We start from the raw sequence: 57,671 nt of genomic DNA, 5'->3' as shown, positions 1-57,671 counted from the left end.
AAGCTGGGAAGGCTCTTACTCCTATCTTACGATTGCTAAATCAGTTAATCCAATCCGGTATATCAGCGTTTAGTCAATTGAATCCTGAAATTAAAAACATGCTTGGCATAGCCTTGCGTTTTGCTATGGCTGCGCTTGTCATGGGCGGGTTTATTAAGACATTTGGATTGCTGTTTAAGTTCATCCCAATGATAAAGGGATTGATAGGTTTAGTTCGCTTATTGAACCTTAGCTTATTGGCTTCACCAATTGGTTTTATTATCGCCCTGGCTGCAGCTTTGGCTTTGCTCTATGACGATTACCAAACATGGAAAGAAGGTGGTAAATCCTTATTTGATTGGTCTAAATGGACATCTGGATTAAATGTAGCTTTAGATTTCATTCAGAAGGTGGGGCAATACTTCGTTGACTTAAAAAACAAAATAATTTCTGTGCTTAGTGAGATTGATCCCTCAATTCAAGATTTTATAAAAAACGCTTTAAAAGTGGTCGCGATCGGCTTCGCTTTTTCCAAGTTATCTCAGATATTTAAAATGCTTGGAGGAGTTAAGTCCATATTTAGCGTTTTAGGAAAATCTCTAGGTTTTGCTAAGGGTGGAATTATTGGTTTAAGTAAAGGCGCATTTAAACTTATTCGAGCTTTGCTGTCATTAAGTTTTGGTGTGAAGAAACTTATGCCAGTACTTCGCATGTTACTTAATGTATTTAAATTCACCCCGATTGGTCGAGCAATTGTTTTAATTGGATTGCTTGCCTCTGCAATACAGTGGTTGATCAAAGACTTCAATAAATGGAAAAGCGGAGCTGATTCATTTTTACCATGGGGTAAATGGTCGAAAAGCATTGATAAGGTGATGGATAAGATCCGAGGATTTTTAGATCTTCTGGGTGAGTTTAAAGACCGCACTATTAAGTTTGTTCAGAAGTTTCTTGCTGATCCTTTGGGTGCTATTAAGGATGTATTCAATGGTGATACCGAAGAAGATGAAGCACCTATAGCACCAAAAGAAACCTCTGACACGATAAAAGTTATCAATGCTACTAGTAAAGCCGTTGTTGATGGCACCAAAGAAATACTTGGTAAAGGTTTGGATATATTGGGTAATGTTATTTTTCCATCAGCAAATGCCAGTGTGGTTGCGCCGAAAGCGTATGATCCTAAGCCAGAGGAATCCAATGAAAGTGTATTTGATAAGGCTGCAGAAGCAGCCAAGATAATTGCACAAAAAAGTGTTGAAACGGTTGTGAATGTTGGGAAGTCTGTGGATCAGGTGGTTAAAAACGCTGTTAGCGAGTCAACAAAGTTATCAAGCACGATTAATAAGGTTTTGAGCGTAAAAGGTACGCAGAGAACTTATCAAATGGCCGATGGTTCAATCGAAACCAGAGATAAAGGCACAGTTGCTTGGAGAAACAATAATCCTGGTAATCTTAAATTTGAGTTCAAGGGTAGTGCTGATAAAACAGTTAAGTCCAAGAGAAGTCGGGAAAAAGCTCTTTCAGATGTTCAAAAAAGATATGATGGTGTTGTTGATTTGGATCAATGGGGTAATGCAATATTCGCTACACCTGAACTGGGCGCTGCTGCAAAATCACAACTTCTAAAGAAAAGTTTTGGAAATTTAACTGTCCCGCAGATGTTAAGAAAGTATGCTGTAAGTGACTATTCAGGAAAAACAAACTACAAGGCTTATGAGGGTACAATTAATACTGAGGCTGGTAAGCGTGGTGTTAGCTTAACTGACAAGATTATTAATAGTATGACTAAGGATGAGTTTGAGGCACTAGCGATGGGTATGGTGGTTGCTGAGGGGGTTAAGAAGGGGATGGTATCAAGGGTTGGTGGTGATAATGTGTTCCCGACATCAAAAAGCACTATTGAACCAAACATCCAAACTTTTGCACCCCCAATAAACAATCCAAATAAGGAGCAGGTGAATCAAACTAACTCAAACACCAAATCATCTCAGGTTACGATTCACCAAGAATACAAAACCGAGATGACTATCAATGGTGCCAAAGATCCACAAGCGTCAGCTCAGGCAGTCAAGCGAAGTCAAGAAAATGCGAACATTATCATGGCTAGGAGTGCTGTTGGACCGATAGCTTAGGGATTCAACCATCCATAGCAATGGTTTTGATAAATTTAAAGTATTTCTTTTTTACCCACCCTGTGGTTTTTATGTTGTTTTTCCCAGTATAAACAACATAGATCCACTCAAGACCTTCGTTTTTAATTGAGTAATAAGCAATCACCTGATCATTTGGAATAACAAATTTTTGTTTAATTACACAGCTTTTAGACGGTGCGTTATGGAAATAAACACGGGAACCTTTTTGAATTGACACTTCCATAACTTCGAGTGCATCTAATTCTTGATAATTATTGTCGGAAATTTCACCAAGTTTTTCACACTCGGTATTTGCAAGCACCCCAAAGCTAGCACTACATAAAAGAGTAATTAGGATTAGTTTTTTCATATTAATATCTTTCCGAAACTATTGGTTCGTAGTAACAAGTACAATTTTGACATTTTTCACTGCTTAAAGGAATTGCAGGAACATCATCAATATGATGTATCTTTCTTAATTTTTTGATTGCAGTACAAGTATCAGGATTATCCTTATCAGCAATAATTTTGATCTTTTTTATTTTAAGATTTGAGTGTTTATATTTTTGCAATTCATTTGAGTGATATAAACACCTTTCTTCAAAACCATATTCACCACGTTTTCTTTTTTTGGATGGTATTGGTGGTTCTTCTGGTTTTTTTGAGCTAAATAACCAAGAGAAAAATCCCATAATAGCCCCCTTTAATTGATGATTGTGTAAAAAGCTCTAATTCCGTATTTAATAGGAATATATCTCAATAGCACAAAATGTGAATTTTCTATAAAAAATTCAGACATGTCCATTACTGGATTTTCACAATCTGGTTTCGCAAAGTCTTTGATTTTTTCATTCATGGTATTTGTAAGATCAGTTTTTTCAACAAAATACCACAAACCACATTCTGGTAGTTTTACATCTGTCCACATAACAATTAAATAATTTAAAATATAACTCTAGGGTTATTGATATTTAATAACTCTAGGGTTATAATTGTTTTATCGAGATTAGTTAGGGAATGAAGTGAAAAGCCTAGAATTAATCAAGATGATCGAATCAGATGGTTGGTATTTAGTTAGGATTACTGGGAGTCATCACCACTTCAAGCATCCAACAAAAAAGGGATTGGTTACAGTCCCACATCCCAAAAAGGATGTGCCAACCAAAACTGAAAAGAGCATCTTGAAGCAAGCAGGTCTTAAATGACCTGTCTTGCACAGGCTTAAATCATTCAGGTAGGTAGTTATGTTATATCCAGTTGCAGTAGAAAAAGGCTCAGAAACCGAAGCTTTTGGTGTGATTGTTCCTGATATTCCGGGCTGCTTCTCAGCAGGTGATACATTTGAGGAAGCACTTGAGAATGTGAAAGAGGCGATTGCAGGGCATTTAGAAATTCTTGCTGAAGATGGCGAAGATATACCGTTTGCATCTGAACCAAGCAAATATCTAAGTGATAGTGAATATCAGGGCTTTATCTGGGCTGTAGTTGATATTGATGTTAGTCGCTATCTTGGAAAATCAGAGAAAGTAAATGTTACTTTACCAAGCCGCTTAATTCGCCTAATTGATGATCGGGTTGCTAAGGATAAGTCGTTTAAATCCCGATCTGCATTTTTAGCTGCGGGAGCAGAAAGACTTTTGCATAGTTGATTGAAAATACAATACAGACCACCTTCGGGTGGTTTTTTAATGGGTGAAAAATGACAATATCATCAGTTTTAAATTCTGCACTCAGCACAATGGTATCATCAACACTAACAGAAAAGGTTGGATCACTCTTGCTTGCTGGACGCGGTCGCACAATCATGGGGTTGTTTGCCGATGTAACGATTGAAGAAAAACACAAAGATGAGCTAGTGATTACCGATCATCCTACCGAAGTTGGCTCACCTATGTCAGATCATGCATACAAAGAGCCGCCAGAAGTCACAATTAAAGTAGGTTGGTCTGAAAGCGCTGGCAAGTTGAATGGGTTGGTTGGAGATTCATTGCTTTCTGAAACAACAGGACTTGTGGCTGTTTACGAAACACTGCAGCAGTTGCAAGACTCGAAAGTACTATTGGTCATATCAACAGGAAAGCGTTTATATACAAATATGTTGATCAAGTCTCTTGGCTGCACTACAGACTTGCAAACTGAAAACGTTTTGATGATTGAAATGACATTGAAAAAAGTCTTTCTCGTTCAATCAGCCGAGACAATTGTTCTACTTGATAATCAAGCGAATCCTTCTGCTACTGCGGCAATATCGAATGGTGGAACCGTTCAACCAAAGCAAGTAAATGAGTCTGTTTTGAGTAAGTTGGCAACGGGAATTTTTGGTGGATGATATGGCTACTTATGAAATACCCTTAAGCACAGGTAACCAAAAGTTTAACGTTCAATTAAATAAGATCAGTTATAAACTTCAATTTATTTATCGATTAGATGCTTGGTTTATTGATGTGATGGATGGGTCTGAAAATAAGATTATCTCTGGCTTAGCTTTGAATTCTGGTATCGATCTACTTGAGCAGCACCAACATTTAATCAAAGGTTCATTATTTGTGACCAACTCCAATAAAGACGAGTCTCAAGGTTTTTATGATCTAGGTTCTAAAATTCAATTATATTGGAGTGATCCGGCATGACTTTACAATGGGAACGAAAATGTAAATTAACGGTTCAGATAAATAACGGTCAACCAGAAGCATTAGATTTATCTGATTTTAAGATAGCCTTTCATGTAGGACAGGCCACTCAATCCACACCCAAAGCCGCTGAGTTTTATATTTATAACATGAGTGAATCAACCATGAATCGCTTGGCAGGTGTAAACAATGAGCGCATTGATACCACTGTAATTTTGGAGTGTGGTTATTTGCTTGGGCCTATGGAGGTAGTGTTTAAAGGAAGAGTTTTTCAATACCGCCGTGGACGAGATAATCCAACTGATACTTGGTTGTGTATTTTAGCTCAATCAGGTGACAAGCTTAAAAGCACAGCTTTAGTTAACCAGTGTATACCTGCAGGTACAACGATTAACGATTCTGGAAAAATTCTAATTGCTGAGGCAAATAAGCAAGGTATAGAAAATGGTGAGCTCGTTGAGCTAAGACAACAACAATATCCACGCGGCCGCGTATTCTTTGGCTCGCTAGAACGGAATTTACGTCAATTCTATGAAGAAAATAATATGCTCATCGACTTCTCAGATGACACATTAAACATTGCACCGGTGGCTAGTTACATTCCTGTACCCGTACAAATCCTTACTGCCAAAACCGGTATGGTGGGTATGCCGCAACTTACCAGTGATGGTCTCAAAGTGACTTGCTTACTTAATCCAAAAATGAAATGGGGTGGGCGTGTTCAAGTAGATATGAGCAATCTACAAACTGAGGGATACGATATTTCCTATGGTGGCCAAGAAGTAGATCAAGCCCAAAAAGATCCTAGAATGGCCACCAATGCAGGTGGCCTTTTTCTTATAAGATCGGTTGAGCATTATGGAGATACCAGAGGGAATGACTGGTATACCGATCTGGTTTGCATTGGCATAGATGCAGTAGTTCCTAAATCGGGTATTACTGTTGAATCAGTGGAGTCAAACTAATGGCATTAACATTAAACGAACTTTCACCCGACCAACTCTCTATCATTCAAGATGCTATTCGGTCTGAATTGGCTAATCTTTGGACTGCCTTGCCGTGTGAGGTAGATAGTTATAATTCTGAGGCTGTGACAGTGAACGTTCAGCCGCTCATCAAAATTCCAATTCGCACAGAATCTGGTGACATTGAAACTGTTGAGTTGCCAGTAATTGAAGATGTGCCAGTGATGTTTCCATGCGCAGGTGGCTTTACCATTACACATCCGATTCAAAAAGGGGATGAATGTTTAGTGTCATTTGCAGATCGGAATATTGATTTATGGTGGCAATCTGGTGGACTACAAAACCCATTTGATATGCGCAAACACGATTTATCAGATGGCTTTGCATTCTTTAGACCTCAATCTCAGACTAAGAAAATTAGTAATATTTCTACTGACAATCTTGAAATCCGTAATGATGCCAATACATGCAAGATTCAAATAACCCCAGATGGAGAAATCCACTTTATTGGAACCAAATCAGTATTCCATCACCCTGTACAGATGCAACAGACATTGCAAGTTGCAGGTGCTTCAACGATGCAGAGCGGTATGACAGTATCTGGTAAATCTGAGTTATCAGGCGGGGCAAAAATAAGCGGCATTGAATTCGCTACTCATAAACATGGAAATGTCCAAAGCGGTGGCTCTGATACTGGGAATCCAAAATAATCCAATCACATTGTGAGGGGCAGTCGAAAGGCTGCTTTTTTTATGCGTTATAGAAAACAAGATGAACAGGGTGATTATAGCTTTGGGTATGGGCTAAATAACTTTCATATTGATAGTGCAGAGGCAATAGCCCAAGCGATTGATACACGTTTAAAGCTTTGGATTGGTGAGTGGTTTGCAGATACATCGGATGGTACTGGATGGTCACAAGCAATACTAGGTAAACAGTCCAAGAGTTTATATGAGTTGACCTTTCGTCAACGTGTTTTAGAAACCTATGGGGTAACTTCAATTGAATCATTCCAAAGTTCGTTAGATCCAGAGGCAAGAAAGTTAATCGTCTCTATGGTTGTGAATACGATTTATGGGCAGACAACAGTTACAGGGGCGTATGATTAATGGCACTCACCACAGTAGCACCAATTATAGATGAGAATGGGATTACAGGACCCACATATGATCAAATTCTCGCTTATCTGAAGCAAGAATATAAAAACATTTATGGCAATGATGTATATCTTGAAAATGACAGTCTGGATGGACAGTTTTTAGGTGTGCTGTCATTAGCTTTCGCAGATGTTAATGCTGCTTGCGTGAAGACATACAACTCTCTTAGTCCAAAAATAGCAGATACCGAAGCTTTGACTCGCAATGTAAAACTCAACGGTATATCACGTGCCTTGGCAACATATTCTACGGTTGATGTATTGATTTCGGGTTTATCTGGAACATTAATTCGTGCAGGTATTGTGGCAGATAAAAACAATAACAAGTGGATACTGCCTTTAAATCTTACCATCCCCCCTTCAGGATTCGTGGTTGTTTCAGCAACTGCAGAAAAGGCTGGTGCGGTATTTGCAGCCGCTAATTCAGTCACTGTTATTTTGACGCCGACTAGGGGTTGGCAAAGTGTTGCCAATGCTAACTCCTCATCAATTGGTCAGGATGTTGAAACCAATGCAAAGCTTAGACAACGCCAGGCTTTGTCTGTGTCGATTCCATCGCAATCGATGCCTGACGGTCTTAGGGGGGCAATTCTTGATTTACCGAATGTCACACGGTGTAAGTACTTTGAGAACAATCTAAAAACTCAAGATGCCAACGGGTTACCCCCCAACTCCCTTTGCGTCATTGCATATGGAGGTGACTCACAAGCGATTGGCAACTTGATCCACAAGTACAAATCCATGGGTTGTGCCTTGTATGGCAATACCAATGTGAGCGTAATTAATAGCTATGGGGATGCGATCAATATTGCATTTTATCGTCCAAACATAGTGAACGTAAGTTTTAAGCTACAGATCACTACTAATGAGTCTTATAGTGCTGATACAGCAGATTCTATACGCAAGTTATTGGCCGAATATGTGAATGCGTTAGATATCGGTGACAAGATAACTCAGAACAAACTTTATGGCGCAGCTAATTTATATGGTGCAGAACAGAGTCAGACATATGAGGTGTCATCAATCATCATCGTGGCCAACGGTGTGAACTATCCAACCGATTACATACTGCCATTCGGGTGCGTTGCTTTTTGTGATCCTTCGCTTATTGAGATCGAGGTGACCAGTGGATGATAAAACCATCGGCGATTATAAAAAGTTAATCACCAGTCAACATCGCTCAAAAGCAAAATTTATTGCAATGATTGAAGCAGTTAATTCCCCGTTAGTTGACTGCTTTAATTTTTTGAATAATTTGCATAGTCATTACGATGTTGATACCGCAACAGATCCATATCTTGAAACTCTAGCACGTTGGACAGGTACGCCGTTAATTATTCCAGGTGCGGCACAGCTTGAATATTTTGGCTTTATTGACCAAGTGAATGCGCTCACATTTGGAGAGACAGATGATCCAGATATTGGAGGGTATTTTCGTGAATCTGGACAATCAGGTACTGGCGGTCTTGTGCCCAAAGGTCAGTTCTTGCAAAGTCTCATAAAAGCAAAAATTTTAAAAAACAGAAGCACAGGCAATATTGATGACACAAAAGAGATATTCAAGCTTGTTCTTAATCATGATCAATTCAAAGTGATTGATAACAATGACATGTCTGTGACTTTTAAATTTTTAACACGTGAATCTTATTCAGACAGAATTCTTGTCCAACTATTTTTCCCTTTACCCGCAGGTGTCCAGCTAATTATTGAGAGCATTTAATTATGGCAGTAAATAAATTACCCGAATTTTCAAAAGACGGGCAAAAAAATACAGATGGTTTAAATTTAGAAGATGGTTTTCCAGTCAACTTAAAACCTGCAAGACAATGGTTTAATTTTCTCTTTAACCAACTAACAATATCTATTAATCAAATTATTGACGAAAACTATATTCGTCATAATGAACTGGTTGATAATCTAACCACAAATGATGCTACGAAGCCATTAACTGCAAAGCAGGGTAAAAAGCTTCAGGATGAAAAAGTTGCGCTTGCAGGTGGCGTTATGACTGGAGCATTATCTGCAACAGAATTGGCCATTAATAATAAAGATGGGACATTAGGCCTTGGTCTTTCTTTATATGCTGGCGCTCAAGGCGGTAAACCAAACTACGGAATGTATTTTGCTCAGACTGCATCTTTTGGGACACATGGAGCAGTTTCAGGTCAATGGGCAGTTTATTTTAATTGCATAACTGCCAGCGACACGCGGGGCTGGATTTTTCAAAATGGCACAACAAATGTAGCATCGATTTCAACGTCTGGCGTTGTGACTGCTCCAACTTTTGTCGGTGGATTATCTGGAAATGCGGCTACAGCAACAAAATTAGCAACAGCTCGTTCAGTCAGTTTTTCAGGGGCAGCAACAGGATCTTTTTCATATGATGGCTCTGGGAATTCTTCATGTATTTTAACGCTAGCAAATAGTGGCGTAGGCGCTGGAACATATGCTTCAACGATTCAAATTCCACAGATTTCAGTCAATGCAGCGGGCCAGATTACAGCAATTGCCCAGCAGAATATTCGTTCAGCTTCAGCAACTCAAACTGGAGTTGTGCAACTGAATAATACTTTGACGAGTTCTGCTACAGATCAGGCACTTACTGCTGCACAAGGCAAGTATTTACAAGACTATAAGTTAAATAAAGTTACTTCTATTCCTGCGAATTCTGATCTAAATACGTATTTAGTTGAAGGCTTCTATGCTTGTTCCACAAATGCAGCGGCTGCAAGCATTGCAAATGTTCCATTGGCGACAGCATTTTCATTGCTGATAGAGTTGCATGCGGGTGTTAAACAAACATTTACGGATTACAACAGTAACCGTCAGTTTGTAAGACGATCTTATTCAAACGTGTGGAGCGAATGGCGCGAAATTGCGTATGTCGATTCTACAAATATCAATAGCGCAGCAAAATTAACGACACCTCGAAAGATCAATAATGTCAGTTTCGATGGCACTTCAGACATTACCATTGCTGATACAACAAAGCTCCCACTTGCAGGGGGGACAGTTACAGGGAATTTGAACGTTTCGGGCAATATTTCTTTCGACAAAGTAGTTAGCACATCTTCAGAACCTATTTCATTCTTAACTGGCGGTGCAGCTCGTGGGGTGAGAGTGGGAAGCCTACTTGTTTCAAATTCGTACAGTGACGATGCAAAAGTACCAACAAACGGAGCATACATTAAAGGCGCTATTAATACTGATGGAACTTTAAATATAGGCACTAGAAATGGCGCAAAGGATGGCGTATTTAATGAACGAATTAATATCGTTGCACCTAGTCACACTGGAACTTGGAATATAGGGATATTTGATGATTCATCAAACAGTAATTTCTGCATTAAATACGGCAATAACAGTGCATTAAAATTTGATCATAATGGTAATTTTACAATGTTGGGGACTGTGACTGCTCCAACTTTTGTCGGTGGGTTATCTGGAAATTCAGCTACAGCAACAAAACTAGCAACTGCAAGGACTATTTCTGCAACAGCCAATGGAATGACGGCATCCGCCAGTTTTGATGGTACTGCAAATATAAATCTAACCCCGACTTTTACAACACAAGCAATAACCGACAATTCGACAAATGTTGCAACAACTGCCTTTGTGCAAGCTGTTAATACTGCTGATACGGGTTCAAGTGCAACGGCAGTAAAATTAAAAACAGCGCGAACAATCGGTGGTGTGTCGTTTGATGGAACAGCAAATATTAATTTACCTGGTGTGAATACTGCGGGCAATCAATCAACCTCAGGTAATGCTGCAACAGCATCAGCTTGTACCGGAAACTCCGCTACAGCCACAAAATTGGCTACAGCTCGCAATATAGCCCTCTCAGGCGCAGTTTCTGGTTCAGCTAACTTTGATGGATCTGGAAATATTACGATTACGACGACTGCAAATAATGCAATCGGCGTTGGTCAAAGTTGGTCTGATGTTACTTCAAGTCGTGCGGTAAATACCACATATACAAATACTACGGGTAAACCGATACAAATCATGGTTACTACAGCAAACTGGAATAATGCAGGATCATTTGAACTTGTTTTGGATGGAGTATCAGTGACAAATATTGGTAACCAAGACGGTTATAACCAATCTAAACCAGTATCGGCAATCGTACAAAACGGTTCAACATACCGGATAAATGGTAGTTTTACAAAATGGAGTGAGTTACGTTAATGAAATATTTTAAAAGCCAAAAAAATGGCGAAGTCTTTGCATTTGAAGATGACTTGATTGAAATGACTGCTGATGAGGTCGATCGTCACTTAAACCCTCAAAATTATCTAACAGATGAAGAAAAAGAACAGCTGCGGCTTGCAGAATTTACTGCGCTGACTCGTCGACAGTTCAAACTTGCGTTACTTGAAAATGATCTACTGAACACAGTTGAGCAGTCGATTGCAAGTATCGAAGATCCAGCATTAAAAACTCGTATTGAAATTGAATACAATGAATCCGAAAAATTTGAGCGTACAAATGACTCTGTTAAATACATGCTCAGTATTTTAAATCTGACTGACGAGCAAGTTGACGAGATGTGGCGTTATGCTATGACGCTTTAAAGTGAAAAAGTTAATATTTTAATGGACCGCGATAAGCGGTTTTTTATTGCCAAAATTAGGGGGTATCGATGGCAGATACATCAGCAATTGAAACAAGCGCAGTTGCTATTTCTCAAAAAGTGACTGCTGGAAGCGGGCTGGCTTCTTTTTTTGCATTTGTAGCAAAAGTAGATGTAATCGCGTGGGGTGGATTATGCATCGCGGTAATCGGTTTGTTAATTCAGCTCTACTTTGCAATAGCAAAAAATAATCGTGAAAAAATTGATCTTGCAATGCGTAAAGCGGAGCATGAACAGCGGATGAGAAATTTAAAAGGGGAATGTCGTGTCGAGCAAGACTAGATTATTCGTAATAGGTTCAACGATCACCGCTGCTATAACCAGCGGTGTTTTTATATATGGACCCAGCGAAATACAAGTACAATCCACAGCACAAAAGGAAGGTTTTACACCAAAGCCAATCATCCCAACTAAAAATGATATTCCGACTATTGCGTTTGGTACCACGGTCTACCCAGATGGGAAAAAAGTAAAATTGACAGATCCAGCAGTAACGCGAGAACAAGGAATGGTCTTTTTGCGAAAACATATTGATAAAGAAGCACAGGGCTTTAATAAAACAATTCTAAACATCCCGATCTATCAGCATGAATATGATGCTTACACAGACTTTGTTTATCAGTTTGGAATCGGTAACTGGTCAAGTTCTTCCATGCTTAAAAATTTGAAGACTGGTAAGTATAAAGCTGCCTGCGATTCGCTTCTAAAGTACAAATATTCGGGTGGATTTGATTGCAGTGCACCAGGTAATAAGCGCTGCGCTGGTGTGTGGGCGCGACAAATGGAAAGACACAGTAAATGTCTAGGAGCTAACTAATGATCTGGTTATCAATACTGAGCGCATTAAAGCGCTTTTTTTACGTCTGCATTAAATGGATTCTAGAAAACAAGCGCTGGGTTTTAATCATCATTTTATTGATTTGCTGCTTATTTCAGTCATGCCAAGTAAATAAGCTTGCAGGCCAGATTAAAACTCTCAAACAACAACATACAGACTCCGTAACACAGCAACAATTAGCTGCTGAAAATTCTAAAGTCCAAGCTGCTCAACAAGAACGAAGGTGGGCAGAACAAATCACAAAAGCGGAGCAAAACTACAATGTTAAAATTAAGCAAATTCAGTCTGATGCTAGTGCTGCTCAATCTGCTGCTAACAGCTTGTCAAAGCAACTCAGCATTGCAAAACAACGTTTGTCCTCAGCTTCCAGAGAAACCGTTATTGAATACGCCGATTCCTCAAGTGACATACTCGAAAGTTGCATCACAGAATATAGAAACGTGGCACAAAAAGCTGATGAACACGCAGCTGATGCAGAGCGATTGAGCAATGCATGGCCTTTAGTAGATTCTTTCAATTAAATAAAGTTATTTTTGATTATTTAATGTACAAATGTAAGTAATATCTTACAATCATGTAAGCCATTAGCTTCTTTAATGTAAGCCAAAGAAGACTATAATTTTTTCCAGCACATCAAAAAGGCTTCTTTAGTATTAGGCAGAAATCTGAAAAATTAATTAAGAGATCTTCATCAAGAATAAAGATTGAATTTTTAATATAAAACTTCTTAATAATATAAAAGAATCTCAGATTATAAATTGATGTGTTAACGATCCTCCCTCAGGGGGCCGAGGGAGGATCATCTTAATTCAATTAGGAGAAATTAAATGTCTTTAAAAAATATTTTAGCTTTTTTAATTTCAATAGTTTCTTTATGCTCTCTAATAATTTTTTTACATTTTATGCATATAGATAAATATCTTAATTTGATTTCTACATCACTTATTTTTGGTCTATTTATCCACTTTTATTATAAAAAAAGCAAAATTATTCTGATTTTAAACTCAACCTTATTTATTCCAATCTTTATTATAAATCCGTGTTTTGAAATAGTTGCAATGTTTATTTCATCAACCTTAACTGGGATTTTTTCACACACTATTAGCTATAAATTGGGGATCAATCGGGAAGTTAAGGACAAGAGAACATCAAAGGTCTTTTCACTGGGACAACCTAACATTTTAGATGATAGAGAGCTCAAGGGGATATAGTTTCTCAGATATAAATATAAAAATGACTTTTTTATTGTAATTCGCAAAATTTAGTGCCATTCTGCGAGTTCATCTTCTAATTTTTTAGAGCGTTTCAATGAGCTTGCTCAACATGTTGTATGCAAGTAAAACTAAAAACGGGCACCATCAAATTCAGCAAGATTTAATGGATATTCTAAGTGAAGCTTTAAACTTTAATCTGGAAAATGACATTACTGGAGTACTTTATTATGGAAATGGATTTTTCTTACATTATTTAGAAGGTGAGAAAGATAAGCTAGAATATCTATATTATAATTTTATATATAAAGATCATAGACATAAAGAATGTGAAATATTATTCAGTTCTTTTATTGAATTGCGTAATTTCGATAAATGGACCATGAAATATGCCCCTATCAATGTAAAAGTTAAACAATTTTTCAAAACTCAAGAAATTCCAAATTTCAATCCATATCTTATAAATCCACTTTCAATTCCTGCTTTAATTCAAGTAATTTTTGACGATCAGATACGTGTTGCAAATAACTATCATTCTTATTGATTTTCTCTATATTTCTCTAAGGATTAAAGAAAAAATAAAAAAAACCACACTCTGGAACGGCTAAGTACGAGTGTGGCTATAATCACTAAACGGCAGACTAAAAGAATGGATAAATTTCAGTCTGCTATTACTACTTTAAATATTTAATAATTAAATAATATTGTAGAAATGTAAAAAACTCCAACTTGACTTAACTAGTATCGAAATTTACTATTGTGGATCTACATCGCATAGATGTCTTAGAAACTGATCAATACCATTAACAAGGTACGGTTACCTATCGCATAGATAGTTTATTCACAAATCTTTATTTTTTTGAAATTTTTAACATAGAGTCGCTCTCACTTTATCTACACAAACAGTAAAATTCTGAAAAAAATAGAATTTTTTCTTAAATCCTTACTTTAGACAGATTTTTAGAGTATTCTTTAAGTGATTGAAATCGCAAATTCCTTCAGCAAGTATTTGTAATATTTTAATTTTTTATTAATTATTATATATCGAGACAAGTATGAGCGATGCAAGAATTTTATATGTTAGTAAGTTTAAAGAATGTGATAATCCAATGAATGAATTATTCAATATTTTAACTGAAGCATTAAACTTTAATACCCCAAATTTTATTTGTGGTGCACTCTATTATGGAAATGGCTATTTCGTTCAGTGTCTTGAAGGTAATAAAACCAAAATTAATGATCTTTTTCATAACAAAATCTTAAACGATCCTCGTCATGAAAATTGTGAGTTAATGTATTGTGAGGAGGTAACAGATAAATTATTTTCCAATTGGCATATGAAATATGCTATTTATCATAAAGAAATAATCAATTTTTTTTCTGAACATAATATTGATGAGTTCAATCCGTACACGTTATCAATTAATAATATACCTGAATTCATTAATTTAATGTCTAAACAGAAGGATAGCTTCTATACGCTTGAACCTAGTAATATTTAAGCTCAATCTCTAAAGTAGAAATTAAGTATAGTTTTATATTTAATTGGAGGGTGGAAAATTCGTTTTCCACCTTTATTTTTTTAAATAGGATCTGCAATTATTTTCTTGTACTGAAATTCAATACCAACAGTGGTACAATTTAATGGAAAGAGGTCTGATAATTAATACAGACCTCATTTTAAGTTATTAAAATATTATGCTAACTCACAAGACTCTCCAGATTTTGAGCACACATTGATACAATTTACCAAATCTAAAACAAACCATGTGCAACTTCCAAGCACAAGAACAACTTCTGCTACAAATGCGACACCATCAGTTGCTACTGCCGCTAAAATAGTAGCCATCGCCGTTGCCCCATAAATTATCATTTGATACCACTTCAGACTAGCCAAAAACGCCTTAATTACCGCTCCAAGGCAACTGGTACTATAAAGAGTAGAGAGGATTGATAATATCCCTCTGGCTCTTTGAGCTAAGCTAGTACCGTCTCTGGCTATCTCATTAACAATACGACCTATTGGTGTGATTGCTGGACCAGCCGCAATAGCAACAGCTTGAGCAGTGGCGCGATTAAAACTGCTTCGTAACCCGATTCCTCCTATAGCTATACAAATTGCATCCATAACAACATATCCGATGGACAAATGGCACTCACTTATAGTTAGGTCTTGTGTATTCATGATTGACTGATTTTGAAGATTTTGAGTTTTCAAAAAATTCCAATCAACCTCGTTTCCATCATTAAGTTTTACAAGCTCCTCATAAGAAATTTTTTGTATATCCTCATCTAGCGGAAATTGCTCTTTATATAATTGCAAACTTTCTGGAGTGAATTTGACGCTACTAGGAAATAATATTGGTGTGAGATAAGTATTGGTGTATAAGTCTTTTACCTCATCACTATTCGCTACCACTATATTGCTTTTAGACGACACACAATATGTTGATAACTTATTGCCTTGTTTTATCAGCATTATGAATGGTTTATCAGCAGATCTATTCCAAGTTTCAGTTGAATTTGGTTTTATAGAGAAATAACTAGTATCGCCATCATCCCCCCATTTGCTTATACAAACCTCAATTATGTTTGATTTGTTATTTGTGACTTTTATTGTCATTTTAGAGTTCCCTTATTAAGGATTTATATTGAGATTTAAAATTACAAAGTTATAGTTTTTATTAGTATCACTGAAATTGGGTATTTAAAGAAATAAAATTAGGAAACCGATCACAAAATCTGAAAATACAATGAATTATCTCGACTATATTTTTACTAAAAAATAAAATAAAATTTTTAAGACAAAAGGAAACTACATGAAAAAGATAATTTTATTAGCTTTAATGCTTAGTCTTGTAGGGTGTGGGGAAAATAGCTCTTCTAATGTTTCAAGCCCAATAACTCAAAGTAATGAAATAAACCTATCTAGAGCTGCATGGTCAAAATGACTATGTAGCAATCTAAATTAATTTAAGAATCTGTTTAATACGCTTTGAAAAATTCAATTAAAATTTAATGCAGCATTAAAGTTCTAGTGCAACAAAATTGCAAATATTTAATTTAAGTTACTGAAATCTATAAAGAAAAAACGCGCATAAAGCGCGTTCTTTATTTCTCCGATAAGATTAAGCATCAAGTTGCGCTAATACATCATCAGAAAATTCAACATTGGTATAAACATTTTGGACATCATCCAGATCTTCCAGCATATCAATCATTTTCAGGATTTGTTTTGCTTGTTCAATATCTGTGATTTCAGCTTTGGTCGATGGACTCATAACTACTTCAGCATTATCAGATTTTAAACCTGCTGCTGTTAGTGCATCTTGTACGTCACCAAAACTTTCAGGTGAGGTAATGACTAAAATGCCATCTTCTTCTATTTCGATATCATCTGCACCAGCTTCTAACGCGACGTCCATGATCTTGTCTTCTAAAGACACATCTTCAAAGGTAATTTCACCGCGTTTAGTGAACAGATAAGATACTGAACCATTGGTTCCCAGGTTGCCATTGGTTTTACTAAAGCAATGACGAACATCGGGTACAGTCCGATTTAGGTTATCTGTCATAGTTTCAACTAGAACGGCAACACCGCCGACACCATAACCTTCATATGTCACTTCATTCAGATCATCATTATCTTCACCACCAGCACCCCGTTGAATCGCACGGTTAATAGCATCACGGGTCATATTAACTGACAATGCTTTTTCAACCACAGCACGTAAACGCGGGTTACTCGCTGCATCGCCGCCGCCTAATTTTGCTGCGGTTACAATTTCACGAATATATTTGGTAAAAACTTTAGCACGGCTTGCATCTTGTTTTGCTTTACGATGCTTGGTGTTTGCCCATTTGGAATGACCTGCCATGTTGCAATATGCTCCTTAAGGATTGGTATAAGTACCAGATCAAATTGTGCAGATTCTATCATAAGCCTATTTTTAGGAGAAAGAGGCTACCTTTTGAAAAATCAACAAACCTTAATCTTTTATTTCAGGAATATAAATATCCAGCCCTACTTTTTCTTTATAAAGCTTCTGGATCATCATCAAATCCTGATTCAGATCAGAAGGATAAATTTTTCCTGAAATTCCTCCTTTTTTTGTTTTGGCATTGGCATACATCAGTACAATCGGGACATTGGCTGCTTTTGCAATATGCCAAAATCCGGTACGAATAGGTTTACGTGTTTCGCCATTTTTTGCACGAGTTGCTTCTGGGGCGATAACAAGATTAAAACTTTGATGCTCTGCAAATAATTCGACCATTTGTGAGACGATATCTTTATTTGCTTTTCGATCTACTGGGATCCCCCCAATTTTTTCTAATAGAAGTTTGAGTGGGCCTTTAAAAAGTTCTTTTTTGATCAGTGTGTGGATTTTAATATCTAAAATTTCAAAAAGAGCGAGTGAAAGTACGGCATCCATATTAGAGGTATGTTCAAATCCAATAATGACTTGTTTATTTTCCAAAGTATTGGGTTCGATGTGATATGACCAGCCAGAAAGCTTAAAAATAGACTTGGCAAGTTGCTTTTTCATGATGAACATCCTCTAAAGATCGGCATAGTTTAGGGAGCTTTATTGAAAAAACAAGAAGCAAAAGCTGTTTTTATACGAATGTATAAAATTTTAGACCAAATGATGACGTAAGTTTAAGTAAGTATAAGTGACATTAGGTGAGCCATTTTCTCAGGCCACTAAATCAGAATATGCTAAGCTACTCTTGTTCAAAAAAAATATCTTAAGCATCGATTTTTCGAGTCTTACATAACTTTAAACAATTTTACAGACCGAATTACTGTAAACGGAAGTTATGGTCTAGCATGAACGTACATCTTAGGGTTTTAACTCAACTTCTAAATGACTAAGGTGATTTAAAAAGCAAAAATGAGGAACATTGTTATGTCTAATCAACGTCAACAAGGTCAATCGCAAGATCAGCAATCGAATCAGTCTAAACAACCTCAACATAACCAACAGTCTGACCAACAACGCCAGCAAGAACAGCAAAATCCGAATCAACAAAAAAACCAGCAAAAGCAACCTAATCAGCAACAACGTTAGAATATCGTCTTCAATATTCTAATTGTTAAAAGGAAAAATGGCGCAAATATGCGCCATTTTTAATTTATAAAAAATATAAAATGATATAAATAAAGTTTAAAAAAAGAACAAAAATGCCATTCCGATGCTAAAAAAACAGATTAGACTTTAGTCGTATCTAGGATTGATTTATAAATATTTTCAACCAATTAAAATAAGGACGTTTTAATGTGGATGAGTTTAATAATTGTCGCAAGTTGCGTATTTTGTATTATTTGCATTTGGAGTGGGTTAGAGTTTTATTTTGAGTCACGTAAACATCGAAAGCAGAATAAGACCAGTGAAAACGTATAGATAAGGCGCATAGAGCGCCTTAAAAGCATCAAGTTAATGATTTAAAAAAATTAACGAAATATTTTAGTATTTAAATTTTACTGTAAAATTAATTTGTCTTGGGTTGCCAAGCGTAACCATATTGGTATTCAGTAAGCCTGCATAGTAATCTTTATCAAATAAATTTTTGATGGATAGTTGTGCTCCCCAAAGTGCCGCCTCATAACCAGTTTCTGCATCATAAAGCAAATATGATGGTGTATGTACATCCAGACCGTTATATGATTTTGAGCTTTCACCACGAATCCCGCCGCCTACATACCAACCAGAATCATTTTCAGTAAGATAATAGCGAGAACTCAGGCTATAAGTATTCTGCGGAACATTATTCAGAGCCAAACCAATATTACTGAGCAGGGTATCTTTTGTAATTTTGGCATCAAATAGATGACTATAACTTGCAGATAGTTTTAAGCGATCTGATAAATAAGCATTAATTTCTGTTTCTATACCTCGGGTTTGCTGTTCACCATTTAAAACATAAGAACCAGAATTATTAGGATCAGCGGTGGCAACGTTTTGACGGCGTAAATCATATAACGCAATACTTGCTTGAATACGTTGATCTATACTTTGTAGCTTAACACCCAATTCGACTTGTTTGCCCGTTTCTGGAGCAAGAATATGACCGAATACATTTGTTCGGGTGTTTGGTAAAAATGAAGTTGCATAACTTGCATACGGAGCAATCATGTCATTGATGTTATAGAGTAAACCGACATTTCCAGTAAATTTCTGATCAACGTTTTGCACTTGTTCTAATTTGTTAGTGATACCATTTTTAGAAATGTTTTGAGTAGAAGTTTGAGCCCAATCCTGACGACCTGCTAAACTTAAAATTATTTTATCGGTAAGATCAATGCGATCACGAATATAAAAGCCGATATAGCGGAGTCGATTAATATCTTCGGTACTATTGTTCTTAACATAGCTTACGGTCTGACCGTAGATTGGCTGATATACGTTTAGATTTCCTGTGGTGTATCGATCATTGACATAATCATCTTTGGTTTGCATGGCATCTATACCGATATTAAGATCATGATCCAAATTCCATAAATTGAAACGACGTTGCATACTGTTATCAATTGAATAGGTTGTAATGTCATGTGTCTGATAACGGCCGTTATTACTACGATTCAGCGTAGTATAGGCAGGAGTATTTGCTACCCAAAATGTGGATCCTGTTTGAGTAAAAATAACCCGGCCAGTTGATTGCAGTTTTTGTATGGCTGCATTTTGAGTAAACCTCCAGCCATTATCAAAAGCATAATTATATGTCCAGCCTGTTCGGTAAACATCTCCCTCATAATCTCCAAATTCAGGTTCACCAATATATAAGTCACGGTTAATTGAACCATTGGGGTTATATTTTAATGTTCCAATGACTGGTAGGCCTTGTTGACGCATATATTCACGATGCTGATAACTTGCAATAACAGATAAATCGGCATTATCTCCCAAATCAAAGTTATAGGAAGGGGAGATATAAAAATTTTTAAAATAGACATAATCAGTGGGATCATTTTGATCTGCAATACGACCCGTTAGACGGAAAGCTCCTTTTTCTGTCTGATTTGGCGCATAGTTCATATCAAACGTTGCTTGTTTAAGATCGTAGCTTCCATAAGTCAGTGCTGCATTTGCGAAAGTTTGCGCTTGTGGCCGCTTGGTGACTAAATTGACCATACCTCCTGGTTGTACCAAACCAAAATTTACGGAAGCGGGGCCCTTAATAATTTGCACCTGCTCCATACCAGAAAGTTCAACAGCGACGCCTTCAGATGCAGATTGACTTTGTTTTAAACCATCAATAAAAATTTGATCCGATGAGTTTTGCCCTCGTATAAAGAAATCATCCCAACCTCGACGACCAAGATAACCTGCACTTACACCTGCTACTCCAGTGATTGCATCTGCAAGGGTCGTTGCTTGTCTCTGATCTAATTGTTCGCGTGTAATTACACTCACAGATTGAGCAGTTTCAAAAATTGAGGCATTAGATTTCAAAGCAGAATGAGCATAAGTCGCTACCATTTGAGTATCTATTGCATTCGCTTTGAGAGAAATAACAGGTAAGACATCCGAGTTCGTATCATCTATAGGCGTATTAGGTGTGGCTGCTATTAATGATGTTGATGGGAAAGAAAATAAAATTAATAAAATAGAATAGTTTAAAGCATATTTTCGCATTTAAATGTTCAAAAAAGGAGAGTTAAGAGTGATTCTTATTATCTTTATTTGTAAAGTATATTCAAGAGTATATATTATTGATAATCCATGGTTTTGTTGAAATTTCAAATTAAATTTTAACACTAAGCGTTATTAAATCAATAAGATAAAAATGGCATAAAGATAGTTTTTAATGTATAAATAAACTAAATAAATCATCAACATTGTATATATTTAATAAATAATATCAGATGTACAGTAGACTTATATAAAAAACCAAAACACATCGCAATAGATGAAATGCTGCCGTGCTTTGGTTTTGAAAGAGATGAATCTATTTTTTAGGTGGATTTGGATAATTTAAACAAACTAGCTGACTAAAGATCACTTAAAATATCAGCCATATCATCGGCATGTTCTTCTTCCTGAGCTAAGATATCTTCAAGAATACGACGGGTAGTTGGATCTTTATCGCCAATATATTGAATAATTTCACGATAAGAGTCGATCGCGATACGTTCAGCAACTAGATCTTCAGTTACCATTTCTTTGAGGGTTCTGCCTTCTACATACTCAGCATGGGAACGCTCTTCCAAACCTCGGGGGCTAAAGTTGGGCTCTCCACCTAATTGCACAATTCGTTCTGCAAGATTATCTGCATGTGTAGCTTCCTGAGTAGCATGCTCTAAAAACTCGGCAGCAGCTACAGATGCTTTAACTCCTTGGGCCATAAAGTAATGACGTTTGTAGCGTAGAACACAAATTAATTCAGTCGCCAGTGCTTCATTGAGTAATTTAAGAATTTCTTCGCGATCTGCTGAATAACCCTCAGTTACCGCACCTTCTTCTACATGTTGACGTGCTCTTTGACGTAAAGTGGCAACATCTGTAAATTCTACATTAGACATGGGTATGTTCCTCAACTTATTGAATCAAATATATAAATTTTAATAGCTGTGTGGTACTCAAAATGTAATTGAATCTTTTTTATTAAGCCAAAAATCAGAAATGACATGAAACATTTCTTACTCACTATTGTTGTTAAATGCGGAGTAAATAAAAAGAAGAGATAAGAGTGACTTTTGTAAAAATTAGAAACACAAGTATATGAAAATCATTATTATTTTGTTTATTGATTGATGATGAGCAAACTGAGGGGAGGCACAGCCTATTGTAAGAATTACATTATTGTTTTAATTGAAGGTTTAATGATCAAAAATCAGGATCTTAACTTTACTCGAATGATCTATATCGGATAGAATCACTCGGGTAAAATCAAAGCGATTTAATATTGGATAAATTAAGAGGCACTTGTGTTTCATGAACAAGTTAGCTAATATTTGTTTCGCTTATAATCATTGATTATTCAATGTTTTACGTTATTTGGGCCTATAGCTCAGTTGGTTAGAGCAGCGGACTCATAATCCGTTGGTCCCGTGTTCAAGTCACGGTGGGCCCACCATATAAAACAACCACTTAGGTGTACTAATCCTAAGTGGTTTTTTAATGTCTAAAATTCATGTAAGCACATTGTGATTATTCTAAAAAGCATTCATAACTGAAAATGTCTGATGTTAATTATTTTTCGCTCAAGGCTTCCAAAAATTTATACATAACTTTGCACGGTAGAGATTTATATTTATAAAATACAAACGCCTAATGAAATTCATCAGGCGTTTGCTTTAAATAAATGCCAATCTATTTTGGAATTAAATAGAAAAAAGCATCCTTTCTAAAACGAATTAACTTCATTTTATGGAGTCACGATGTTAAACCAGAATGGATAGTCATCAATTAAACCAACAAGATCAACCAACGCTTGCTGATTACCATTAATTTTAATCTCTCCTGATTTGATTTTATCCTGCCATGTTGCCTGTTTTAGCTGGATAGCATTTAAGGTTGTTTTATTTAGTGTGACCGTAGCATCCACTTTTTTCTCAGGAACAGTAGAGTAATTCAACACAGAGTTGCTAAGCGTGACCGTATAGTTTTTCTTTAGATCAGGGAAGTCAAAGTTTACTGCCAAACGTTTACCTTGGGCTTTTTCAGCATTTAAACGAACGCCCCAATAATCAAATAATAAGTCAGGTTGCATACCTTGAATGGTATCAGGACTCACAGTACCACTAATTTCTCTATTAGGAATACCATTTCGCAGTTCATAAGCACCTTGTAAATAAACTGAACGCCAAGGACCTGATTCAGCTTGATAACCTAATTGTTCATAAGTATCTGCCAAGAGGTTTTTTGCTTCTGTGTTGTTTGGATTCGCAAAAACCACATGTTTAAGCACCATTGCCAACCAACGATATTCACCTTTAGCAAAGTCATTCTTTGCTCGGTTCATCACTTGTTGTTCACCACCCATATATTCTACATATTTTTTAGCGGCATCTTCAGGGGGTAATACATCTAGATCAGAAGGATTGCCATCGTACCAACCCATGTATCGTTGATAGACAGCTCTCGAATTATGTTTCAAGGTTCCATAATAACCGCGACCTTCCCAGAAATTTTCTAAACTCGATGGTAGTTTAATTTTCTCTGCAATTTCCTCACCTGTATACCCTTCATTCATTAAATAAACAGACTGATCATGAATGTATTTATATAAGTCACGTTGTTTTTCTAGGTAGTCATCAATGTTTTTATTACCCCACATTGGCCAGTGATGGCTTTGAAACTTTACATCAATGTCTTTGCCATAGAGCTCGCGAGTTTCATTAATGTATTTTGACCAACTTAATGCGTCACGAACTTGAGCACCGCGTAGGGTTAAAATGTTATGCATGGTTGCTGTTGTATTTTCTGCCATCCACATTGCTTTAAACGCTGGCAAATATACATTCATTTCTGCGGGTGCTTCCGTACCTGGTGTCATTTGGAAAACCATTTCAACACCATCAACATTTAGTTTTTCACCCGTTTTTTTAATTAAAATATTAGGTTCAATAATTGTGGTTGTACCACCTGGATTGGTTAATCCAAGTCCTGCACCCACACTACCTTCCGCACTACGTGGTAATAATGCGCCATACATATATACTGCACGGCGACTCATTGCATTACCAGAAATGACGCCTTCACTAATGGCATGTTCCATAAAGCCATCCGGTGCAATCACCTTAACTTTTCCACTTTTTACATCAGCCTCATTAATGACACCTTTGACACCACCATAGTGATCGACATGAGGATGGCTATACATCACCGCTACAATGGGAAGCTTACCAAATTTTTCTGTGACTAAGTCATAAGCTGCTTTAGCTGTTTCACTTACGCTACCAACGTCAAAAATAATCCAACCTGTTTTACCGCGTATAAATGTTATATTTGCTAAATCATAACCACGAACTTGATAAATTCCTGGTTTTACTTCAAACAAACCATATTGCACATTCAGTTGTGCATTTCTCCATAAGCTTGGATTAACGGAGGGTGGTGCTGGATTTTCCAATTTAATATATTGTTTAAATGACTCTAAATCCCAAATTACTTTGCCCGTTTTTTCATCTTTAATAGTTAAATGTTCAGGCTTAAGTAATAGTCCTCGTTGAGCATCTTCAAAATCCTTTTTATCACTAAAAGGCAGCGTGTTGTAAACTGAGTTATTCGCTTGCTGGGTTATACTAGTAGCAGGTTTTGCATGTAAGTGGGTACACAGCATCGTTGTGGCTAGTACAGTAAAAATAAGTTTTTTATTCAAATGAGATTGATTCATTTAGATGTACTCACATTTCCATTTGTTGTCATTAAAGTTGATAAAACTGTTATTAATATTGAAGTGAAAGATTAAGTTGATAAGCCGTACCTTCTGGCCGGTTTTTCACATCAAATTCATGTACGCCACGAGCGGAGAGTGAAAGTGAATAATCCTGTCCGAGTTTCTTTTCATAAGTTAAGATTGGTCCGACTCCATAAGAGCGACCTTTAAATCCATCTAAACGCTCAGAGAAACGGCTATCATCATCTGTGGTTTGATAAATCATCCCACCCACCACTCCCACTCCTAATCCTGACTCAAACCGTTTTAGTCCTAATAAATCAAGACGGAACATTTCACCATTTTTATAATCAGTAGCTTCATTTTTGGTATAAAACTCGTAACCCATATTTGCTGTGAGTTCAGTTTTTAGTTTTGGTAGAATGGTTGTCATTGCCATATTTGGAACAAATGTCCAAGTATTTTGGCTTGCATTGCTCAGTTTATTTGGATCATAACTACCAGTTGGGGCATAGACGTTGACCCCAAATAGAACATGCATAATAGGATTGATATGGTAGTTGGCAATGAGAGGAGAAAACATAACATCACCAATTTTTGTCGCACTTTCTTGTCTTTCTCGATCATTCACATAAGAACGAATATTGGTGTATTGTACAGGGACTCCAACACTTGTTGCCAAGGTCCATTTTGGAGAAGTTTTCCAGATGAATACGCCATTTAATAAATTATAGGAAAGTTGATAATCAATTCCTCCAACCAGTTGACCCGCAATAGGAACCTGTTTGGAAGCACTTAGACTGCCATCATAATAGACACTCACGAGGCTCAATATCCCGCCTTCTTCTGATGGTAATACTGCATTTAAAGGAACGACCTGCATACCAGTGCTTGGTCTACCTGAGGCGCCTTCTACAGCGTGTACTTGTTGGGATATTGATAGACATAGGGTGCAAGATATTAAACTGTATCGTAAAAATATTTTCATCGTTAATCCTTTTTAACGAGTGTTATAAAATAATTATGAGTTTATTTTTCAGTGAGTTGGTTATAAAATAATGCGTTTATATTAATCTACTATAGTGTTTTTTATTTTGCTACTTTTTAATTGTATTTATCAGGGTAAATAAATATATTTTTCACCTGATTATTGGCACTATACTAAACACGAATCAAAATGATTTGGCTCCTATTTTTTAAAATGATTAAATAATTCGCAATTGAGTTTAATTATGACGGATAAACCACATTCTGACCATCATATTGTTACAGAGCAACTTGGCCTGACCATTGTTTGGTTGATGCAACATCAAGATATATTTGATTCATTAAGTTTTGATACACAGTCTCAGCAACTTATTGTAAAACATGCAGCCGGGGAAGATCTTATTCGTGAAGGGATGTATTTAACCGCGCAGTATGGAATTTTAGTCACGTCATAAAAAACCCTCTTAAATAAGAGGGCTGATCAATTTATGCGCTCATAGCATCGACCGCTAGTTCACGAGCAGAAACTTTTGGTTTTTCAGCCACTAACCCTAATTTGGCAAATAGCTGCTGATCTCTACCTTCACCGGCATTTGGCGTTGTTAGTAATTTGTCACCAGAGAATAAAGAGTTTGCTCCAGCCATAAACGCAAGTGCTTGATCAGAATCACTAAGCGACTCACGACCCGCAGAAAGACGAATATAACTTTGTGGCATGATAATACGCGCAACTGCAATGGTGCGAATCCATTCGGTTACATCTAGTTTTTCAACATCGGCCAGTGGGGTGCCTTCGATTGGAACCAGCATATTAATAGGCACAGATTCAGGGTGAATAGGTAATGTTGCAAGTTCAAACAATAAACCAATACGGTCTTGTTTCTGTTCACCTAAACCCACAATACCGCCACTACAAACTTTTAAGCCTGCATTGCGCACATGATCCAACGTATTTAAACGATCATCAAAGGTGCGGGTACTAATAATATTGCCATAATACTCGCGAGATGTGTCTAGATTGTGATTGTAATAATCTAGGCCTGCTTCATGTAAACGTTCAGCCTGTGATTGGTTAAGCATGCCCAGCGTCATACAGGTCTCAAGTCCCAGTGCTTTCACTTCACGCACCATTTCCAGAACGTAAGGCATATCACGCTCATGCGGATTACGCCATGCTGCGCCCATACAAAAACGTGAAGAACCTGACTCCTTAGCTGCTTGGGCCTCAGAAATGACTTTTTCAACCGCGATACGCTTTTCTGCTTCAAGTTTTGAGTCATAACGCGCCGATTGCGAACAATACTTACAATCTTCAGGACATTTACCTGTTTTAATGGACAATAAAGTACTAACCTGAATCGTATTGGCAGAGAAATGTTGACGGTGCACTTGTTGCGCCTGAAAAACCAGATCTAAAAATGGTTGATCATAAAGTGCTTGGATTTCGTTACGAGTCCAATCATTACGTAAGGTCATTGTCATAATCCATGATGATTGCTTTTACTAGCAACTTATCATACAGAATTCATGCTAAAGCTATAGGGCAAAAAACATCATTTTTGTTGACTTGCGAGTTGCTTTAATAATTGTTGTTCAATTGCCCAGTCAATATGTACATTTACGATATCATCATGTTGGGATTTGGCTTGTATGAGCTGTTCTACAATTAATCCAGAATAAGGTGCATTTCCTAAACCAATCGCGATATTACGCTTGAACGACTGATAACCTGTACGCCGAATCGGGCTACCTTCGGTATGTGCTAAAAAGGTTAATTCATCCCATTGCCAGATTTCAAGCAGGGAAATATCATTAAGACCATGTCGTGGATTAAAGTCAGAAATAGACGCTTTTTGGGCAAAGCTGTTCCATGGACAAATCAATTGGCAATCATCACAGCCGAAGATTCGATTGCCAATTCCTGCACGAAGTTCTTCTGCAATGATACCTTTATATTCAATGGTTAAATAAGCAATACATCTACGTGCATCGAGCATATACGGTTCCACAATGGCCTGAGTTGGGCAAATGTCGATACAGGCACTGCATGAACCACAATGGGCCGTGGCTGGTTTATCAAAAGACAAATCTAGCGAAGTGAATAATTCACCTAAGACGAAAAACGAACCTGACTTTTTATGAATGAGTAAAGTATGTTTCCCTGTCCAGCCCATACCTGCACTTTCAGCCAATGATTTTTCAAAGATGGGTGCTGAATCTGCAAAAGGGCGTGATTCAAATTCTCCCACTTTTTCTCTGATTTTTGAGGCCAGTGTTTTTAAACGGCCACGCATGATTTTATGATAATCTCGCCCTCGTGCATAACGGGCTATAATGGCTGAATTGGGTTCATCTGGGACATAACGAGGCTTGGGTGTTTCTACTAAGTAATTCATCCGGACACAAATGATGCTTTTTGTTCCTGGAATCAGCAATTTCGGATCTGCTCGTTTTTCTAAATTTTCTGTTAAATAATGCATATCGGCATGATAGCCGCGCTTTAAATATTCCTGAAAACGAGGCATTTGCTCTTGAGCATCTGGTTTGGCAATGACACAATCAGCAAAGCCAAGTGCCAAAGCCTGTTCCTTTATCCATTGTTTTAGTTCAATGGCATCATATTGAAGAACGGGAATAGAAGCTGCTGAAATAGACGACATATGCCAAGAACAATGAGGAATAAGAAAAATGCGGACTCCAGTTTACCATAGCCCTGTTTATGATAGCCAAAGTATTCAAGCATGGGAAAAGCGTTGGTTTGCGCAGCAAAACTCTTCTTTAGGTTTAATGCAGCAAGTTGCATGGGCAATTGCAGAAAGGTTAGATCAATACATTATACAAAATAGCCTAAGTATAAAAAAAATTGCTGTTTGGTGTGGTACTGGAAATAATGCAGGAGATGGTTATTATACGGCAGCTTATTTAGCTCAAAAAGGATATCAGGTTCAAATTTTTGCAGCATCCAGAGCGGAGTCTGGAAACTTAAAACATGCGATTTTTTATGCCCAACATAATAAAGTGTGCATTGAGCCGAATTTTGAAGTTCAAAATCAATTTGATTGTCATATTGATGCTTTGTTTGGGATCGGTTTAAATCGTGAGCTTGATCAAAAATGGCAGGAGATTGTTCAGCATTTCAATCAATTATCTGGTTTCAAAGTCGCAATCGATGTTCCAAGCGGATTGCAGGCTAACACGGGGCAGGCTCTACCTATTGCCATTAAAGCGGATCTTACATTCACTGCATTGGCTATAAAAGTAGGACTCGTCACAGGACAAGCCAAGGAATATGTAGGCAGGCTGGAGGTCATTTCTTTGATTGCTCCTGATGATGAGTTAAAACAGATTGCTTATTTTACATCTCCCCAAATTTATTTACCCAAACGTCAAGCATTTGGTCATAAGGGAAGTTATGGGCATGTGCTGGTCGTAGGGGGGCATGCCAATATGGGCGGTGCGGTGATTATGGCAGCGGAAGCAGCTTTTCACGCAGGCGCAGGGAAAGTCACTGTGATTTGTGATCCATCACATCACACGGCAATATTGTCGCGTTCACCCAATGTTATGGTTCAGGATATTAACGAGTTGAACCCAGATAAAATTGAAAAATTATTTCGTCATATCGATGCAGTCTGTTTTGGAATGGGCTTAGGGCGAGATCATTGGTCAGCTCAAATTTTTAACATTTGGTTTGAAATTCTACAAACTCAGACTCAGCTTGAAATTGTACTGGATGCGGATGCACTCTGGTTTTTGGCAGAAAAACAAAGTGCTGATTTGAATGGAAATATATATTTAACGCCACATTCTGCTGAAGCAGCTCGATTACTCAATATCACAGCCCAACAAGTTGAACACGATCGCGTTGCTGCAATTTATCAGCTACAAGCAAAATATAAGGGCAGTTGGGTACTTAAAGGTTCAGGAAGTTTGATTCTGGAAAATGATACATTATTTGTCTGTTCAACGGGCAATGCAGGTATGGGAACTGGAGGTATGGGCGATGTATTGGCCGGTATGGTGGCAAGTCTAAAAGCGCAGTTCCATACAGATATTACGCTTTCAGACATTGTTACATTACATGGAAAAGCTGGTGATTTACTGGCTGAACAGGGTCAAAGAGGAATTCAAGCACAGCATATGGCAGAGGTGATTTATCAGGTCGTTAATGCTTAATTTAAGTTAACGCCGTCTACTATTATAACGGCTACGACCACGTGCCATTCCTCCGAGTGCATTTAAAACCGCCATTTTACTCATACTGCCAGAGACATGGGCATGACAAATTGCAGCTGCCAATGCATCGGCAGCATCGGCTTGAGGTTTAATACTTAAGCTTAAAATGCGCATCACCATCATTTGTACTTGTTCTTTATCTGCCGCACCATAACCAACGACAGACTGTTTAATTTGTCGAGCTGTATACTCAGCTACTTGTAAATCCAGATTGACCAATGCAGCAATAGCGGCGCCACGGGCCTGACCTAGTTTTAGTGCAGAATCAGGATTTTGTGCCATGAAGACTTGTTCCACTGCGGCTTCGGTCGGGCCGTGAAATTTTACAATTCGTTCAACGCCTGCAAAAATTCGCTTTAAACGTTCCGGTATATCCTGACTTTCAGTGCGAATAGTGCCTGCATCGATAAAACGCAGCTGACCGCCATCTTTTTCAATGATTCCATAACCCGTAAGACGTGAACCAGGATCAATTCCTATAATTAATGGCATAACAGACTTTAAAAATAAAAGATTGCCCATATTGTTACATAACAGCATTAAAAAATCTTGATCCGCGTAAGATCACTGGTTAATACTGCTGCAAACATTTATTTTTGAGATAGATAAGTTTTACATGAATTTATTATTGATTGTTGTTTTTGGCGCGATTCTCGAAATTGCTGTATGGATTGGTATTGCCCAATTTGTTAGCGGCTGGTACGTGTTTTTCTGGTTTATTATCGCATTTTTTATCGGGTTAAACATGCTGCGCTCCAGTACCTCTGGGATTATGCCCCAATTGCAGCAAATGCAAATGACAGGGCAGATCGGTACTGATCCCGCTGTAAGCAAGAAACTTGCGATGGCGATGGCAGGTTTCCTATTAATGTTACCCGGTATTATCTCTGATATTTTAGCTGTGCTAATTTTAATTCCTGCTGTGCAACGAATTTTCCAGAATGCCTTGATGAAAACTATGGCAAAACGCCAGCAAGCCATGATGGACAAAATGATGGGGGGCATGATGGGTGGTGCAAGTGGTCAGGCTGGGCAAAATCCTTTTGCTGACATGATGCGTCAAATGCAGGATATGCAAAATCAACAATCTAATGATCAGTATCGTGATTCCAGTGTGATTGATGGGGAGGCTCGTGAAGTAACGCCAGATCGCAAGAAAATTGAATATAAAGACAAAGACTAAAATAGGTTTGATGTTCTGTTATATAAACAAAGCCGAATAATTGATTCGGCTTTTTATGGTTTAAATTAATGGTTTTCAAACCGCTGCTTTAAAAGAGGATGCCGTGGATTTACGATAATTTGCACCCCGATGCCATTCGGGTAAATGTGCCTTTGCATTAAATAATTTTTCTCTTAACGTTCCTTCGCTATATTGCTTTGGATAAACCCCGCGCTTTTGTAACTCAGGGACAATAAAATTGACAACATCCTCAAAAGTTTGATGCGCTAAAATATAAGCAAGATTAAAACCGTCTATATCTGTGTCTTCGACCCACTGTTGTAATTCATCGGCGACTGTTTGTGCAGATCCAACCAAAACAGGACCATTACCACCGACCCCAACCCAGTTCGCAATTTCTTCAATTGTCCAGACACGATCTGGATCTGCATTAACATAAGAATCAAGTAAGGACTGAATAGCATCTGTCTGAATATACTCAACTTTATCTTTGGATTTGTAATTTGAAAAATCGACGCCTGACCAGCCAGATAATAAAGTTAAAGCCCCATCATAACTGGCATATGATTGATATTCTTTAAATTTTAATTGTGCTTGATGATCAGTTTCATCAGTAACAATAGAGAGTAGGGCATAAATTTTGGCTGAATAGGGGTCACGACCATTGTCAATTAATTTTTGACGAATACTTTTTACAATACTCCGAGTCGCCAATTTGGATGGCGCAGCAATAAAAATACATTCGGCATTTTGACTAGCAAATGTTTGACCGCGTCCCGAAGCGCCCGCTTGATATAAAACTGGTGTACGTTGAGGTGAGGGTTCACAAATATGAATCCCTGGAACCTCAAAATATTTTCCTTTATGTTGAATTGGATGGACTTTAGTTGAATCTGCAAAAATACCTGTTTTTTTGTCTGCTAGAACCGCATCATTTTCCCACGAGCCTTCCCAGAGTTTGTATAAGACTTCCAGATATTCATCTGCGATATCATATCGTTGATCATGGCTTATCTGATCGGATAGACCTAAGTTTTTAGAACCACTGGCCAGATATGACGTTACAATATTCCAGCCGACACGGCCCTTGGTCAAATGGTCAAGCGTACTCATACGCCGTGCAAAAGGGTAAGGATGTTCAAATGAAATAGATGTGGTGACTCCAAATCCTAGATGTTTAGTGACTGTTGCCATAGCCGGAACGATTTGCAAAGGATCATTAACAGGTACTTGAACAGCACCAGACAAGGCATGATGCATATTTTGATGATATACATCGTAAATACCTAAAACGTCAGCCAGAAATATGCCATCAAAAATACCCTGTTCCAATATTTTGGCTAGATCCGTCCAATAGTCTATATCCTTGTATTCACGTGAACGATCCTGTGGATGTCGCCATAAACCAGGAGACTGATGGGCGATACAGTTCATTTCAAAAGCATTAAATCGAATTTGTTTTGATTTTGTGGCTGGCATAAGGTCGCTCTTTCGGTATAACTGCAATTGAGCTTAAGTCAAAATTGCACCGTTCTTTATATTGATTAGTTTTGAGCTTTAAAGATTTTTTTAAATAAAATAATGTGATTTGCTAAGTTATAAAATATCTACCTGCTCGATCTTATTAATAAATTCTAACTTTCGTAGTCTACTATTGTTTTGACCAACAAGATTATAGATAGTTTAAATGTTTATTTAAAACAGGTGTTTAGATTTAAATTGTGCTAATTCAAAAGGATGGTCTCTGGTTTCAATTTAATGATTCGCCTCAATTATTTTTTATGGGTATAATTTGGGCTATTTGTTTCATCTACATCAATATTAAGTGATTCTAATTTCGTATTGGGCTGATATCTATTTGAAACAAGTGTGGTTTTTTCATTCTCAGACTCTCGATATTTTCGGCTACGGTTGGCTCTTTCGCGAAAACCACCTTTATTAATCAGTTGAGTCATCTTAATTAACCTGTGTAATGCTATTAATAAATTTTAACAATATTTTTATGGATTATTCTATTTTTTATGTACTATTAAATGTAAGAATATAGATATGTTTATGATAAATAATGAGTTTCCTCGTTAAATAATTCCATTGAAATCATCTTCTATTTCACATAGTATAAAAATATAAGGCCTAAAATGATTTAGCTGTAGCTAAACAGACATAGAAAAACAAGCTTAGGGTCGTGTGGGAGGATTACTATGCTATACCAATATCACTGTGCATGTTGTAACAAGGTCGTTGCATCCACGGATAAAGAATGCCCTTATTGTGGTTCACAACATATTCGCAGTCCGTATGGATGGTGGATTTTTTGTCTTGTGGGATGCCTCGCCGTTGTTATGGTGTTCAAAACTGTGCAATTTTATGTACAAACGCATGAGACAGATACGCCAACACAAAAGTCGATACTGGATGTGCTAAATTCTAACGATAAAAAAACTAACTAGACATGTTAAATTTAGGGAAATAAATAAATTTTTAGCTGCTTGTGTTAATCAGTTTACATAAAAACAAACCCGCAAATGCGGGCTTGTTTTGTATAGAAAGGGTAGTCTTTATAGACCAGCAGCATCTTTAAGAATATCAACTTTATCGGTTTTTTCCCAAGTAAACGCATGATCAGTGCCTTCGCGACCAAAGTGGCCATAAGCAGCCGTTTGCTTATACATTGGTTGTAACAGGTCTAACATACGGGTTATCCCGAATGGACGCAAATCGAAATATTCACGCACTAAAGCAATAATTAGCTCATCATCGACTTTTGCTGTATTAAATGTATTGATTGAAATAGAGGTGGGTTCTGCAACACCAATAGCATAACTTACCTGAATTTCACATTTATCTGCTAAACCTGCCGCCACAATATTCTTGGCAACATAACGGCCTGCATAGGCAGCAGAGCGGTCAACTTTTGATGGATCTTTACCAGAAAAAGCACCACCACCATGACGAGCCATACCGCCATAAGTATCAACAATGATTTTACGACCAGTAAGACCACAGTCACCAACAGGACCGCCAATTACAAACATACCCGTTGGATTGATGTGAAACTTTGTGCCTGCATGGAACATGTCAGCTGGAATAACAGGTTTTACAATTTCTTCAATCACGGCTTCTTTAAGCTGAGTTTGAGAAATTTCAGGGTCATGTTGAGTGGAAAGAACAACTGCATCCAAACGTACAGGACGACCATTTTCATAAGCAAAGGTCACCTGGCTTTTTGCATCTGGACGTAACCAAGGTAAAACACCTGAACGGCGTAATTCAGCTTGACGTTCCATGAGGCGATGCGCATACGAAATAGGCGCAGGCATAAGCACGTCAGTTTCACGACTCGCATACCCAAACATTAATCCCTGATCGCCAGCACCTTGATCTTCTGGTTTTTGACGATCGACACCTTGAGCAATTTCAGGAGATTGTTTACCAATCATATTGATCACAGCACAGGTTGAACCGTCAAAGCCGAGATCAGAATGGTGATAACCAATTCCATTGACGGTCTGGCGTACGATTGCTTCGAAATCAACGTTCGCTGTTGTTGTAATTTCACCAGCAAGAACCACAGCACCTGTTTTTACTAATGTTTCACAAGCAACCCGTGCATATGGGTCTTCTTTTAAGATCGCATCCAGAATCGCATCACTAATTTGGTCAGCCATTTTATCTGGATGGCCTTCGCTTACAGATTCCGAAGTAAAAACAGCATACTCGCGCATGAAAGTCCTATCACAGTAATTTTAAAGACATAATATGTTACATCGACTTGCCCTTTAGGACTAGCTTAACCTGATTAAATTGCGTGAATTTATTTACTTTTTGCCTTGTTTTATCTGATATGCGTATGAGTAAAATTTATATAGAAGCGATAAAACAACCCATTAATGTCATTTTTAGTCTTTTATATTTAAAATAATATTTTGATTTATAAAATAATTTTTATTTATCTTGCAGATTTTATAATATAAACCTTCTTTTTTTATTGAATACTCAACATTTGATACGATATCGCAATAAAAATAAAATATAAAAGTAGAGGTGAATTTAATTCATTATTTTTAGGAATAGATGATTAAAATTCTTTTTTGTTGGTGCGGAATTTTTTACATGTGAAATACAGGTAAAATTAAGCATTTTAAAAATTATTTAATAAATTTAAGTAACTGATTAATATTGTTTTATATGGCTATTTTGAAGGCGTGAAGATTGTATGGCGTGAGGGCGGATAAGAAAAAGCGATATTAATTCAAATCTATCGGTACGCGATTTACAAGGATTCAGCCAAAAGTGACATATAAAAGTACGGAAAATCACGACATAGGCTTTACCCGTGCATGTTTTTTTAAGACAATATAGCCTGCTTTTGAATCCCGATTCATGCTCATCTTTTTTATTCTATCGATTTATTTGGACGCTGACCTATGACGACCCCTTTAAACGAACGTCGTGTTGCAAATGCAATTCGTGTATTGGCTATGGATGCTGTACAACAGGCAAATTCAGGCCATCCTGGTGCGCCGATGGGTATGGCAGACATTGCAGACGTCGTTTGGCGTGAGTTTTTAAACCATAACCCAGCTAATCCTCAATGGGCCAATCGCGATCGCTTTGTGTTATCAAATGGTCATGGCTCAATGTTGCAATACGCATTGCTGCATTTAACAGGCTACGATGTTTCAATTGAAGATATCAAGCAATTCCGTCAACTACATTCTAAAACACCAGGTCATCCTGAATTAGGTTATGCGCCTGGTATTGAAACTACAACAGGTCCTTTAGGTCAGGGGATTGCCAACGCGGTAGGTTTTGCATTAGCTGAAAAAACATTAGCAGCACAATTTAACAAAGCTGATTTAACAGTAGTGGATCATTATACGTATTGTTTTCTAGGTGATGGCTGCTTAATGGAAGGGGTTTCCCATGAAGCATGTTCTTTGGCTGGAACATTAGGTCTAGGTAAACTGATTGCCTATTATGATGACAATGGTATTTCTATTGATGGTGAAGTTGAGGGCTGGTTCAGTGATGATACCGAGCAGCGTTTCAATTCATACGGTTGGCAAGTGCTACGCGCCGATGGTCATGATGGCGATGCTATTCGTCAGGCAACGATTCAAGCACAGGCTGAAACGTCTAAACCTACCCTCATTATTTGTAAAACCATTATTGGTTTAGGTTCTCCGAATAAACAAGGTAAAGAAGACAGTCATGGTGCGCCGCTTGGTATAGATGAAATCAAGCTAACTCGTGAAGTGTTAGGTTGGGAAGATGAATCTTTTAGTATTCCTGCGGACATTTATGCCCAGTGGGATGCCAAAGCAAAAGGCCAACAAGTTGAATCTGCTTGGGATCAGGTATTTGCAACGTACCAAGAAAAGTATCCAACTGAAGCTGCTGAATTACTACGTCGTATTTCTGGCGATCTACCTGCTGATTTTTCTGCAAAAGCAGATGCATTCATTGCAGAAACGAATGCTAAAGCTGAAAGCATTGCTACCCGTAAAGCGAGCCAGAATACCTTGCAAACCTTTGGGCCATTGTTGCCTGAGTTATTAGGTGGTTCTGCTGACCTTGCAGGTTCTAACCTGACTTTATGGAAAGGTTGTGTGGGCGTTCAGGACAATCCTGCGGGTAATTATGTGCATTATGGTGTACGTGAGTTTGGTATGACTGCCATTGCCAATGGTGCTGCCCTACACGGTGGTTTTATTCCTTATGTAGCCACTTTCTTAATGTTTATGGAATATGCGCGTAACGCAGTGCGTATGTCTGCATTGATGAAGCAACGTGTGATTCATGTTTATACCCATGATTCTATCGGTTTGGGTGAGGATGGTCCAACCCACCAGCCTGTAGAGCAAATTGCATCATTACGTTCTACACCGAATCTCAACACTTGGCGTCCTGCGGATACAGTTGAAACGGCCATTGCGTGGAAAGCATCTTTAGAGCGTAAAGATGGTCCATCTGCATTGATCCTGTCTCGTCAGAATCTAGCATTTCAGACTCGCACTGAACAGCAAATTCAGAATGCTGCAAAAGGTGGCTATGTATTGGCTCAGGAAAAAGGTGAGCTTAAAGCCATTATTATTGCCACGGGTTCAGAAGTCGAATTGGCGATGAATGCTTATGCGCAACTTGAAGGTGTACGAGTGGTCTCTATGCCATGTGCAGAAGAATTCATGAAGCAGGATGCTGCGTACCGTGAGACCGTCCTGCCTTCCAATATCCGCGCTCGTGTTGCAGTTGAAGCAGCACATGTGGATTATTGGTGGAAGTTCGTCGGTTTAGATGGCAAAGTGATTGGTATGACTACTTATGGTGAATCTGCGCCAGCCAAGGATTTATTTAAGTTCTTTGGTATCACAACTGACGCAGTTGTTGATGCGGTTAAATCTTTAACTGCTTGAACTAATTTCAGCAAAGCATAGAACTCTGAAAGCCCAGTCGATCAAAAGATTGACTGGGTTTTTTTGATTCAATATTTCTGTGCTATATTTTTTTAAAGCATGAGTCTCATTGGATATTACTATGAAATTTTCATTTGTCGCGCTGGAAGGGGAAACAATCACAGGGGAATGCGAATTTATTCTCAACCCATCACAATATATGTCTAACGCATTGGCTATAGATATTAAGAACTCTACAGCGTTGGATGGGGTGTTGGGTGAATTTAGTTTTTATCAAAAGTTAGGGAATGATACTGAAAATACTGTGTCAAGATTTGCCGTTGATAATGAAAACAATGTATTTCATAGTGATAAGCTACCTGATTTCGTTCAAATTGGAAGTCATTGGCAAAGGATTGACTAATTTTGAATAAATACAGGAATGTTTATTTACCCTATTAATTTCATACAACTTTTCTCAGAGAATATTTAATTGATTTTTAAATATTCCTGAGCGATTTAAATGTGTATTCCAATCATTGGGTGTGAAATCAAAATGTCATGTCCGTCTGAATCGAAATATTCGAGGTTAGAATTTTATGGACAGGGCAGCTTTCAGCAACTTTTAATAAACGTTTATGCTGGTCTTCTGTAAATTCACCTTTTAATATTATTTTGCGTTCAATATTATTTTGCCCTGTTTCTGGGGGACCGTTCGGATTCATTGTTAAATTAACGTGGACATGTTCAAGTTTGATACCTTTATGATTCGCATACATTTCTAAAGTGATCGTCGTACATGCACCCAAGGCAGAAAGTAAAAGCTGCACTGGATCAGGGGCGGTATTTTGCCCGCCTTTTTCGATCGGTTCATCGGCATACCACACATGGCCAGAAGGATCGGTAAGGGTGACACGATAGGGCGTTTGAGTACTTTTAGCTTGAACAATGTCTAACATACAAGAACCTAAATGAAGCAATAAAATATATCTTTAACATAAAAGAGGCTGAACTTGTTGTCATTTTGTATGTAGGAATATTCTTCTTAAAGTTTTTTAATTAGTTTATCTAAACAAATATTGATTTTTATTAACTTTATTTAATTATTTTTGATATTATGCTCATTATTTTTTGATTTTGTTAAGTAATTTTAATTAAATTGATATTGTTGCATGCTTGCAACAATTCGTCTTATAAATAACAGTGTATTAAAACCAGCAAAGTATAAACTTACCATTATTCACTGAGTAGGAAAAAAATCATGCGTTTAAAAACATTATCATTTGGTTTAGCGATTGCAGTAGCAAGTTCTTTCACCTTAGCTGCGCCAGTAGATTATAAAATTGACCCAACCCATACAGCGACAGTATTTTCATGGAACCACTTTGGTTTCTCTACACCAAGTGCAAACTTTAGCGATATTCAAGGGGTGATTAAAGTTGACAATACAAAACCTGCAAATTCTTCTGTAGAAGTAACGATTCCTGTAAGCAGCGTCAACACAAACGTAGCGGCTTTGGATAAGGAGTTTCAGGAAGAAGGTTGGTTTAATGCAGCGAAATATCCAAATATTACATTTAAAAGTACTAAAGTTGAGACAAAAGACAAAAAGCATTTCAAAATTACAGGTAATTTGACTGTTAAAGGTATTACTAAACCAGTGGTATTGGATGCTGTGTTAAATAAACAAGGTGAACATCCAATGGCAAAAGTACCTGCGATTGGTTTTAATGCAACCACTTCATTTAATCGTTCTGAATTTGGTATTGGAAATTACGTACCTAATGTTGGAGATAAGATTACTGTAAATATTACAACTGAAGCAGAAGCTGCTAAGAAATAATATTTAAAAAATAAGGGCTTATATGGTATTTTATAAATATTGTATAAGTCTTTTTTATTGCCTACACATTCTAAAAATTGATTTATTTCTTTAAACTGAAAATTAAAGAATCAAACTATAAAAATAAGTGATAAAAACGAACTAAATAAAAATTTTTAGATAAATACTAAATAAGTAAACTTAACTAAAATAGAAGGGGAAGTCTCAGATTGAATTCACTATTCTAAATAAATGAATAAAGAATAAATGTTCATTAGTGTTTGATTAAAACTTACATAAATAGTTAAAGTCTTAGTTCTAAAATGGATTTTGTAAATCCGATCTAAATGAATACCATTCGGCTGATCATTAATCAAAAAAAGCTGATGAGCTATATTTTCTTTTACAAGGGCTTCCAAATAAGATACTAAAATATTTTGAGAAACATTGGACTCAACTTGATCAAAAAATTTTTGATCAATGATGAAGTATATTTTTTTTATTAACTCCCTTGTTAGCGAAGGAAACAGGTCATCCCTATTTTTCTCTGAATTATCTTTGTAATTGGGATTATATAGCACAGCTACATGTTTCAATATTTCACCAACATTTGCATTATTTACGTTTGCTAAGACAACAAATGTAATTCCATCCTGATCATAGCGTTGTAGTGCTGTTCGGAATCCTTGCCATGAGCCCTCATGTCCTATGATCAATTGGTTCTGATTATGATGTTGAATATCCCAACCAAAACCATAGGGATAACTTTGACCATTATTTAAGACAACAGGACTTAAAATTTGCTTCCATGATTCTTTAGATAAAATACGTCGAGACGCAACAATATTATCCCATTTAAGGTAATCTTCTAAAGATAACAATAAGGATCCTTCTGCTAGGGTATTGGCTGAAGCAGAGATCCATTGCTGATTTTTTATTTCTCCCAGAATATTTTCATAACCTGCTGCTCGATGCATAACAATATCAGTATCGTTAATGATACATGCACTATGCATACCGGCTGGATTAAAAAGGCGCTGCTGTAAAATTACTCCATACTGTTTGCCAGTAACTTTATTAATTATAAAGCCTAATACTGAATATCCAGTATTACTGTATGACCAACGTTCGCCAGGCAAAAACTCAATGGGTGCTGCATAATAATATTCAAGATATTCATCGTCTGTGAATTCCTGTTTAATATCTATATCAATGGCACCTAAACCTGATGTATGCGTTAGTAAATGTCGTAGTGTGATGGTTTGCCAATGTTTAGGTGCAGTCGGTAAATAGGCTGTAATGGATTCATCAAGCCTTATTCTTTTATCTTCAACCAGCAACATGACTGCCATAGCAGTAAACATTTTTCCGATAGAGGCGGTTTGAAAAACGGTATTCGTTAAAACAGGCACATTATGCTCTATATTAGATAAACCATATCCTTGCATAAAGACAGGATGACCATTTTGAAAGATACCAACAGCGATTCCTGGTATATTCTGGCGTTTTAGTTCGGCATAAATATAGTTGTCGAAATTATTCATACTTCTAATTAAAATTTGAGTTGATAATAATATTCTTCTTTTAGGATTTTACCCGTAAAAATAAAACCAAATGAAGTATACAAATTTTTAGCTATTACATTGTGATCATCAATCATAATGTTTACAGTTTTAATCCCATCACGCTTAAAAAAATCCAAGATAGAGGAAAAAGATTTTCGGCCATAGCCTTGTCCTAGAAATTTATAATCAATCATAAAACGGCAAACTTCTACTTCATTAGAAGAAGAAAAATGTTTATACATAAAAAAACCAATTAAAGTTTCATGATTATATAAAGCTTTGGGTTTACACTCAGGATAATATTTTGATTCAGCCAGAGAAATAGCATTGCAGCAGATAAAGTCTTCAAAGATGGTACCGATACCATCTTTATTACTTGTTAATTCACAGATATCAAAGCAATTATCTTTATCTACTTCACATATTTTAATCATAAAACTCACTTTAAATTATTCAGTAGGAAACATCATTCATGTGATGCTCGGAGGTATAATAAAATTATGTCCATATTCGATAAAAAGTTAATGTCGAAAAAATGACCAATTTCACTTCATTTGGCTAATTGTATAATTAAATTCATATTGAGTGTGTATGTGTTAAGTTTAAGTTTATAAAAACTGATTAAAAGTGAAGAATTACAATGAAAATTTTAGTTGTGTTTTTAAAGTTCATTTAATTTGTCTATAAATTAGAATTCTATATTTATTTTGATATTTTAATTAAAGTTTAAATTCTATTATTTGGATTTTTATGAGGAGATCACCCTAAATATTACCCTCAAAGATCAAAGTATGATGAAATAATAATTTACAGTTTGACGAATGCATTCATGTAATTAAAAGTCATCATCAGTTTTTTTATTTTGTAGAATAGCAATGAAATAAAAATAATCAAATCACTTGATAAGAGGAAAACCAATGTTAGGCCAATGTTTATGTGGAACAGTTAAATTTGAGGTAAATATTCGCACAGAACAAATCGCCGTTTGTCATTGTTCTATGTGCCGCAAATGGGGTGGCGGGCCATCTCTGACTTTAGAAGTAGTAGATCATTTAAAAGTGACTGGTGAAAAATCAATTGGAAAATACGCGTCTTCCGAGTGGGCAGCTCGATATTTCTGTAAAGAATGTGGCACAAATTTATATTACAAGCTGAATGAGCGTGACTATTATAGTGTAAATGCTCAGCTTTTCGAGTTGCCCGATCACGCAAAAATTCATCTGGAGATTTATACCGATCACAAGCCTGCTTATTATCCATTTTTATCTTCAGCCAAACGGATGACGGAACAGGATGTAATTGACTTATTTTCTTCTGAAAATTAAAGACGGCGGTAAGGCTTTGTTTAATTTAATAATTGAATTTGCTTTAAAAATCGTTTAACCACATGGTACGCCGCATGTTCAAGATTTTGGGCATGCAATGCATTTTCTTCACGTAATTCGGGAATTGAGAATTTAGCTTGGCGTAATTCGCAAGTATGGCCAATGAGCCAACGTTCAAACATATCTTCTGCAACTTCAATATGAAATTGTAACGCCAGTACATGCTGCTCAATAGAAAATGCCTGATGAGGATAAAGTACAGAACTGGCCAGTAAAGTGGCATTTTCAGGCAAGTCAAATGTATCACCATGCCAATGCAAAACAGCAACACCTTCCAGCGGTTCAAGAATATTATGAGTAATGTCGTTGATTTCTAGCTCACCCCAGCCTATTTCTTTTTGATGACCTGCATAAACTTTGGCATTTAGTGCTCTGGCAATTAACTGCGCACCAAGGCAAATTCCTAAGGTCGGTTTTTTATCTACGAGGCGTTGTTTGAGTAATGCAATTTCTGGGGTCAGAAAAGGATAATCTTGTTCTTCATAAACTCCAATGGGCCCACCTAAAATTACGGTTAGCCCCTCATATTTAAGTGCCGGAGCCAGATCATCTACACCCGCCTCAAAATAGCGAATACGAAAACCTAACTGATAAAAAATATCTTCTAATGAACCTAAATCTTCAAAAGCGAGATGCTGAATAGCGTAAATAGTTTTGGAAAAGGCGTGATGAGTCATAATAGATTCAGTATTGCATCGACTAGGTTCACCTTAAGCCAAAACAGCAAAAAAGAAAACTGGAATGTTTCTTTAGCGTAAAAGAAAATACAGATCGGCTTTTGGATGATCAATGATAAAAACAAAGTGACAATACAAATTTTTAAAGAAAATTTTAAGATATTTATTTTTTTCAAATATCTATCTTATTTTTATTCTAAAAAAATAGAGGCGAATAAATCACCTCTATTTCGTCTCTGGTAAAGAATGCTTTTAGAAAAAGCCCATTGGCTTGGTTGAATAACTGACCAATAAATTTTTGGTTTGTTGATAATGGTCGAGCATCATCTTGTGGTTTTCACGTCCAATACCAGATTGTTTATAACCACCAAAAGCAGCATGAGCAGGGTAAATGTGATAACAATTGGTCCAGACACGACCTGCTTCAATCGCGCGACCTGCACGATAAGAAGTGTGCGCAGAACGTGACCAGACACCTGCCCCTAAACCATAAACGGTATCATTGGCAATGCGTATAGCATCATCAAAATCCTTAAATGTGGCCACGGACAGAACAGGGCCGAAAATTTCTTCCTGAAAAATCTTCATACTGTTATTGCCTTTGAAAATGGTCGGCTCGATATAGAAACCACCATCGACATCATGACGTGCATCACCACCCGTGAGTAATTGTGCTCCTTCATTACGACCTGTATCAATACAGCCAATAATTTTGTCAAATTGTTGCTTGGATGCTTGTGCGCCAATCATAGTTTCTGTATCTAGAGGATGTCCAGTTTTGATCTTTTTAACACGTTCAATGGCCATTTCAAGGAAACGATCAGCAATACTTTCCTGAACCAGTGCTCGAGATGGACAGGTACATACTTCGCCCTGATTCAAAGCAAACATGGCAAAGCCTTCTAGGGTTTTTTCCAGAAAATCATCTTTTTTATCCAAAATATCTTCAAAGAAAATGTTGGGTGATTTGCCGCCAAGTTCTAACGTGACTGGAATAATATTCTCAGTCGCATATTGCATGATTTGTTGACCGACTTTGGTGGAGCCCGTAAATGCGATTTTTGCAATGCGCGGGTTAGTTGCCAGTGGGCGACCAACTTCAACCCCATAACCATTCACAATATTAAGAATGCCAGCAGGTAAAAGATCCTGAATCAGTTCAACTAAGACCAAAATACTGGCTGGGGTTTGTTCCGCAGGTTTGAGTACAATACAATTACCTGCAGCTAAAGCGGGTGCAAGTTTCCACGCAGCCATCAAAATTGGGAAATTCCATGGAATGATTTGGCCGACCACTCCTAAAGGCTCGTGAAAATGGTAGGCGATAGTATCTTCATCAATCTCAGAGATGCCGCCTTCCTGAGCGCGGATACAGCCTGCAAAATAACGGAAATGATCAATCGCCAATGGAATATCGGCAGCCAGTGTTTCACGAACAGGCTTACCGTTATCCCATGTTTCAGCGACTGCCAACATTTCCAGATTGGCTTCAAGACGATCTGCAATTTTTAATAATAAATTTGAACGTGTTGTTGGAGAGGCTTTATTCCACTGTGCTTTAGCCTTATGAGCAGCATCTAGTGCTAATTCAATATCTTCCGCACTTGAGCGCGGAATTCTTGTAAATACTTTGCCATCGACAGGAGAGATATTTTCAAAGTATTCTCCTTTTACAGGGGCAACCCATTGCCCATCAATAAAATTTTCGTATTGAGCTTTAAATTGAACTTTTGAAGCAGGTTGATTAGGATCGATGTAACGCATATAAATATTCCTTTGCTTATCATTGATATACATATCAAATTTGAAGCTTCTACAGCTTTGGTATAAGGTACTTTTGTACGCTATAGAGTTAGCATATAAGACGGAAGGTTGGAGAAAGGTTGGAGACCATGACAATTTTCAGGGAATATACAAATGGTTACAAAACAAAAGCTCAGGGAACAACGCAGTACTGTTGAGACACTTCGCCAAGAAAGCATTCTCTCTACCCAACAGGCGGGTCAACTCAATGAAAGCATCGCCAGTTCTTGGCAACGCTCAGTTTCTGCGGCGATTCCAAAAGAGCGATCTGCTGCGCCATTATTATCTTTAGCGCAAAAGCAGCCCTCTGCACTTGATATTGCCTTGCAGTATTGTGGCAATGACCTTAAGCATGTTGCTGAACAGTCATCTATGGTGATTGCGGTAGGAGATGTGGGCAGTACCATTATTTGGACGGCTGCCAGTCAACAGATGCGTAGCGCTGCTGAACGTGTCCATTTTGTCGAAGGCGGGCAATGGGGTGAGGAAATGGTAGGTACTAATGCATTGGCTCTATCGATCAAAACTCGCCAATCCAGTTGTGTTTTTTCCAATGAACACTATATGCAGTCAGTACAAGACTGGGTGTGTTATGCCGCTCCTATTATTGACCCTCATTCCAGGCAATTACTGGGTGTGATTGACTTATCCACGACATGGACCAATCATAATTCATTAGGTATTTTAGCCGCTGAACGCTGTGCATCGATTATCCAAACAGCTTTGCAAGAACAACAACGTCAACAATTATATATACGTGCGTTTTCTATTCCACAAGTGTTATTCAATGGAAAAAATTTAGTACTTACACCTCGTCAGATTGAAATTTTGAGTATCTTGGTGTTGTGCCCGCAGGGTTTAAATCTGGAAACTTTGCATCAGGCTCTTTATGGTGAGCGTAAAGTCAGTATGGGAACCTTAAAAGCTGAGATGTCACAGTTACGGGATGTGCTGGGAGGCATGCTGGGTTCACGTCCTTATCGGTTATTGGCCCATGTCGAAGCGGATTTTTTACAAGCTGAAAATGCACTTGATTCAGGTTATGTATCATCGGCATTACAGCTGTACACAGGAGTTTTCTTGGCAAAGACCGAAAGTCCTTTTTTGTGCGCATGGCGTGATTGCCTTGAATCACGTTTAAGTGATGCAATTTTTAAGGCTAAAGAAACAGACATGTTACTTAAGCATGTGGCACGGTTTCCAGAAGCCATTGATGCGGTGGAACGCCTCATGGAGCTATTGCCACACGATCATCCAGCCCATCAGTCGTTAATTAAATATCAACAGGGACAAGGCTAAAACTCAAGGCATTTTGATTTTTAACCAGTCAAACAACTGCTGATAGACTTGATTGCGAATAGGCTCGGCAGATAGGATTAAATCATGCAAACCATGTTGAATGGTTTGAGTGGTGACGTCGCCTTTAATTTTCCTAGCATACTTTTCAATATCCTTTATTCCCAAAATCACATCACTTTGTGTGGCTTTTTTGCCCCAAGTTCTCGGATTTTTGGTCTGGTTCGAGTGCATAATCAGTGCAGGAATGGTTAATTTAACACCGCGATGAATTTCTTTTTGAGCAATATGAATGGCTCTAACAAAGCTCAATTGAACTTTTTTCATACTCGGTAGTTTCCAGTTTAGATCAAAAAACCATTCGCCATGAAAATTTTTATGCAAACTTCGTACATACCATTTGTTCAATCCACTTGGGAACTTCGCTTTCGGTAAATAACGACCCACTTGACTTAATAATGGAATACCGAACGTTTTCTTGAATACATTCATATTAAAATCATAAAAGGGGCTATTTGCCCAGAGTGCCTTGATTAGAGGGTGGTTGGAATAGTGTGCTGCATATAGTGTCGCAATGAGTCCGCCCGTAGAATGTCCCGCTAACAGTACCTGACTGTGATGTTCTTCCTCAATAATCTTAAGGGCTTCGGTAATTTCAGCGTCATATTCATTTAAATCGAGGACATTGAATAAGATTTGGTGGGGTAGATGAGAACGTCCATATTTTCTCAAATCCAGCGCATAAAAATCATAGCCATGCTGATTGAATTGTTCGGCCATTTCGGTCTGAAAAAAATAATCAATAAAGCCATGAATATAAAGAACTGCTTTATTTGTTGATGTCGTTGCTTTCTTGCGTATTAACGTTGCAATAACTTTACCCTCATAATCATCGGGAAAAGTTAATGTAAGCTGTTGATAGTCATCACCTAAAACATCTGGAGTATATGGATTCATATTTTTATTCATTGGTTTTTAATGCATGAAATCATCCTTGTATGAAAATATGATTTTGTCAATCAATGACAAGAAAAAAGAGGGAATATCTTGGAGGAATATCCCCTCAAGTGAGCAAGCCGATTGGAGAGAGAAGCTTGCTCTGAGGTAAAAAGGTGGAGTTTGTTCTTGATTTAAAGCGAGGTAAAATTAAAGTGCCGCTTTGAAAATGTCCACGACCTGTGCATGAGTTGCCTTTCGTGGGTTGGTGAGCATACACGCATCTTTCTGAGCATTTTCTGCCATAATCGTCAGATCTTCAGTTTTAACTCCTAATTCTTTTAGACCAGATGGGATACCAATCGATGTTGATAATTCACGAATCGCTTCAATCGCCGCACGAGCAGCCTGATTTCTGGTTAAACCTTGTGTTTGAACGCCCATCAATTCAGCAATGCGGGCATAGCGTTCAGGGCAGGCAATCAAGTTAAACTCACAAACATGCGGCAATAACACAGCATTACATACACCATGAGGTAAGTTGTAGAAACCTCCTAATTGATGTGCCATAGCGTGTACATATCCTAATGAAGCATTGTTAAAAGCCATTCCTGCCAAATATTGGGCATAGCTCATGGCATCACGTGCTTCCAGATTTTCACCATTGGCAACCGCAGGGCTAAGCCATTCACTAATCATGGAAATAGCCTTTTCTGCACAGGCATCGGTAATGGGATTGGCTGCGGTTGAAACATAAGCCTCGACGGCATGAGTCAATGCGTCCATACCTGTCGCAGCAGTCAAACTTGCTGGCTTAGCAACCATGAGTTTCGGATCATCAATCGCAATAAGAGGCGTACAACGCCAGTCAACAATGGCCATTTTGACATGTGTGTCAGTATTAGTAATGATACAGAAACGTGTCATTTCTGAGGCTGTCCCCGCTGTTGTGTTCACCGCGATTAATGGCGTCATTGGAACTTTACTTTTATCAATGCCTTCATAATCACGAATATGTCCACCACCCGCAGTCACTAGACCAATCCCTTTGGCACAATCATGTGAAGAACCGCCACCTAGTGAGACAATGAAGTCACAATGATGGTCGTTATAGGCATCGACACCATTATGTACATTTTTATCGGTTGGGTTAGGTTCTGCACCCGGGAAAATATGACTATCTACCCCTGCATCTTTTAAATATTGAGCAATGATATCTGCCACACCAAACTTAAAAAGACCTGCATCTGTGACAATGAGCGCTTTTTTTGCACCTAAATTTTGTGCCTTGATTCCGATTTCCTTGGCACAGCCTGGGCCAAAAAGGGAGACACACGGGATATAAAAACCATTTGTTTGGTCAGCAATATTTTTTAAAGCCATGGAGCGATTCCTTCTTCCATTTAGTCCATTTGTTATTACAGGTGATCTTCACCGTGAGCCTAGTATTCTGATTTGGCCATTTTTTTCCTACCTACCAAAAACCTACCAATAAATATTTTGTTTTATATATTTGAAATATATGTATTTTTATATTTTAAATAGCTTTCGGATTTCACTTTTGAATGAAAGTCGTTAAGCTATGGGCTGTTTTATTGAAATGATCAGGTTATGAAGCAAGAAACTGCACTGAAGTTATTAAAAGCGGGTGAAAATGTGTTTTTAACAGGTTCGGCTGGTGCAGGAAAAACATATACCCTCAATCAATACATCAATTACTTAAAAGCGCGTAAAGTACCCGTTGCGGTGACAGCTTCTACAGGAATTGCAGCAACTCATATGAATGGCATGACCATTCATACTTGGGCAGGTATTGGGATTAAAGATCATTTGAGTGAAGATGATCTCAAACGCATGAAAGAGCGTAAGTATTTAAAAGAACACCTTGAAAATGCACAAGTTTTGATCATTGATGAAATTTCCATGTTGCATGCCAAACAGCTTAATCTTGTCAATAAGGTCTTGAAATATTTCAAGGAAAGTGATGAGGCTTTTGGTGGAATCCAAGTGATTGTGGCTGGGGATTTTTTTCAGTTACCGCCTGTGGGTAAAAATGATGAACGTAATCGTGATAAATTTTGTTTTATGTCAGATGCGTGGGTCGAAGCCAAATTTCGGGTGTGTTATTTGACCGAACAGCACCGTCAGGACGATGAAATCCTGAATCGGATTTTAAATGCCATTCGTGCGCAAAATATTCAACGAGAACATACTCAGGCGTTGCAACAATCCCGTCAGCAGGATATTGGCGATACTTTTACCCGTCTTTATACCCATAATATGGATGTGGATAATATTAATTTTCAACATTTAAATGAAATTGAAAATGAAGGGCACCAGTTTAATGCAGTACTTGATGGAAATGAAAAGTTACTGGAAACTTTAAAATCCTCGGTTCGCGCACCTGAAGAACTCCTCCTTAAAAAACATGCCAAAGTAATGTTTGTAAAGAACAATTTTGATATGGGATATATCAATGGCAGTTTAGGCGAAGTGATTGGTTTTGAAGAAGATGATGAACACGGAATTTTACCTAAAGTGAAAATGACTGACGGAACTACGCTACTGGTAGAGCCAGAAACGTGGTCAGTTGAAAATGAAGCAGGAAAAAGTATTGCCAGTTTTCAGCAAATTCCACTTCGTTTGGCATGGGCAATTACCATACATAAAAGTCAGGGTATGACGTTGGAAGCAGCCGAAATTAACTTATCTCATACCTTTGAAAAGGGTCAGGGGTATGTGGCATTGTCTCGACTAAAATCTTTAACTGGTTTGCGTTTACTAGGTTTTAATGAACAGGCGTTAGAGTTGGATTCATTGGCTTTAAAAGCAGATAAACGCTTTCAGGAGTTATCACAAGAAGCGGAAAGCCATTTTGCAGAAACCGATTTAAACGATCAACATAAAGCGTTTATTCGGCATTGTGGTGGAACATTAAATGAAACCGAAATTATAAGAAATGAGAAAAAACTAGCCAAAGGCGAAAAGCAAAATTATGGTTCAGCAACACTGGATGAAACTCGTTTGCTATTTGAAGAGGGTTATGAAATTCAAGATATCGCCGTTGAACGTGGTTTAACGCCGGCTACTATCATTAACCACCTAGCAAGATTAAATAAAGAACAAGGACTCGATATTTCAGTGGCCCATCCTGGGGATGAAGTGGTTGAACAAATACGCAAATTATTTAAACGAGTTCAAAAAAGTAAAAGACCTGAGCATTTTAATGATGATGGTTCAATTAAGCTTAAACCGATTGTCGAGTTGACTAGTCCGCGTATGGGCTATGATCAGGTACGTTTAGCATTGTTATTTATTGAATAGGGGCACGGCTATGCCACATGTAATCGTTGATTATTCTGCAAATTTGGACAATGTGGAACCCAAACAATTATTGTTGAAAATTAATGCTGCATTGGTGGAAACAGGCTATTGTGAAGCGATTGATATTAAATCTCGGGCACATAAAGATAATGTTTATGTAATTGGACTAGAAACTGAGCATCAAGCCTACGTCCATGTCAAAGTCTATTTGCTATCTGGGCGTAATCAACAGCAGAAACAGGAAATTGGCGAAAAAATTTTGAATACATTAATTTCTTATTCTGCACTGCAGCAGCAAGATTTTCCTGTACAAAGTTGCGTTGAGTTGATTGAAATGCCTAAACAGGATTATTTCAAACAGGTCATTTAAAAGCGATTTTGATCAGGAGAAAGCATTTTTTCCTTTCATAATGATTCTGTCAAATGAACATTTTGGTAAGCTATCATTGTTTATAGTTCTTATCTAGACGGTCATGATCAGATCCGAGAAAGTGTTTATTTCCTGTTTAGAACTATCTGCCTGAGCAACGGGAGCAGGCAGACGATTATCTATTCTTCTTTAATCATCCGAAATAAGTTCGATACAGGCATATTGTTCAATCAAATTTGCATCCATCATATGAATATAATCCATAAACATAGTATTAAAACTACCTACCGTTTGTGCCTGATCAAAAGCAAGTTTCCCCGCAATGGCAAAATGAATATGAGCAGCAATCGTCGCAAGATGTACAGTTGTTACAGCACAGTAGGCTGCGATCAATGCACCTAATGCACAGCCCGTTGCGGTAATTTTAGGCTGTAAATAACTGCCACCACGGATCTTAACGATACACGTCATGGCATTTGACAGGATATAGTCATTTTCGCCCGAAATAGCCACACAACTAGTTTTGCTGAGTAAGCTTTGTGCGAGTTGGAACATATCATCGCTTTTAAGGGTGCTATCTACACCTTTTGCTTGAGTGACATTTCCTGCAAGCGCACTGATTTCAGAAGCATTACCGCGAATGACAGAAGGATGATAGTGCAGTAGTTCATTGACCATATCGCTACGCCATTTTAAGATTGGACCATAACCGACAGGATCAAGTACCCAAGGAATCTGCTGTTTATGAGCTGTTTGGGCTGAAATCTGCATAGCTTGCATTTGTTCGGTGGTTGGTGTTCCCATGTTAATGCTAAGCGCACCACTTATTTGAGTAAAGCTTTCTGCTTCAAAAGGATTATCAATCATGGCTGGAGATGCTCCAGCGGCCAGTAATACATTGGCTGTATAATTAGCAGCAACGCTATTGGTAATGCATTGCACTAAAGGCGTTTGCTCTTGCAATTTTTCCCATGCATGAATGACATAGTCGATAATATTGGACGAGTTATACATATATCCCCCTTAGCAATTTATAAGAATTATTGCGTAAAATAATGATCTTGATGTTTGCAAGTTCGGCAAATCAGAGAAACGTAATCGGCTGCATCATAATCCACTTCCAAATCATGGGAACCACAATACATACACCGTTTAATGGCATAAAAATTGAATCTCGGTTCAATTTTACGCCATGCGCGCCAAATCGGTTGAATAAAAATAGTTTCATCATAAGATAAAAAATGGAATAAAAAAATCTGGCTCATTTTGCTTAAAGGCAGATTCATAGGACGTGGCAGAGTGGATGTTTCCCATTTTTCATTTACTGAACGTTCCCGATATTGTTCCAAGGTTTTCTTTAATATATTGGTATTAATAAAATTTTCATTACGCGGCTGCAAAGCCTTTTTGCTATGCAAATATTCAAGTGCCGTTTGAATGAGATAATAAATTTGACCAATCGCCAGACCATCCATGAGTTTGTAACAGAACTGCTGAAAGCTACGATTTCCCGCGATTTGTATGCCCCATGTACGGCAATACATTTGCATAAATTGAATGATTTCCTGATAGAGTATGACAAATAAAACATCTTTAACTTCATTTGTAGTTTTATAGGGAATACCTAGACTCAGGTTTTCATAGAACCAATGACGTAATTGTTGGGCGATACTAAATAAGCTTGGTTCGTTGTAACCCTCTAAGCGCACTCTTAAATAATAAACAGGGTGATTATCGTGAGGATTTTTTGAGGCCAAAATCCCCGATTTAATCAACTCTTTAAGTAAACTGTACTGAAATAAATAATTCGGGCTAATGTATTCGTATTTGACTTGGTCCCAATAAATATATTCATCATGAGGGATGTTCTCTTGAATACGGTCATCTAGTAAAGCCAATAGAAAGAGTTTGTTTAATAGACTTAAGTCTTCCAGATTATAGATGACATCGTCTTTAATTTTATTTTTACGTTGCTCCTGTTGTAAAGTATCCTGCATCATTTTTTTACGCTGCTTAGTACAACTTGCACAATGACAGACCATTCTTGTGTCAATAAAGACCTGATGTTGGCAATGACTGCATTCATGAAATTGAACGTCCTGATCGAACTGATCTGCTTCTACAAAGTACATTGCTGCCTGACACAAAGGGCAAAGTGTACTTTCATCTAGCTGTTTTTTCAGAATATTCAGAGTCATGCCTTAGAGATATACAAGTATAAAAAAGAGATTATAACTTGCTCCAGAGAGATTGTTCAGATGAAACTTAAACAATCGTGGCTGAGTAAAGTAAAAAAGCCCAAACTGGCTAGAGCAAATTTGGACTTTTTCCATAAAAGTGAACGGTTTTAGACGGGGCAGGGTAAGGATTCATCGTGCTGTCCTAGTTTCTTAGCAGCGATTAGTGCTTTAACCTTTTTACTAGGAACTTTCTCTTTGCCTAATGCATCATATGTATTCACGATGCTGGTGACATCTTGTGTATTTAGCTGAATACCTTCAGCCGTCATAAACACAGCAATCACATGATGACATACACCTGCATCATGTAAATCATGAATGGCTTTAATGTTTTCCGCACGGTATAAATGTTGAGTTAATTCCATCTTATTTTACCTCTCGGCTATTTTGTATCTATATGGGATATGAATTTTAGTTTGACTGATTGAATCCTTTATGACTAAGCAAGAAGCGTGCACAAAATGTAAACACCTTAGAAAAAAAGTAATTCAACGTAAGGTGTGCAAAAAAATGTGCAAATTTATAAGACAATCTGTAAGCACTATTGAATGCTTTTTCAGATCTTCCCTATTTAAATTCATTGATAATTAGATTAAACGCATATTTTTAAACCACTAACAATTGAAAAATAAAACTATTACACCCATGTTAATTATAAATTGAAACAACACAGACACTTCAGAAAAGTTGGCGTATGATCAGGTTCATACACAATAAATACTGATGCCACCTTTGATATGGCCTATAGGAAGAAATATGAATATTGCGGCGAACCCACACGTTCAGGTGGATCAAACTGTTTATCTTAAGGATTATCAAAAACCCTCATTTTTAGTGGAGTCGGTTAATCTCGATATTCAAGTTTTTGATGATCATACGGTGGTTGATTCGACTTTGGTCATGAAGCGTCAGACTGCTGGAGATATCGTATTATTAGGTCGTGATCTTGAATTGAAATCGATAGTATTGAATGGACAGAGCTTAACATCTGAACAATATCATCTTGATAGTGAACAATTAGTGATTACTGATGCGCCGGATGACATCATTTTAAATACTCAGGTAATTATTCATCCTGAAACAAATACGCAGCTTGAAGGTCTATACAAAGCAGGTAATTTATTTGTTACCCAAAATGAACCTGAAGGCTTTCGTAAAATCACCTTTTATCCTGACCGTCCTGATGTACTGGCCGAATTTACTACGCGTGTTGAAGCCGACAAAAAATATCCTGTGTTATTAGCCAATGGGAATTTACTGGAAACTGGAGAAGCGGGTAATAATCGTCACTTTGCTATATGGCAAGATCCAACCAAAAAACCAAGCTATTTATTCGCTTGCGTGATTGGCGATTTGGCTGTTCTAAAAGACAGGTACACCACTTCTGAAGGGCGTGATGTTGCATTAGAGATTTATGCAATAGAAAAAGATATTCCAAAATGTCACATCGCCATGGAAGCCTTAAAACATTCTATGCGGTGGGATGAGGAACATTATGGGCGAGCATACGATCTGGATAATTACATGATTGTGGCGGTGAGCCAGTTCAACATGGGTGCAATGGAAAATAAAGGTTTAAATATCTTTAACACATCATGCGTGTTGGCTGATGAAGAATATACGACCGATGCTGCTATTATGCGGGTGCAATCTGTAATCGCGCATGAATATTTTCATAACTGGACAGGCAACCGTATTACTTGCCGTGACTGGTTCCAGCTGTGTCTAAAAGAAGGATTGACGGTTTTTCGTGATCAATCTTTCTCTGAAGATTTACAATCGGCTGCCGTACAACGGATTGATGATGTGGCGGTACTTAAAGCGCATCAATTTCCTGAAGATGCGGGGCCATTATCACATCCACCGCGTCCTGACCATTTTGTTGAAATTAATAATTTCTATACCGCAACCGTTTATGAAAAGGGTGCGGAAATTAACCGTATGATGTCGACTTTGCTTGGAAAGCAAAAATTCCGCAAGGGTACGGATGAATATTTTCGCCGTTATGACGGACAAGCGGTCACAGTAGAAGACTGGGTGGATGCATTATCGACTGGTTCAGGCGTGGATTTGACAAGCTTTTTGACTTGGTACAATCAACCGGGTACGCCTAAACTAGAGGTTCGTGGTGAATACGATGCGCAATATCAAACGTATCGTTTAAGCTTAAAGCAAAGCCTAAAAGCACATCCGAAATATCCGAATTTAAAAGCAGTTCCAGTTCCTATCGCACTTGCATTATTTAATGCCAAAACGGGTGAGCAATATACGCTTCATTGCCCAGACTTATTTGTTGATGGTGTTCAGGATGGCGTGTATTTATTTGATCAAGATGCTGCCACTATTGAATTCACTCAAGTTGCAGAACAACCTGTTGTGTCATTACTGCGTAATTTTTCAGCCCCTGTAAATCTGGAATTTGATTATAACGATGATGAATTGGCATTTCTGATTCAATATGAAACCAGTGGTTTTAACCAATGGCAGGCGAGTCAAACGCTACTTGAACGAATCTTGTTAAAAGATCATGACGTAAAGCCTTATATTCAAGCCATTAAAAACACTTTGCCTGATCTGGTGGGTAAAGATCCCTTATTAGCATCACGTTTATTTGATGTGCCAACAGAAGGTTATTTGGGTAGTCGTATTGATGCCAACTATGAACCTGAAATGATTCAGGAAAAGCGCAATTCTGTGCTGGAAACATTGGCACGTGAATTAGGTTCATTCTGGAAAGAAACTTATTTGTCGCTTGATCCATCATTGCAAGATGATTTCTCTCAAGCGATGGGTGAGCGGGCTTTAAAAAATATTATGTTGGCCATGATGGCGCGTCAGGGCGATGAGAGTGTATTTGAGTTGGCCTATGAACAATATGCACAGACACACAATATGTCAGAACGTCTAGGAGCATTACGGGTATTGGTCTGGAATGATGCACCACAAGCGCAACAAGCTTTGGATGACTTTTACGCACGTTATAAAGACGAAGCTTTATCATTGGACCAATGGTTTATGGTTCAAGCAGCCAATCCAAATGCAACGGCTGAAACTATTCAAAGTTTAACTCAGCATTCCGATTATGATTTGGGAACTCCAAACCGTGTACGTGCAGTCAGTGGAGGTTTAAGTAATAATCCTGTTCATGCATGGAGTTTTGGGGTAGAACATTATATTGGGTTGGCAGAATACTTTGATGAAAAGAATCCAATTTTAGGCTCTCGTTTATTACAGGTATTGTCGCGTTGGTATACATTGGCTGAACCGCAGCGCAGTAAAGTACAAACCGCATTAAAAGCCTTGCAATCTCGAGTGAAATCTAAAAATGTAACGGAAACTTTAAATAGTATTTTAAGTATTTAGATCATATGAAATATAAAACAGCACTGTTTTATTAAAAGTAGTGCTGTTTTATTAAATAGTAATGGTATGATGATCCTAATTTATCGGCATCATGATATTTTAATGTCTCATCTCTCAAAATATATTCAAAGTATTCTGTATCCAGAGCAACCTTCTGAGCATCAGGTTATTGATAAAGAAGAGAAAATAAAAGAATGGTTTGATGGCGATATTCAGGTCATTGGGAAAATGTCGCTTTTTCAGTTTGAAAATGGCATCACCATTCGCAAGATTGAAGAGCATGATGCGGTACCTCTTGAAATCGAAGCCTGTCGTGAAAACTGGATTAGCTACGAAGTAGTAGATCATCAAAATCAATCTGGTGAAATAACACCTAAACGAATTCAATTTAATTCAGAATGTCGTGAGGCATTTTGGCTCAAATATTTTCAAGATGAAAATGTGTAAAGAAAAACCGCCTAAGCGGTTTTTCATGTCATTAAGCTTTTACAATTAAAACGGGTACAGGGCTTTCAGCGAGCACTTTTTGTGCGACGCTCCCAAGCACTAATTTTTTAAAGCCAGCACGTCCATGCGAACCCATAACGATCAGATCAGCATTGACCTCATCTGCAATATTTATAATACCTGTCGCAGTTGGTTCTTCACGAATAATCTTAATATTTGCTGTTATGCCATTTTCTGTAAAAGTATTTTTAATTTTTTCAAGATGCTTCTCTGCGTTTGCCTCGGTTTCAAATAAATGTTCAGTTACAGTAGGTGCAACTTTATAAAAATCTACACCTACGAAAGGATCAATAGCGACGACACTCATAACCGTTACTGTACTATCAAATGCTTTGGCAAGATCAATAGCGTGTTGTACTGCCGCGGCTGAAAGAGGTGAGTCATCGACTGGAACCAATATACGTTGATAAGCCATAATATTTCCTCTTAATTTATTGTTTCTAAAAATCTTTTATAGTTTCAGGCTAACATAGTATTCAAAGTTTTTGTCTCTAAAAATTATTATTATTTGTATAAACTGACATACAATCATGTATCACTATTTAAAAAATTTAAACTGACTATTCTGTTTGAATAATAAATATGCATGATTATTTAGTTGCATATTTCGTCTTTTTCTTTTTTCTATTAGGATGAAAGAAATGATCTATGTTTTAAATATAAATAGATCTACATAACAACAACGTGAG

The 57,671-nt window shown here is 37.5% G+C and carries 58 protein-coding genes and 1 tRNA gene (1 of these 59 only partly in view); 33 read left to right on the top strand and 26 right to left on the bottom strand.

Going from position 1 to position 57,671, the window contains the following annotated elements:
* Nucleotides 1-2,111, top strand: partial view of a hypothetical protein gene (locus IAE20_RS16745; protein ID WP_227610750.1) — the 3' portion only. Its footprint begins 667 nt before the window's first position; 2,111 of the gene's 2,778 nt are visible here — the last part of the coding sequence; the start codon falls outside the window, past its left edge; its stop codon occupies nt 2,109-2,111.
* Between the two features lie 4 nt (nt 2,112-2,115).
* Here IAE20_RS16745 and IAE20_RS03425 read toward each other — a convergent pair whose 3' ends face one another.
* Together IAE20_RS03425 and IAE20_RS03420 are read right to left on the bottom strand one after the other, a co-directional pair.
* On the bottom strand, nt 2,116-2,481 hold the full coding sequence (locus IAE20_RS03425) for a hypothetical protein (protein ID WP_200481121.1): 366 nt from the start codon (nt 2,479-2,481) through the stop codon (nt 2,116-2,118).
* A gap of 1 nt (nt 2,482) precedes the next feature.
* Nucleotides 2,483-2,803 carry a hypothetical protein gene (locus IAE20_RS03420; protein ID WP_200481120.1) on the bottom strand — a complete coding sequence of 107 codons (321 nt, stop codon included), beginning with the start codon at nt 2,801-2,803 and terminating at the stop codon, nt 2,483-2,485.
* 330 nt (nt 2,804-3,133) lie between these two features.
* Between IAE20_RS03420 and IAE20_RS03415 the strand changes: the two genes are divergently transcribed.
* The 17 genes from IAE20_RS03415 to IAE20_RS03335 all read left to right on the top strand — a co-directional run bounded on the left by IAE20_RS03415 (nt 3,134) and on the right by IAE20_RS03335 (nt 15,049).
* The gene (locus IAE20_RS03415) at nt 3,134-3,316 is read left to right on the top strand and encodes a type II toxin-antitoxin system HicA family toxin (protein WP_200481119.1); all 183 of its coding nucleotides are present in this window, start codon (nt 3,134-3,136) and stop codon (nt 3,314-3,316) included.
* A gap of 39 nt (nt 3,317-3,355) precedes the next feature.
* Complete coding sequence (locus IAE20_RS03410; protein ID WP_200481118.1) at nt 3,356-3,760, top strand: type II toxin-antitoxin system HicB family antitoxin; 405 nt, start codon at nt 3,356-3,358, stop codon at nt 3,758-3,760.
* Nucleotides 3,761-3,810: 50 nt separating this feature from the next.
* Complete coding sequence (locus tag IAE20_RS03405) at nt 3,811-4,440, top strand: phage baseplate protein (RefSeq protein ID WP_200481117.1); 630 nt, start codon at nt 3,811-3,813, stop codon at nt 4,438-4,440.
* Between the two features lies 1 nt (nt 4,441).
* On the top strand, nt 4,442-4,741 hold the full coding sequence (locus tag IAE20_RS03400) for a phage baseplate plug protein (RefSeq protein ID WP_151981686.1): 300 nt from the start codon (nt 4,442-4,444) through the stop codon (nt 4,739-4,741).
* Nucleotides 4,738-5,706 carry a baseplate hub protein gene (locus IAE20_RS03395; protein WP_200481116.1) on the top strand — a complete coding sequence of 323 codons (969 nt, stop codon included), beginning with the start codon at nt 4,738-4,740 and terminating at the stop codon, nt 5,704-5,706. Before IAE20_RS03400 ends, IAE20_RS03395 begins: the two co-directional genes overlap by 4 nt.
* Nucleotides 5,706-6,416 (top strand): Gp138 family membrane-puncturing spike protein, encoded by a 711-nt coding sequence (locus IAE20_RS03390; RefSeq protein WP_200481115.1) that lies wholly within the window; start codon nt 5,706-5,708, stop codon nt 6,414-6,416. Before IAE20_RS03395 ends, IAE20_RS03390 begins: the two co-directional genes overlap by 1 nt.
* 42 nt (nt 6,417-6,458) lie before the next feature.
* Nucleotides 6,459-6,815, top strand: a complete 357-nt coding sequence (locus IAE20_RS03385; RefSeq protein ID WP_200481114.1) for a hypothetical protein — start codon at nt 6,459-6,461, stop codon at nt 6,813-6,815.
* Entirely contained in the window at nt 6,815-7,996 is a 1,182-nt protein-coding gene (locus IAE20_RS03380; RefSeq protein WP_200481113.1) for a baseplate J/gp47 family protein, read from the top strand. The genes IAE20_RS03385 and IAE20_RS03380 overlap by 1 nt, the downstream gene beginning before the upstream one ends.
* Complete coding sequence (locus IAE20_RS03375) at nt 7,989-8,582, top strand: DUF2612 domain-containing protein (RefSeq protein WP_200481112.1); 594 nt, start codon at nt 7,989-7,991, stop codon at nt 8,580-8,582. Before IAE20_RS03380 ends, IAE20_RS03375 begins: the two co-directional genes overlap by 8 nt.
* Nucleotides 8,583-8,584: 2 nt before the next feature.
* On the top strand, nt 8,585-11,053 hold the full coding sequence (locus IAE20_RS03370; RefSeq protein ID WP_200481111.1) for a pyocin knob domain-containing protein: 2,469 nt from the start codon (nt 8,585-8,587) through the stop codon (nt 11,051-11,053).
* Complete coding sequence (locus IAE20_RS03365; protein ID WP_200481110.1) at nt 11,053-11,439, top strand: hypothetical protein; 387 nt, start codon at nt 11,053-11,055, stop codon at nt 11,437-11,439. The genes IAE20_RS03370 and IAE20_RS03365 overlap by 1 nt, the downstream gene beginning before the upstream one ends.
* 68 nt (nt 11,440-11,507) lie before the next feature.
* The gene (locus tag IAE20_RS03360) at nt 11,508-11,780 is read left to right on the top strand and encodes a holin (RefSeq protein WP_200481109.1); all 273 of its coding nucleotides are present in this window, start codon (nt 11,508-11,510) and stop codon (nt 11,778-11,780) included.
* Complete coding sequence (locus IAE20_RS03355; protein WP_200481108.1) at nt 11,764-12,315, top strand: glycoside hydrolase family protein; 552 nt, start codon at nt 11,764-11,766, stop codon at nt 12,313-12,315. The genes IAE20_RS03360 and IAE20_RS03355 overlap by 17 nt, the downstream gene beginning before the upstream one ends.
* Entirely contained in the window at nt 12,315-12,857 is a 543-nt protein-coding gene (locus IAE20_RS03350; protein WP_200481107.1) for a hypothetical protein, read from the top strand. Before IAE20_RS03355 ends, IAE20_RS03350 begins: the two co-directional genes overlap by 1 nt.
* A gap of 306 nt (nt 12,858-13,163) precedes the next feature.
* A complete protein-coding gene (locus tag IAE20_RS03345) occupies nt 13,164-13,547 on the top strand; it encodes a hypothetical protein (protein WP_200481106.1) in 384 nt (127 codons plus the stop codon).
* Nucleotides 13,548-13,644: 97 nt separating this feature from the next.
* Nucleotides 13,645-14,091 (top strand): BLUF domain-containing protein, encoded by a 447-nt coding sequence (locus tag IAE20_RS03340; RefSeq protein WP_200459465.1) that lies wholly within the window; start codon nt 13,645-13,647, stop codon nt 14,089-14,091.
* 511 nt (nt 14,092-14,602) lie between these two features.
* Nucleotides 14,603-15,049, top strand: a complete 447-nt coding sequence (locus IAE20_RS03335) for a BLUF domain-containing protein (RefSeq protein WP_200459464.1) — start codon at nt 14,603-14,605, stop codon at nt 15,047-15,049.
* A gap of 194 nt (nt 15,050-15,243) precedes the next feature.
* Here the strand turns inward: IAE20_RS03335 and IAE20_RS03330 are convergent, their stop codons facing one another.
* The 3 genes from IAE20_RS03330 to IAE20_RS03320 all read right to left on the bottom strand — a co-directional run bounded on the left by IAE20_RS03330 (nt 15,244) and on the right by IAE20_RS03320 (nt 18,097).
* A complete protein-coding gene (locus tag IAE20_RS03330) occupies nt 15,244-16,170 on the bottom strand; it encodes a hypothetical protein (RefSeq protein ID WP_200481105.1) in 927 nt (308 codons plus the stop codon).
* A 505-nt stretch (nt 16,171-16,675) separates the two neighbouring features.
* On the bottom strand, nt 16,676-17,425 hold the full coding sequence (locus tag IAE20_RS03325) for a YebC/PmpR family DNA-binding transcriptional regulator (protein ID WP_200481104.1): 750 nt from the start codon (nt 17,423-17,425) through the stop codon (nt 16,676-16,678).
* Between the two features lie 111 nt (nt 17,426-17,536).
* Nucleotides 17,537-18,097 (bottom strand): 1-acyl-sn-glycerol-3-phosphate acyltransferase, encoded by a 561-nt coding sequence (locus IAE20_RS03320; protein WP_200481103.1) that lies wholly within the window; start codon nt 18,095-18,097, stop codon nt 17,537-17,539.
* Nucleotides 18,098-18,460: 363 nt separating this feature from the next.
* On the opposite strand from IAE20_RS03320, the gene IAE20_RS03315 reads away from it, so the two are divergent.
* A complete protein-coding gene (locus tag IAE20_RS03315; protein ID WP_200459460.1) occupies nt 18,461-18,622 on the top strand; it encodes a hypothetical protein in 162 nt (53 codons plus the stop codon).
* Nucleotides 18,623-19,018: 396 nt separating this feature from the next.
* On the opposite strand, the gene IAE20_RS03310 is transcribed toward IAE20_RS03315, so the two are convergent.
* On the bottom strand, nt 19,019-21,187 hold the full coding sequence (locus IAE20_RS03310) for a TonB-dependent siderophore receptor (RefSeq protein ID WP_200481102.1): 2,169 nt from the start codon (nt 21,185-21,187) through the stop codon (nt 19,019-19,021).
* Nucleotides 21,188-21,543: 356 nt separating this feature from the next.
* Entirely contained in the window at nt 21,544-22,074 is a 531-nt protein-coding gene (locus IAE20_RS03305; RefSeq protein WP_005004097.1) for a ferritin-like domain-containing protein, read from the bottom strand.
* A 477-nt stretch (nt 22,075-22,551) separates the two neighbouring features.
* Here IAE20_RS03305 and IAE20_RS03300 point away from each other — a divergent pair.
* A tRNA-Ile gene (locus IAE20_RS03300) sits at nt 22,552-22,628 on the top strand.
* Nucleotides 22,629-22,919: 291 nt separating this feature from the next.
* On the opposite strand, the gene IAE20_RS03295 is transcribed toward IAE20_RS03300, so the two are convergent.
* The gene (locus IAE20_RS03295) at nt 22,920-24,890 is read right to left on the bottom strand and encodes an alkyl/aryl-sulfatase (RefSeq protein ID WP_265092571.1); all 1,971 of its coding nucleotides are present in this window, start codon (nt 24,888-24,890) and stop codon (nt 22,920-22,922) included.
* 52 nt (nt 24,891-24,942) lie between these two features.
* On the bottom strand, nt 24,943-25,776 hold the full coding sequence (locus tag IAE20_RS03290) for a transporter (RefSeq protein WP_200529614.1): 834 nt from the start codon (nt 25,774-25,776) through the stop codon (nt 24,943-24,945).
* 349 nt (nt 25,777-26,125) lie between these two features.
* Here IAE20_RS03290 and IAE20_RS03285 point away from each other — a divergent pair, with 349 nt between their 5' ends.
* The gene (locus tag IAE20_RS03285; RefSeq protein WP_200481100.1) at nt 26,126-26,335 is read left to right on the top strand and encodes a hypothetical protein; all 210 of its coding nucleotides are present in this window, start codon (nt 26,126-26,128) and stop codon (nt 26,333-26,335) included.
* Between the two features lie 31 nt (nt 26,336-26,366).
* Here the strand turns inward: IAE20_RS03285 and bioB are convergent, their stop codons facing one another.
* Nucleotides 26,367-27,356 (bottom strand): biotin synthase BioB, encoded by a 990-nt coding sequence (bioB, locus tag IAE20_RS03280; RefSeq protein ID WP_200459456.1) that lies wholly within the window; start codon nt 27,354-27,356, stop codon nt 26,367-26,369.
* 77 nt (nt 27,357-27,433) lie between these two features.
* On the bottom strand, nt 27,434-28,540 hold the full coding sequence (queG, locus tag IAE20_RS03275) for a tRNA epoxyqueuosine(34) reductase QueG (protein ID WP_200481099.1): 1,107 nt from the start codon (nt 28,538-28,540) through the stop codon (nt 27,434-27,436).
* A 28-nt stretch (nt 28,541-28,568) separates the two neighbouring features.
* Here queG and IAE20_RS03270 point away from each other — a divergent pair, with 28 nt between their 5' ends.
* A complete protein-coding gene (locus IAE20_RS03270; protein ID WP_200481098.1) occupies nt 28,569-30,056 on the top strand; it encodes an NAD(P)H-hydrate dehydratase in 1,488 nt (495 codons plus the stop codon).
* 6 nt (nt 30,057-30,062) lie between these two features.
* On the opposite strand, the gene ruvC is transcribed toward IAE20_RS03270, so the two are convergent.
* Nucleotides 30,063-30,608 carry a crossover junction endodeoxyribonuclease RuvC gene (ruvC, locus tag IAE20_RS03265; protein ID WP_200481097.1) on the bottom strand — a complete coding sequence of 182 codons (546 nt, stop codon included), beginning with the start codon at nt 30,606-30,608 and terminating at the stop codon, nt 30,063-30,065.
* A gap of 124 nt (nt 30,609-30,732) precedes the next feature.
* On the opposite strand from ruvC, the gene IAE20_RS03260 reads away from it, so the two are divergent.
* Entirely contained in the window at nt 30,733-31,299 is a 567-nt protein-coding gene (locus IAE20_RS03260; RefSeq protein ID WP_200459452.1) for an FxsA family protein, read from the top strand.
* 75 nt (nt 31,300-31,374) lie between these two features.
* Here IAE20_RS03260 and IAE20_RS03255 read toward each other — a convergent pair whose 3' ends face one another.
* Together IAE20_RS03255 and IAE20_RS03250 are read right to left on the bottom strand one after the other, a co-directional pair.
* On the bottom strand, nt 31,375-32,778 hold the full coding sequence (locus IAE20_RS03255) for an LLM class flavin-dependent oxidoreductase (protein WP_200481096.1): 1,404 nt from the start codon (nt 32,776-32,778) through the stop codon (nt 31,375-31,377).
* Between the two features lie 293 nt (nt 32,779-33,071).
* Complete coding sequence (locus IAE20_RS03250) at nt 33,072-33,254, bottom strand: hypothetical protein (RefSeq protein WP_200481095.1); 183 nt, start codon at nt 33,252-33,254, stop codon at nt 33,072-33,074.
* A 246-nt stretch (nt 33,255-33,500) separates the two neighbouring features.
* On the opposite strand from IAE20_RS03250, the gene IAE20_RS03245 reads away from it, so the two are divergent.
* Nucleotides 33,501-33,749 (top strand): hypothetical protein, encoded by a 249-nt coding sequence (locus tag IAE20_RS03245; protein ID WP_200459449.1) that lies wholly within the window; start codon nt 33,501-33,503, stop codon nt 33,747-33,749.
* Nucleotides 33,750-33,857: 108 nt separating this feature from the next.
* Here IAE20_RS03245 and metK read toward each other — a convergent pair whose 3' ends face one another.
* Nucleotides 33,858-35,024, bottom strand: coding sequence for a methionine adenosyltransferase (gene metK / locus IAE20_RS03240; RefSeq protein WP_200481094.1), 1,167 nt, complete (start codon nt 35,022-35,024; stop codon nt 33,858-33,860).
* Between the two features lie 702 nt (nt 35,025-35,726).
* Here metK and tkt point away from each other — a divergent pair.
* Together tkt and IAE20_RS03230 are read left to right on the top strand one after the other, a co-directional pair.
* Entirely contained in the window at nt 35,727-37,715 is a 1,989-nt protein-coding gene (gene tkt / locus IAE20_RS03235) for a transketolase (RefSeq protein ID WP_200481093.1), read from the top strand.
* A 121-nt stretch (nt 37,716-37,836) separates the two neighbouring features.
* The gene (locus tag IAE20_RS03230) at nt 37,837-38,118 is read left to right on the top strand and encodes a hypothetical protein (protein WP_200481092.1); all 282 of its coding nucleotides are present in this window, start codon (nt 37,837-37,839) and stop codon (nt 38,116-38,118) included.
* Between the two features lie 127 nt (nt 38,119-38,245).
* Here IAE20_RS03230 and IAE20_RS03225 read toward each other — a convergent pair whose 3' ends face one another.
* Nucleotides 38,246-38,653, bottom strand: coding sequence for an OsmC family protein (locus tag IAE20_RS03225; protein ID WP_200459445.1), 408 nt, complete (start codon nt 38,651-38,653; stop codon nt 38,246-38,248).
* Between the two features lie 302 nt (nt 38,654-38,955).
* On the opposite strand from IAE20_RS03225, the gene IAE20_RS03220 reads away from it, so the two are divergent.
* The gene (locus IAE20_RS03220; RefSeq protein ID WP_200459444.1) at nt 38,956-39,537 is read left to right on the top strand and encodes a YceI family protein; all 582 of its coding nucleotides are present in this window, start codon (nt 38,956-38,958) and stop codon (nt 39,535-39,537) included.
* A gap of 218 nt (nt 39,538-39,755) precedes the next feature.
* On the opposite strand, the gene IAE20_RS03215 is transcribed toward IAE20_RS03220, so the two are convergent.
* Entirely contained in the window at nt 39,756-41,060 is a 1,305-nt protein-coding gene (locus tag IAE20_RS03215) for a serine hydrolase domain-containing protein (protein WP_200481091.1), read from the bottom strand.
* Nucleotides 41,061-41,068: 8 nt separating this feature from the next.
* The gene (locus IAE20_RS03210) at nt 41,069-41,515 is read right to left on the bottom strand and encodes a GNAT family N-acetyltransferase (protein ID WP_200481090.1); all 447 of its coding nucleotides are present in this window, start codon (nt 41,513-41,515) and stop codon (nt 41,069-41,071) included.
* Nucleotides 41,516-41,998: 483 nt separating this feature from the next.
* Here IAE20_RS03210 and IAE20_RS03205 point away from each other — a divergent pair, with 483 nt between their 5' ends.
* Entirely contained in the window at nt 41,999-42,406 is a 408-nt protein-coding gene (locus IAE20_RS03205) for a GFA family protein (RefSeq protein ID WP_200459441.1), read from the top strand.
* A 20-nt stretch (nt 42,407-42,426) separates the two neighbouring features.
* On the opposite strand, the gene IAE20_RS03200 is transcribed toward IAE20_RS03205, so the two are convergent.
* Together IAE20_RS03200 and IAE20_RS03195 are read right to left on the bottom strand one after the other, a co-directional pair.
* Complete coding sequence (locus IAE20_RS03200; RefSeq protein WP_200481089.1) at nt 42,427-43,143, bottom strand: glutamine amidotransferase; 717 nt, start codon at nt 43,141-43,143, stop codon at nt 42,427-42,429.
* A 252-nt stretch (nt 43,144-43,395) separates the two neighbouring features.
* A complete protein-coding gene (locus IAE20_RS03195) occupies nt 43,396-44,907 on the bottom strand; it encodes an aldehyde dehydrogenase family protein (protein WP_200481088.1) in 1,512 nt (503 codons plus the stop codon).
* Between the two features lie 153 nt (nt 44,908-45,060).
* Here IAE20_RS03195 and IAE20_RS03190 point away from each other — a divergent pair, with 153 nt between their 5' ends.
* Entirely contained in the window at nt 45,061-46,245 is a 1,185-nt protein-coding gene (locus tag IAE20_RS03190) for a transcriptional regulator (protein ID WP_200481087.1), read from the top strand.
* A 3-nt stretch (nt 46,246-46,248) separates the two neighbouring features.
* Here IAE20_RS03190 and IAE20_RS03185 read toward each other — a convergent pair whose 3' ends face one another.
* Both IAE20_RS03185 and mdh read right to left on the bottom strand, forming a co-directional pair.
* Nucleotides 46,249-47,211 (bottom strand): alpha/beta hydrolase, encoded by a 963-nt coding sequence (locus IAE20_RS03185; RefSeq protein WP_200481086.1) that lies wholly within the window; start codon nt 47,209-47,211, stop codon nt 46,249-46,251.
* A 177-nt stretch (nt 47,212-47,388) separates the two neighbouring features.
* Nucleotides 47,389-48,561, bottom strand: coding sequence for an iron-dependent methanol dehydrogenase (gene mdh / locus IAE20_RS03180; protein WP_200481085.1), 1,173 nt, complete (start codon nt 48,559-48,561; stop codon nt 47,389-47,391).
* Nucleotides 48,562-48,789: 228 nt separating this feature from the next.
* On the opposite strand from mdh, the gene IAE20_RS03175 reads away from it, so the two are divergent.
* Nucleotides 48,790-50,502, top strand: coding sequence for an AAA family ATPase (locus IAE20_RS03175; RefSeq protein WP_200481084.1), 1,713 nt, complete (start codon nt 48,790-48,792; stop codon nt 50,500-50,502).
* A 10-nt stretch (nt 50,503-50,512) separates the two neighbouring features.
* The gene (locus IAE20_RS03170) at nt 50,513-50,872 is read left to right on the top strand and encodes a 5-carboxymethyl-2-hydroxymuconate Delta-isomerase (protein WP_200481083.1); all 360 of its coding nucleotides are present in this window, start codon (nt 50,513-50,515) and stop codon (nt 50,870-50,872) included.
* A 189-nt stretch (nt 50,873-51,061) separates the two neighbouring features.
* On the opposite strand, the gene thiM is transcribed toward IAE20_RS03170, so the two are convergent.
* From thiM to IAE20_RS03155, 3 genes are all read right to left on the bottom strand, one after another.
* Nucleotides 51,062-51,886: a hydroxyethylthiazole kinase gene (gene thiM / locus IAE20_RS03165; RefSeq protein WP_200459433.1), complete on the bottom strand. Its 825-nt coding sequence runs from the start codon at nt 51,884-51,886 to the stop codon at nt 51,062-51,064.
* A 26-nt stretch (nt 51,887-51,912) separates the two neighbouring features.
* Nucleotides 51,913-53,070 (bottom strand): hypothetical protein, encoded by a 1,158-nt coding sequence (locus IAE20_RS03160; RefSeq protein WP_200481082.1) that lies wholly within the window; start codon nt 53,068-53,070, stop codon nt 51,913-51,915.
* Between the two features lie 149 nt (nt 53,071-53,219).
* Nucleotides 53,220-53,477 (bottom strand): hypothetical protein, encoded by a 258-nt coding sequence (locus tag IAE20_RS03155; protein ID WP_200481081.1) that lies wholly within the window; start codon nt 53,475-53,477, stop codon nt 53,220-53,222.
* A gap of 391 nt (nt 53,478-53,868) precedes the next feature.
* On the opposite strand from IAE20_RS03155, the gene pepN reads away from it, so the two are divergent.
* Entirely contained in the window at nt 53,869-56,475 is a 2,607-nt protein-coding gene (gene pepN, locus IAE20_RS03150; RefSeq protein WP_200481080.1) for an aminopeptidase N, read from the top strand.
* A 102-nt stretch (nt 56,476-56,577) separates the two neighbouring features.
* On the top strand, nt 56,578-56,922 hold the full coding sequence (locus IAE20_RS03145) for a hypothetical protein (protein WP_227610749.1): 345 nt from the start codon (nt 56,578-56,580) through the stop codon (nt 56,920-56,922).
* A gap of 31 nt (nt 56,923-56,953) precedes the next feature.
* Here IAE20_RS03145 and IAE20_RS03140 read toward each other — a convergent pair whose 3' ends face one another.
* Complete coding sequence (locus IAE20_RS03140; RefSeq protein WP_200481079.1) at nt 56,954-57,397, bottom strand: universal stress protein; 444 nt, start codon at nt 57,395-57,397, stop codon at nt 56,954-56,956.
* Nucleotides 57,398-57,671: the final 274 nt, after the last annotated feature.

This window comes from Acinetobacter sp. S54 (genome assembly GCF_016624945.1).
Classification (GTDB): domain Bacteria; phylum Pseudomonadota; class Gammaproteobacteria; order Pseudomonadales; family Moraxellaceae; genus Acinetobacter.
This window is presented reverse-complemented; position numbering and strand designations above follow the sequence as displayed.

Bases quoted from the DNA above. Each gene is read 5' to 3' on its own strand.
- IAE20_RS03425 (WP_200481121.1), bottom strand. From the start codon at position 2,481: ATGAAAAAACTAATCCTAATTACTCTTTTATGTAGTGCTAGCTTTGGG.
- IAE20_RS03420 (WP_200481120.1), bottom strand. From the start codon at position 2,803: ATGGGATTTTTCTCTTGGTTATTTAGCTCAAAAAAACCAGAAGAACCA.
- IAE20_RS03410 (WP_200481118.1), top strand. From the start codon at position 3,356: ATGTTATATCCAGTTGCAGTAGAAAAAGGCTCAGAAACCGAAGCTTTT.
- IAE20_RS03405 (WP_200481117.1), top strand. From the start codon at position 3,811: ATGACAATATCATCAGTTTTAAATTCTGCACTCAGCACAATGGTATCA.
- IAE20_RS03400 (WP_151981686.1), top strand. From the start codon at position 4,442: ATGGCTACTTATGAAATACCCTTAAGCACAGGTAACCAAAAGTTTAAC.
- IAE20_RS03395 (WP_200481116.1), top strand. From the start codon at position 4,738: ATGACTTTACAATGGGAACGAAAATGTAAATTAACGGTTCAGATAAAT.
- IAE20_RS03390 (WP_200481115.1), top strand. From the start codon at position 5,706: ATGGCATTAACATTAAACGAACTTTCACCCGACCAACTCTCTATCATT.
- IAE20_RS03385 (WP_200481114.1), top strand. From the start codon at position 6,459: ATGCGTTATAGAAAACAAGATGAACAGGGTGATTATAGCTTTGGGTAT.
- IAE20_RS03380 (WP_200481113.1), top strand. From the start codon at position 6,815: ATGGCACTCACCACAGTAGCACCAATTATAGATGAGAATGGGATTACA.
- IAE20_RS03370 (WP_200481111.1), top strand. From the start codon at position 8,585: ATGGCAGTAAATAAATTACCCGAATTTTCAAAAGACGGGCAAAAAAAT.
- IAE20_RS03365 (WP_200481110.1), top strand. From the start codon at position 11,053: ATGAAATATTTTAAAAGCCAAAAAAATGGCGAAGTCTTTGCATTTGAA.
- IAE20_RS03360 (WP_200481109.1), top strand. From the start codon at position 11,508: ATGGCAGATACATCAGCAATTGAAACAAGCGCAGTTGCTATTTCTCAA.
- IAE20_RS03350 (WP_200481107.1), top strand. From the start codon at position 12,315: ATGATCTGGTTATCAATACTGAGCGCATTAAAGCGCTTTTTTTACGTC.
- IAE20_RS03345 (WP_200481106.1), top strand. From the start codon at position 13,164: ATGTCTTTAAAAAATATTTTAGCTTTTTTAATTTCAATAGTTTCTTTA.
- IAE20_RS03340 (WP_200459465.1), top strand. From the start codon at position 13,645: ATGAGCTTGCTCAACATGTTGTATGCAAGTAAAACTAAAAACGGGCAC.
- IAE20_RS03335 (WP_200459464.1), top strand. From the start codon at position 14,603: ATGAGCGATGCAAGAATTTTATATGTTAGTAAGTTTAAAGAATGTGAT.
- IAE20_RS03330 (WP_200481105.1), bottom strand. From the start codon at position 16,170: ATGACAATAAAAGTCACAAATAACAAATCAAACATAATTGAGGTTTGT.
- IAE20_RS03325 (WP_200481104.1), bottom strand. From the start codon at position 17,425: ATGGCAGGTCATTCCAAATGGGCAAACACCAAGCATCGTAAAGCAAAA.
- IAE20_RS03320 (WP_200481103.1), bottom strand. From the start codon at position 18,097: ATGAAAAAGCAACTTGCCAAGTCTATTTTTAAGCTTTCTGGCTGGTCA.
- IAE20_RS03315 (WP_200459460.1), top strand. From the start codon at position 18,461: ATGTCTAATCAACGTCAACAAGGTCAATCGCAAGATCAGCAATCGAAT.
- IAE20_RS03310 (WP_200481102.1), bottom strand. From the start codon at position 21,187: ATGCGAAAATATGCTTTAAACTATTCTATTTTATTAATTTTATTTTCT.
- IAE20_RS03305 (WP_005004097.1), bottom strand. From the start codon at position 22,074: ATGTCTAATGTAGAATTTACAGATGTTGCCACTTTACGTCAAAGAGCA.
- IAE20_RS03295 (WP_265092571.1), bottom strand. From the start codon at position 24,890: ATGAATCAATCTCATTTGAATAAAAAACTTATTTTTACTGTACTAGCC.
- IAE20_RS03290 (WP_200529614.1), bottom strand. From the start codon at position 25,776: ATGCAGGTCGTTCCTTTAAATGCAGTATTACCATCAGAAGAAGGCGGG.
- IAE20_RS03285 (WP_200481100.1), top strand. From the start codon at position 26,126: ATGACGGATAAACCACATTCTGACCATCATATTGTTACAGAGCAACTT.
- bioB (WP_200459456.1), bottom strand. From the start codon at position 27,356: ATGACCTTACGTAATGATTGGACTCGTAACGAAATCCAAGCACTTTAT.
- queG (WP_200481099.1), bottom strand. From the start codon at position 28,540: ATGTCGTCTATTTCAGCAGCTTCTATTCCCGTTCTTCAATATGATGCC.
- IAE20_RS03270 (WP_200481098.1), top strand. From the start codon at position 28,569: ATGCGGACTCCAGTTTACCATAGCCCTGTTTATGATAGCCAAAGTATT.
- ruvC (WP_200481097.1), bottom strand. From the start codon at position 30,608: ATGCCATTAATTATAGGAATTGATCCTGGTTCACGTCTTACGGGTTAT.
- IAE20_RS03260 (WP_200459452.1), top strand. From the start codon at position 30,733: ATGAATTTATTATTGATTGTTGTTTTTGGCGCGATTCTCGAAATTGCT.
- IAE20_RS03255 (WP_200481096.1), bottom strand. From the start codon at position 32,778: ATGCCAGCCACAAAATCAAAACAAATTCGATTTAATGCTTTTGAAATG.
- IAE20_RS03250 (WP_200481095.1), bottom strand. From the start codon at position 33,254: ATGACTCAACTGATTAATAAAGGTGGTTTTCGCGAAAGAGCCAACCGT.
- IAE20_RS03245 (WP_200459449.1), top strand. From the start codon at position 33,501: ATGCTATACCAATATCACTGTGCATGTTGTAACAAGGTCGTTGCATCC.
- metK (WP_200481094.1), bottom strand. From the start codon at position 35,024: ATGCGCGAGTATGCTGTTTTTACTTCGGAATCTGTAAGCGAAGGCCAT.
- tkt (WP_200481093.1), top strand. From the start codon at position 35,727: ATGACGACCCCTTTAAACGAACGTCGTGTTGCAAATGCAATTCGTGTA.
- IAE20_RS03230 (WP_200481092.1), top strand. From the start codon at position 37,837: ATGAAATTTTCATTTGTCGCGCTGGAAGGGGAAACAATCACAGGGGAA.
- IAE20_RS03225 (WP_200459445.1), bottom strand. From the start codon at position 38,653: ATGTTAGACATTGTTCAAGCTAAAAGTACTCAAACGCCCTATCGTGTC.
- IAE20_RS03220 (WP_200459444.1), top strand. From the start codon at position 38,956: ATGCGTTTAAAAACATTATCATTTGGTTTAGCGATTGCAGTAGCAAGT.
- IAE20_RS03215 (WP_200481091.1), bottom strand. From the start codon at position 41,060: ATGAATAATTTCGACAACTATATTTATGCCGAACTAAAACGCCAGAAT.
- IAE20_RS03210 (WP_200481090.1), bottom strand. From the start codon at position 41,515: ATGATTAAAATATGTGAAGTAGATAAAGATAATTGCTTTGATATCTGT.
- IAE20_RS03205 (WP_200459441.1), top strand. From the start codon at position 41,999: ATGTTAGGCCAATGTTTATGTGGAACAGTTAAATTTGAGGTAAATATT.
- IAE20_RS03200 (WP_200481089.1), bottom strand. From the start codon at position 43,143: ATGACTCATCACGCCTTTTCCAAAACTATTTACGCTATTCAGCATCTC.
- IAE20_RS03195 (WP_200481088.1), bottom strand. From the start codon at position 44,907: ATGCGTTACATCGATCCTAATCAACCTGCTTCAAAAGTTCAATTTAAA.
- IAE20_RS03190 (WP_200481087.1), top strand. From the start codon at position 45,061: ATGGTTACAAAACAAAAGCTCAGGGAACAACGCAGTACTGTTGAGACA.
- IAE20_RS03185 (WP_200481086.1), bottom strand. From the start codon at position 47,211: ATGAATAAAAATATGAATCCATATACTCCAGATGTTTTAGGTGATGAC.
- mdh (WP_200481085.1), bottom strand. From the start codon at position 48,561: ATGGCTTTAAAAAATATTGCTGACCAAACAAATGGTTTTTATATCCCG.
- IAE20_RS03175 (WP_200481084.1), top strand. From the start codon at position 48,790: ATGAAGCAAGAAACTGCACTGAAGTTATTAAAAGCGGGTGAAAATGTG.
- IAE20_RS03170 (WP_200481083.1), top strand. From the start codon at position 50,513: ATGCCACATGTAATCGTTGATTATTCTGCAAATTTGGACAATGTGGAA.
- thiM (WP_200459433.1), bottom strand. From the start codon at position 51,886: ATGTATAACTCGTCCAATATTATCGACTATGTCATTCATGCATGGGAA.
- IAE20_RS03160 (WP_200481082.1), bottom strand. From the start codon at position 53,070: ATGACTCTGAATATTCTGAAAAAACAGCTAGATGAAAGTACACTTTGC.
- IAE20_RS03155 (WP_200481081.1), bottom strand. From the start codon at position 53,477: ATGGAATTAACTCAACATTTATACCGTGCGGAAAACATTAAAGCCATT.
- pepN (WP_200481080.1), top strand. From the start codon at position 53,869: ATGAATATTGCGGCGAACCCACACGTTCAGGTGGATCAAACTGTTTAT.
- IAE20_RS03145 (WP_227610749.1), top strand. From the start codon at position 56,578: ATGTCTCATCTCTCAAAATATATTCAAAGTATTCTGTATCCAGAGCAA.
- IAE20_RS03140 (WP_200481079.1), bottom strand. From the start codon at position 57,397: ATGGCTTATCAACGTATATTGGTTCCAGTCGATGACTCACCTCTTTCA.